At 30.7% G+C, this 57,456-nt stretch carries 61 protein-coding genes (2 of these 61 running past the window's edge); 37 read left to right on the forward strand and 24 right to left on the reverse strand.

Going from position 1 to position 57,456, the window contains the following annotated elements:
* On the forward strand, nt 1–740 hold the 3' portion of the coding sequence (locus AC1XJX_RS05890; protein ID WP_482003042.1) for a UDP-glucuronic acid decarboxylase family protein. The gene continues 247 nt to the left of window position 1, outside the view; the window shows 740 of its 987 coding nt (coding positions 248–987); its start codon lies off the left edge, out of view; its stop codon occupies nt 738–740.
* 11 nt (nt 741–751) lie between these two features.
* Complete coding sequence (locus AC1XJX_RS05895; protein WP_482003043.1) at nt 752–2,158, forward strand: exopolysaccharide biosynthesis polyprenyl glycosylphosphotransferase; 1,407 nt, start codon at nt 752–754, stop codon at nt 2,156–2,158.
* Here the strand turns inward: AC1XJX_RS05895 and AC1XJX_RS05900 are convergent.
* From AC1XJX_RS05900 to AC1XJX_RS05910, 3 genes are read right to left on the reverse strand one after another with little or no spacing between them, the layout of a single operon-like run.
* Complete coding sequence (locus AC1XJX_RS05900; RefSeq protein WP_482003044.1) at nt 2,155–3,318, reverse strand: glycosyltransferase family 4 protein; 1,164 nt, start codon at nt 3,316–3,318, stop codon at nt 2,155–2,157. The two genes, AC1XJX_RS05895 and AC1XJX_RS05900, sit on opposite strands and share 4 nt — an antisense overlap.
* Nucleotides 3,318–4,412: a non-hydrolyzing UDP-N-acetylglucosamine 2-epimerase gene (gene wecB / locus AC1XJX_RS05905; RefSeq protein WP_482003045.1), complete on the reverse strand. Its 1,095-nt coding sequence runs from the start codon at nt 4,410–4,412 to the stop codon at nt 3,318–3,320. Before wecB ends, AC1XJX_RS05900 begins: the two co-directional genes overlap by 1 nt.
* Nucleotides 4,409–5,785: a phenylacetate--CoA ligase family protein gene (locus tag AC1XJX_RS05910; protein WP_482003046.1), complete on the reverse strand. Its 1,377-nt coding sequence runs from the start codon at nt 5,783–5,785 to the stop codon at nt 4,409–4,411. Before AC1XJX_RS05910 ends, wecB begins: the two co-directional genes overlap by 4 nt.
* A gap of 31 nt (nt 5,786–5,816) precedes the next feature.
* Between AC1XJX_RS05910 and purD the strand changes: the two genes are divergently transcribed.
* Nucleotides 5,817–7,088, forward strand: a complete 1,272-nt coding sequence (purD, locus tag AC1XJX_RS05915; protein ID WP_482003047.1) for a phosphoribosylamine--glycine ligase — start codon at nt 5,817–5,819, stop codon at nt 7,086–7,088.
* Here purD and AC1XJX_RS05920 read toward each other — a convergent pair.
* A complete protein-coding gene (locus AC1XJX_RS05920) occupies nt 7,083–7,310 on the reverse strand; it encodes a DUF6341 family protein (RefSeq protein WP_482003048.1) in 228 nt (75 codons plus the stop codon). The two genes, purD and AC1XJX_RS05920, sit on opposite strands and share 6 nt — an antisense overlap.
* Before the next feature lie 68 nt (nt 7,311–7,378).
* Here AC1XJX_RS05920 and AC1XJX_RS05925 point away from each other — a divergent pair, with 68 nt between their 5' ends.
* Entirely contained in the window at nt 7,379–8,302 is a 924-nt protein-coding gene (locus AC1XJX_RS05925) for a DUF6427 family protein (protein WP_482003049.1), read from the forward strand.
* Here AC1XJX_RS05925 and upp read toward each other — a convergent pair.
* Nucleotides 8,291–8,950 (reverse strand): uracil phosphoribosyltransferase, encoded by a 660-nt coding sequence (gene upp, locus AC1XJX_RS05930; RefSeq protein WP_482003050.1) that lies wholly within the window; start codon nt 8,948–8,950, stop codon nt 8,291–8,293. The genes AC1XJX_RS05925 and upp overlap by 12 nt on opposite strands.
* A 72-nt stretch (nt 8,951–9,022) precedes the next feature.
* Between upp and AC1XJX_RS05935 the strand changes: the two genes are divergently transcribed.
* Both AC1XJX_RS05935 and AC1XJX_RS05940 read left to right on the forward strand, forming a co-directional pair.
* Nucleotides 9,023–9,628 (forward strand): DUF4254 domain-containing protein, encoded by a 606-nt coding sequence (locus AC1XJX_RS05935; protein WP_482003051.1) that lies wholly within the window; start codon nt 9,023–9,025, stop codon nt 9,626–9,628.
* A gap of 39 nt (nt 9,629–9,667) precedes the next feature.
* The gene (locus tag AC1XJX_RS05940) at nt 9,668–10,690 is read left to right on the forward strand and encodes a glycosyltransferase family 9 protein (protein ID WP_482003052.1); all 1,023 of its coding nucleotides are present in this window, start codon (nt 9,668–9,670) and stop codon (nt 10,688–10,690) included.
* Between the two features lie 39 nt (nt 10,691–10,729).
* On the opposite strand, the gene AC1XJX_RS05945 is transcribed toward AC1XJX_RS05940, so the two are convergent.
* Nucleotides 10,730–11,788, reverse strand: a complete 1,059-nt coding sequence (locus AC1XJX_RS05945) for a 2Fe-2S iron-sulfur cluster-binding protein (RefSeq protein WP_482003053.1) — start codon at nt 11,786–11,788, stop codon at nt 10,730–10,732.
* Nucleotides 11,789–11,898: 110 nt separating this feature from the next.
* Between AC1XJX_RS05945 and AC1XJX_RS05950 the strand changes: the two genes are divergently transcribed.
* The 23 genes from AC1XJX_RS05950 to AC1XJX_RS06060 all read left to right on the forward strand — a co-directional run bounded on the left by AC1XJX_RS05950 (nt 11,899) and on the right by AC1XJX_RS06060 (nt 32,136).
* Complete coding sequence (locus AC1XJX_RS05950; RefSeq protein ID WP_482003054.1) at nt 11,899–12,237, forward strand: PadR family transcriptional regulator; 339 nt, start codon at nt 11,899–11,901, stop codon at nt 12,235–12,237.
* Nucleotides 12,237–12,860, forward strand: a complete 624-nt coding sequence (locus AC1XJX_RS05955; protein WP_482003055.1) for a hypothetical protein — start codon at nt 12,237–12,239, stop codon at nt 12,858–12,860. The genes AC1XJX_RS05950 and AC1XJX_RS05955 overlap by 1 nt, the downstream gene beginning before the upstream one ends.
* 68 nt (nt 12,861–12,928) lie before the next feature.
* Entirely contained in the window at nt 12,929–13,618 is a 690-nt protein-coding gene (locus AC1XJX_RS05960) for a hypothetical protein (RefSeq protein WP_482003056.1), read from the forward strand.
* Nucleotides 13,619–13,673: 55 nt separating this feature from the next.
* On the forward strand, nt 13,674–14,081 hold the full coding sequence (locus tag AC1XJX_RS05965) for a DUF2059 domain-containing protein (RefSeq protein WP_482003057.1): 408 nt from the start codon (nt 13,674–13,676) through the stop codon (nt 14,079–14,081).
* 9 nt (nt 14,082–14,090) lie between these two features.
* Nucleotides 14,091–15,569, forward strand: a complete 1,479-nt coding sequence (locus tag AC1XJX_RS05970; RefSeq protein WP_482003058.1) for a DUF5687 family protein — start codon at nt 14,091–14,093, stop codon at nt 15,567–15,569.
* An 11-nt stretch (nt 15,570–15,580) separates the two neighbouring features.
* Nucleotides 15,581–16,276, forward strand: coding sequence for an ABC transporter ATP-binding protein (locus AC1XJX_RS05975; protein ID WP_482003059.1), 696 nt, complete (start codon nt 15,581–15,583; stop codon nt 16,274–16,276).
* Between the two features lie 126 nt (nt 16,277–16,402).
* Nucleotides 16,403–18,964, forward strand: a complete 2,562-nt coding sequence (porW, locus tag AC1XJX_RS05980; protein WP_482003060.1) for a type IX secretion system periplasmic lipoprotein PorW/SprE — start codon at nt 16,403–16,405, stop codon at nt 18,962–18,964.
* Nucleotides 18,965–18,976: 12 nt separating this feature from the next.
* Nucleotides 18,977–19,396 (forward strand): bactofilin family protein, encoded by a 420-nt coding sequence (locus tag AC1XJX_RS05985; RefSeq protein WP_482003061.1) that lies wholly within the window; start codon nt 18,977–18,979, stop codon nt 19,394–19,396.
* Entirely contained in the window at nt 19,353–19,589 is a 237-nt protein-coding gene (locus AC1XJX_RS05990; protein ID WP_482003062.1) for an AtpZ/AtpI family protein, read from the forward strand. Before AC1XJX_RS05985 ends, AC1XJX_RS05990 begins: the two co-directional genes overlap by 44 nt.
* Entirely contained in the window at nt 19,586–19,987 is a 402-nt protein-coding gene (locus AC1XJX_RS05995; RefSeq protein ID WP_482003063.1) for a DUF6168 family protein, read from the forward strand. The genes AC1XJX_RS05990 and AC1XJX_RS05995 overlap by 4 nt, the downstream gene beginning before the upstream one ends.
* A gap of 91 nt (nt 19,988–20,078) precedes the next feature.
* A complete protein-coding gene (atpB, locus tag AC1XJX_RS06000; protein ID WP_482003064.1) occupies nt 20,079–21,176 on the forward strand; it encodes a F0F1 ATP synthase subunit A in 1,098 nt (365 codons plus the stop codon).
* 32 nt (nt 21,177–21,208) lie between these two features.
* Entirely contained in the window at nt 21,209–21,400 is a 192-nt protein-coding gene (atpE, locus tag AC1XJX_RS06005) for an ATP synthase F0 subunit C (RefSeq protein ID WP_482003065.1), read from the forward strand.
* Nucleotides 21,401–21,479: 79 nt separating this feature from the next.
* Nucleotides 21,480–21,980 (forward strand): F0F1 ATP synthase subunit B, encoded by a 501-nt coding sequence (locus tag AC1XJX_RS06010; protein ID WP_482003066.1) that lies wholly within the window; start codon nt 21,480–21,482, stop codon nt 21,978–21,980.
* Nucleotides 21,981–21,987: 7 nt separating this feature from the next.
* On the forward strand, nt 21,988–22,524 hold the full coding sequence (gene atpH, locus AC1XJX_RS06015; protein WP_482003067.1) for an ATP synthase F1 subunit delta: 537 nt from the start codon (nt 21,988–21,990) through the stop codon (nt 22,522–22,524).
* Nucleotides 22,525–22,551: 27 nt separating this feature from the next.
* The gene (gene atpA, locus AC1XJX_RS06020; RefSeq protein ID WP_482003068.1) at nt 22,552–24,132 is read left to right on the forward strand and encodes a F0F1 ATP synthase subunit alpha; all 1,581 of its coding nucleotides are present in this window, start codon (nt 22,552–22,554) and stop codon (nt 24,130–24,132) included.
* Nucleotides 24,133–24,204: 72 nt separating this feature from the next.
* On the forward strand, nt 24,205–25,062 hold the full coding sequence (atpG, locus tag AC1XJX_RS06025) for an ATP synthase F1 subunit gamma (protein WP_482003069.1): 858 nt from the start codon (nt 24,205–24,207) through the stop codon (nt 25,060–25,062).
* 105 nt (nt 25,063–25,167) lie between these two features.
* Nucleotides 25,168–25,665, forward strand: a complete 498-nt coding sequence (locus AC1XJX_RS06030) for a hypothetical protein (protein ID WP_482003070.1) — start codon at nt 25,168–25,170, stop codon at nt 25,663–25,665.
* Nucleotides 25,666–25,735: 70 nt separating this feature from the next.
* A complete protein-coding gene (locus AC1XJX_RS06035; protein WP_482003071.1) occupies nt 25,736–27,196 on the forward strand; it encodes an oligosaccharide flippase family protein in 1,461 nt (486 codons plus the stop codon).
* A gap of 1 nt (nt 27,197) precedes the next feature.
* Complete coding sequence (gene dut / locus AC1XJX_RS06040; protein ID WP_482003072.1) at nt 27,198–27,632, forward strand: dUTP diphosphatase; 435 nt, start codon at nt 27,198–27,200, stop codon at nt 27,630–27,632.
* A 78-nt stretch (nt 27,633–27,710) separates the two neighbouring features.
* Nucleotides 27,711–28,730 (forward strand): sugar nucleotidyltransferase, encoded by a 1,020-nt coding sequence (locus AC1XJX_RS06045; protein ID WP_482003073.1) that lies wholly within the window; start codon nt 27,711–27,713, stop codon nt 28,728–28,730.
* Between the two features lie 69 nt (nt 28,731–28,799).
* Complete coding sequence (locus tag AC1XJX_RS06050) at nt 28,800–30,140, forward strand: tetratricopeptide repeat protein (protein WP_482003074.1); 1,341 nt, start codon at nt 28,800–28,802, stop codon at nt 30,138–30,140.
* Nucleotides 30,140–30,907 (forward strand): lipoprotein insertase outer membrane protein LolB1, encoded by a 768-nt coding sequence (gene lolB1, locus AC1XJX_RS06055; RefSeq protein ID WP_482003075.1) that lies wholly within the window; start codon nt 30,140–30,142, stop codon nt 30,905–30,907. The genes AC1XJX_RS06050 and lolB1 overlap by 1 nt, the downstream gene beginning before the upstream one ends.
* Entirely contained in the window at nt 30,907–32,136 is a 1,230-nt protein-coding gene (locus AC1XJX_RS06060) for a murein hydrolase activator EnvC family protein (protein ID WP_482003076.1), read from the forward strand. The genes lolB1 and AC1XJX_RS06060 overlap by 1 nt, the downstream gene beginning before the upstream one ends.
* Nucleotides 32,137–32,252: 116 nt before the next feature.
* Here the strand turns inward: AC1XJX_RS06060 and AC1XJX_RS06065 are convergent, their stop codons facing one another.
* Both AC1XJX_RS06065 and AC1XJX_RS06070 read right to left on the reverse strand, forming a co-directional pair.
* Nucleotides 32,253–32,762 (reverse strand): acyl-CoA thioesterase, encoded by a 510-nt coding sequence (locus tag AC1XJX_RS06065; RefSeq protein WP_482003077.1) that lies wholly within the window; start codon nt 32,760–32,762, stop codon nt 32,253–32,255.
* Nucleotides 32,763–32,835: 73 nt separating this feature from the next.
* A complete protein-coding gene (locus AC1XJX_RS06070) occupies nt 32,836–34,185 on the reverse strand; it encodes an HU domain-containing protein (RefSeq protein WP_482003078.1) in 1,350 nt (449 codons plus the stop codon).
* Nucleotides 34,186–34,288: 103 nt separating this feature from the next.
* Here AC1XJX_RS06070 and dprA point away from each other — a divergent pair, with 103 nt between their 5' ends.
* The gene (dprA, locus tag AC1XJX_RS06075; protein ID WP_482003146.1) at nt 34,289–35,392 is read left to right on the forward strand and encodes a DNA-processing protein DprA; all 1,104 of its coding nucleotides are present in this window, start codon (nt 34,289–34,291) and stop codon (nt 35,390–35,392) included.
* 15 nt (nt 35,393–35,407) lie between these two features.
* On the opposite strand, the gene trpS is transcribed toward dprA, so the two are convergent.
* Complete coding sequence (gene trpS / locus AC1XJX_RS06080; protein WP_482003079.1) at nt 35,408–36,376, reverse strand: tryptophan--tRNA ligase; 969 nt, start codon at nt 36,374–36,376, stop codon at nt 35,408–35,410.
* A 77-nt stretch (nt 36,377–36,453) separates the two neighbouring features.
* Between trpS and AC1XJX_RS06085 the strand changes: the two genes are divergently transcribed.
* Entirely contained in the window at nt 36,454–37,191 is a 738-nt protein-coding gene (locus AC1XJX_RS06085) for a lysophospholipid acyltransferase family protein (protein WP_482003080.1), read from the forward strand.
* 77 nt (nt 37,192–37,268) lie between these two features.
* Here the strand turns inward: AC1XJX_RS06085 and AC1XJX_RS06090 are convergent, their stop codons facing one another.
* The 4 genes from AC1XJX_RS06090 to recA form a co-directional block, all read right to left on the reverse strand.
* Nucleotides 37,269–38,783, reverse strand: a complete 1,515-nt coding sequence (locus AC1XJX_RS06090) for a porin family protein (protein WP_482003081.1) — start codon at nt 38,781–38,783, stop codon at nt 37,269–37,271.
* On the reverse strand, nt 38,784–39,326 hold the full coding sequence (locus AC1XJX_RS06095; RefSeq protein ID WP_482003082.1) for an RNA polymerase sigma factor: 543 nt from the start codon (nt 39,324–39,326) through the stop codon (nt 38,784–38,786).
* Nucleotides 39,327–39,356: 30 nt separating this feature from the next.
* Nucleotides 39,357–39,764, reverse strand: coding sequence for a hypothetical protein (locus tag AC1XJX_RS06100; RefSeq protein ID WP_482003083.1), 408 nt, complete (start codon nt 39,762–39,764; stop codon nt 39,357–39,359).
* Between the two features lie 106 nt (nt 39,765–39,870).
* Nucleotides 39,871–40,872, reverse strand: a complete 1,002-nt coding sequence (gene recA, locus AC1XJX_RS06105; protein WP_482003084.1) for a recombinase RecA — start codon at nt 40,870–40,872, stop codon at nt 39,871–39,873.
* Between the two features lie 287 nt (nt 40,873–41,159).
* On the opposite strand from recA, the gene trhO reads away from it, so the two are divergent.
* The 6 genes from trhO (at nt 41,160) to AC1XJX_RS06135 (ending at nt 47,951) form a co-directional block, all read left to right on the forward strand.
* On the forward strand, nt 41,160–42,233 hold the full coding sequence (trhO, locus tag AC1XJX_RS06110; RefSeq protein ID WP_482003085.1) for an oxygen-dependent tRNA uridine(34) hydroxylase TrhO: 1,074 nt from the start codon (nt 41,160–41,162) through the stop codon (nt 42,231–42,233).
* Nucleotides 42,234–42,395: 162 nt separating this feature from the next.
* Nucleotides 42,396–43,580, forward strand: a complete 1,185-nt coding sequence (locus AC1XJX_RS06115; RefSeq protein WP_482003086.1) for a PSP1 domain-containing protein — start codon at nt 42,396–42,398, stop codon at nt 43,578–43,580.
* Nucleotides 43,564–44,070, forward strand: a complete 507-nt coding sequence (locus tag AC1XJX_RS06120) for a gliding motility lipoprotein GldH (RefSeq protein ID WP_482003147.1) — start codon at nt 43,564–43,566, stop codon at nt 44,068–44,070. The genes AC1XJX_RS06115 and AC1XJX_RS06120 overlap by 17 nt, the downstream gene beginning before the upstream one ends.
* Before the next feature lie 65 nt (nt 44,071–44,135).
* A complete protein-coding gene (locus tag AC1XJX_RS06125; protein ID WP_482003087.1) occupies nt 44,136–46,475 on the forward strand; it encodes a penicillin-binding protein 1A in 2,340 nt (779 codons plus the stop codon).
* Nucleotides 46,476–46,592: 117 nt separating this feature from the next.
* The gene (locus AC1XJX_RS06130; protein ID WP_482003088.1) at nt 46,593–47,294 is read left to right on the forward strand and encodes a CoA transferase subunit A; all 702 of its coding nucleotides are present in this window, start codon (nt 46,593–46,595) and stop codon (nt 47,292–47,294) included.
* Between the two features lie 3 nt (nt 47,295–47,297).
* The gene (locus AC1XJX_RS06135) at nt 47,298–47,951 is read left to right on the forward strand and encodes a CoA transferase subunit B (RefSeq protein ID WP_482003089.1); all 654 of its coding nucleotides are present in this window, start codon (nt 47,298–47,300) and stop codon (nt 47,949–47,951) included.
* A gap of 380 nt (nt 47,952–48,331) precedes the next feature.
* Here AC1XJX_RS06135 and AC1XJX_RS06140 read toward each other — a convergent pair whose 3' ends face one another.
* From AC1XJX_RS06140 to hemE, 11 genes are all read right to left on the reverse strand, one after another.
* A complete protein-coding gene (locus AC1XJX_RS06140; RefSeq protein WP_482003090.1) occupies nt 48,332–50,011 on the reverse strand; it encodes an ABC transporter ATP-binding protein in 1,680 nt (559 codons plus the stop codon).
* Nucleotides 50,012–50,725 (reverse strand): 3'-5' exonuclease, encoded by a 714-nt coding sequence (locus AC1XJX_RS06145; protein ID WP_482003091.1) that lies wholly within the window; start codon nt 50,723–50,725, stop codon nt 50,012–50,014.
* Entirely contained in the window at nt 50,722–51,873 is a 1,152-nt protein-coding gene (locus AC1XJX_RS06150; protein WP_482003092.1) for a serine hydrolase domain-containing protein, read from the reverse strand. Before AC1XJX_RS06150 ends, AC1XJX_RS06145 begins: the two co-directional genes overlap by 4 nt.
* 52 nt (nt 51,874–51,925) lie before the next feature.
* Entirely contained in the window at nt 51,926–52,423 is a 498-nt protein-coding gene (locus AC1XJX_RS06155) for a methylated-DNA--[protein]-cysteine S-methyltransferase (RefSeq protein WP_482003093.1), read from the reverse strand.
* Nucleotides 52,423–53,508 (reverse strand): CNNM domain-containing protein, encoded by a 1,086-nt coding sequence (locus tag AC1XJX_RS06160; protein ID WP_482003094.1) that lies wholly within the window; start codon nt 53,506–53,508, stop codon nt 52,423–52,425. The genes AC1XJX_RS06155 and AC1XJX_RS06160 overlap by 1 nt, the downstream gene beginning before the upstream one ends.
* Before the next feature lie 23 nt (nt 53,509–53,531).
* Entirely contained in the window at nt 53,532–54,521 is a 990-nt protein-coding gene (hemB, locus tag AC1XJX_RS06165; protein WP_482003095.1) for a porphobilinogen synthase, read from the reverse strand.
* Between the two features lie 24 nt (nt 54,522–54,545).
* Complete coding sequence (locus tag AC1XJX_RS06170) at nt 54,546–54,932, reverse strand: YchJ family protein (protein ID WP_482003096.1); 387 nt, start codon at nt 54,930–54,932, stop codon at nt 54,546–54,548.
* A 9-nt stretch (nt 54,933–54,941) separates the two neighbouring features.
* Complete coding sequence (gene hemF / locus AC1XJX_RS06175; protein ID WP_482003097.1) at nt 54,942–55,844, reverse strand: oxygen-dependent coproporphyrinogen oxidase; 903 nt, start codon at nt 55,842–55,844, stop codon at nt 54,942–54,944.
* A gap of 1 nt (nt 55,845) precedes the next feature.
* Entirely contained in the window at nt 55,846–56,388 is a 543-nt protein-coding gene (locus tag AC1XJX_RS06180; protein ID WP_482003098.1) for a GNAT family N-acetyltransferase, read from the reverse strand.
* Entirely contained in the window at nt 56,378–57,136 is a 759-nt protein-coding gene (locus AC1XJX_RS06185) for an EI24 domain-containing protein (protein WP_482003099.1), read from the reverse strand. The genes AC1XJX_RS06180 and AC1XJX_RS06185 overlap by 11 nt, the downstream gene beginning before the upstream one ends.
* Before the next feature lie 155 nt (nt 57,137–57,291).
* Nucleotides 57,292–57,456 carry the 3' end of a uroporphyrinogen decarboxylase gene (gene hemE, locus AC1XJX_RS06190; protein ID WP_482003100.1) on the reverse strand. It continues 861 nt past the right edge of the window, so 165 of the gene's 1,026 nt are visible here — the last part of the coding sequence; its start codon lies off the right edge, out of view — the gene reads right to left on this strand; it ends in the stop codon at nt 57,292–57,294.

Genomic DNA, 57,456 nt, shown 5'->3' on the forward strand with positions numbered 1-57,456 from the left:
ACTTAAAAATACCAATTCAAACATTAAAAGTAGGATCATTAGGGACTCATAATTTACTTGGCGTTGCAAAAGCTAAAAACGCTAGAATGTTAATCGCTTCTACATCAGAAGTTTATGGAGATCCTTTAGTGCATCCACAAACAGAAGATTACTATGGAAATGTAAATACCATTGGACCAAGAGGCGTTTATGATGAAGCAAAGCGTTTCCAAGAATCAATTACAATGGCTTATCACAGATTTCATGGAGTTGAAACACGTATTGTACGTATTTTTAATACATATGGACCTAGAATGCGACTTAACGATGGTAGAGTAATACCAGCATTTATGGGTCAAGCACTGCGTGGTGAAGATTTAACTGTTTTCGGTGATGGATCTCAAACACGTTCTTTTTGTTATGTAGATGATCAAGTGGAAGGCATTTATAGATTGCTACTTAGTGATTATGCTGAGCCTGTAAATATTGGAAACCCACACGAAATAACAATTAAGGATTTTGCTGAAGAAATTATTAAACTTACAGGCACTACTCAAAAAATAATTTATAAAGATTTACCTATCAACGACCCCATGCAGAGGCAACCAGATATATCTTTAGCTAAAAAGTTACTAGGATGGGAGCCCAAAGTTGATAGAGCAGAAGGCATGAAAATAACGTACGACTATTTTAAAAACCTTACCGAAGACGAGCTCTATAAAAGTGAACACAAAGATTTTACAAGTTTTATTAATAAGTAGTAAGTTAGCTTATGGATTATAAGCGTGGAAGATATTCATGGCTACTAAGACCTATATTAATTATATACGATCTTTTAGTCATAAATATTTTTGCTTTTTATCTTCTAAGTTTTAATGAAGAAAATCTTTATTTCTTTTCCGAATCAATTTTTAACGACAAAAATTTACTTTACATAATTTATTCAACCATATTATGGTTATTATCTACATTTTTCATCAAGTTTTATAATGTATATAGATATACATCTATACTTAACATATTAATATTACTTACAAAACAGTTTGTAGCGTATTCAATAATTACTTATGCGTTTATAGGTGTATTTAGAAGTATAAATCTACAAGCATTTACTGTTTTAAAATATCTTATCTATTCATTTACCGCTATCACGAGTATCAAAATTTTAAGTTTTTATATTTTAAAATCAATCAGATCATTTTTAAAAGGAAATTTAAGACATGTTGTTATTATCGGAAATAGTGAAAGTGTTTATGAATTAAAGAGTGTTTTTTCAAAAAAAGAATTAGGTTACCGTGTTGAAGCCATTTTTAGTAATTTTTCTCAAGAAAAGTCAAAAGAAAGTATTAAAGAAAGTTTTAAATTTTTAGATGAAAATAAACACATCGATGAAATTTATTGCGCAATTGATGAATTATCCGAAAAGCAAGTAAATGAATATGTTAAGTACGCTAATCTTAATCATTGCAATATCAAGTTTATTCCAAATACTTTAAAGCTTTTTACAAAACGTCTTCACACAGATTATTATAATTATTTACCTGTTTTATCTATACAAGAAGCGGCTTTAAACAATGAGTTAAATAAATTTTTGAAACGAGTTTTTGATGTTTTATTCTCTTTATTTATTATTGTATTTGTATTTTCATGGCTTTCAATTTTGTTATTTATTCTTATCAAGTTAGAGTCTAAAGGACCACTATTTTATAGGCATAAAAGAAATGGAATTAATTACAAAGAGTTTTATTGTTATAAATTTCGTTCGTTAACTACAACAAAAGAAATAGAAGGGACTTATGTGCAAGAAAATGATAACCGAGTTACTAAAATAGGTAAGTTTTTAAGGAAAACAAGTATTGATGAATTACCTCAATTTGTAAACGTTTTAATGGGTGATATGAGTGTAGTTGGACCTAGACCTCATATGTTGTCATACACCGATGATTACTCAAGGAAGATAGATAAGTATAATTTTATTTTCAGACATCATGTAAAACCAGGAATAACAGGTTTAGCACAAATAAAAGGCTACCGAGGCGAAGTTGAAATAGATACTGATATTATTAATAGAATAAAATACGACAATTTTTATATTGAAAATTGGTCTTTACTTTTAGATCTAAAAATCATTTTTCAAACAATAATAAATATGTTTAAAGGTGATAAAAAAGCTTATTAAAGCTTATTTATTAGTTTGATTAACTGCATATTAAAATCAAATTCCTCAATAGCTATTTGTTGAATTTTATTCTTATAATTTAGATTAATGTCTGAAGTATTAATTTTAGAAATTACTTTATTTAAATCAATGTAATTTCCTGCTTCTGCAATCCAACCTAATTGGTGTTTTTTAATAATAGTTTCACCTTCTCCACCACCAAAATATATCATTGGCAAACCTAAACGGGCATATTCAAATATTTTTGATGGAAGCGACCCATAAATTCTATTTAATAATGGGATAATTGTTATATCGTATTTCATTAACTCTTGGTGTAATTCCAGCCTTGAAACTTCGCCATGATATATAATATCTAATTGAGGATTACCAGAAATTAGATTTTCAATTTTATTTTTTTCTGCACCAGCACCATAAATATGAAGTTGAATGTTTGAGTAATCTAATTCCTTGCACAATTTATAAACACCTTGAGCAATTCCTAGTAAACCAGCGTAAACCAATTTTAATTTACCATTTTCACAAGTTTTTTCTTCAATAGTTGGCGCTTTAAAATCCGGATAGTTTCTGTATAAAATCGTTTCTTTTTTCTGGAATAGTAAAGTTACATGATATAAAATTTCTTCACTTTGTCCCAAAACTAAATCAGCATTTTTGTAAATAAATCTTTCTATTTTTTCTAATAAAGCATAGCTAAAATTCTTTTTTAAAGCACCTAATTCTAAACCGGCAATTGGCCATAAATCACTTACATTAAGAATAAGTTTTCTTTTTTTAGAACGTAAAAAAAAGACTGAGGTAAATGCCACTAGTAAAGGAGGAGATTGAATAATTACTGTTTTTGGTATTTTGTTAAAAGCAAAAAACCATATCAAACTAAAACTATAAGACAACATGGCAATTATCCGTAAAAGCTTGTTTTTAGAATTACTAGCAAAAATCCAAAGGCGATGCATGGTTATATTATTCTCTAAAGTGGACTTTTTAAAATATCCTTTATATGCTTTAAACACTTTTCCAGTAGGATAATTAGGAAGAGGTGTAAGAACTGATACATTGTATTGATGATTTTTCAAACCTTCAGCAAGATGAAAAATTCGATTTGATGCAGCTCCTGTTTCTGGAGGAAAATAGTTTGTTATTATAAGAATATCTTTCATTATAAATCAAATAGATTTATTAATTGATTTACAATTCTTTCTGCAGCATAACCATCCCATAATTCAGGGATTTTACCTTGTTTCCAATTTCCTGAAAGTAAAATTTCAAAGTTGTTTTTAATTTTTTCAGAATCATTTCCAACTAAAACATTGGTTCCAATGTCACAAGTTTCAGGGCGTTCTGTGGTATCACGTAACGTTATGCATGGAATATTCATTACGGTTGCTTCTTCTGTAATTCCTCCAGAATCCGTTATTACAGCTAATGAGTTTTTTACTAAATAATTAAACTCTAAATACCCTAATGGATTAACATAATGTAGGTTTTCGAAATTTAAATTTAAGGCACTTAAAAGCTTTTGAGTTCTGGGGTGTACCGGGAAAATAATGGGATATTCTTTACCTAAAGATACAATATGTGTTATTAGAGATTTTAGTTGTGTTTCTTCATCTACATTACTTGGTCTGTGAAGTGTCATTACCAAATAATTTTTATTTGATAGTTTTAAATCATGCCACAAATTAGGTTTTTTTAAACGAGCTTCGTTTTTAAGAAGCGTATCAATCATTACGTTCCCAACAAAGAAAATATTTGATTTTGAAAACCCTAATTTTTCTAAATTTTCGTTCGCGTAGGTTGATGTGGTAAAAAAGTAATCGGTTAAACTATCTGTTACGATTCTATTTATTTCTTCAGGCATTTTCATATCACCAGACCGAATTCCAGCCTCAATATGGGTTACTTTTATATGTGCTTTTTTTGCAACAATAGTACAAGCCATCGTAGAAGTTACATCACCTACCACCATTACTAAATCGCAAGGATTTTCTATTAATTCTTTTTCAAAACCAATCATTATAGCAGCAGTTTGTTCTGCTTGTGTGCCACTTTTCACCTCTAGATTTGTATTTGGAAACGGAATATGAAGTTCCTCAAAAAAAGTACTGCTTAGGTTTTTATCATAATGTTGCCCCGTATGAATTAATCTATAATTAATATTAAAACCTTGCTTTTTTTTATTCTGAATTGCTTCAATAATTGGGGCTATTTTCATAAAATTAGGTCTTGCTCCAGCTACAATAGTAATATTCATGGGTTTTGTTTTAAGTAGGATGAAAATTGTTTCAATTTACCACTTTTTGAGCGGATTAATTTCTCCTGTTTTTCAAATAAAATGGTCAAGCCTTTTTCTAAGTAGTTTTCCATTTCATTAATGATTCTTATTCTTTTTTCTTCTGAAAGTTCATTAGTACTCACATAATTAATCTTGAAAGTATCAACTTTTAATTGCTCAATAACAAACTCTTTTACATGGCCATCATCTTCAATGATGCTTTTTGTAATGTAATAAAAAGTTAAGCCAGCCGCTTTTTTCCCACTTGGTAAAATCACGATATCGTTAGTTCTACCAGTAAGCTTTTCAAGAATGGGTTTTTTAAGCGTACTTTTTTTTGATAGTATTCCAATATCACCAATATCGTATCGAATAAAAGGTTGAGATTTATTGTAAAGCGATGTTATTACCAATCGCCCTTCCTCTCCGTAAGGCAATACATTATTTTTATCATCTAATATTTCAACAAAAAGCGTTTCACTATTTACTTGCCATTCCCTTTCAGGATTTTCAAAAGCAATCAAATCCAACTCTGATGCACCATACTCATTAACTATAGGTACGCCAAATTGTGTTTCCATAAGTTTTTTATCCTCATAAAAAAGCATTTCAGAAGTTACAATACAGACTTTTAAAGATGGACAAATAGTTTTTAAATTTAGATTTTTTTGTTGAAGAAATTTAGCAAACTGCACAATAGAGCTCGTGTAACCATTTATATATTCTAGTTGTTTTTTTTTAAAGATAGTTATCCAATTTTCAAAAGCATTATCGCTTAAATCAAATACATTAAAACGCACTCTATTACTTAAAAAATCTTTTAATTTTTCTCTGTAATAACCTTTTTTATCAAACGGAATCCCATAAAATCGAGCCTGTTTAGAATGGTTAAAATCGATATGAAACCATCCAAACCTATTTTGAATAATAGCCCAAGTTAAAGCGTGAGAAAACTTACTTTTAGAAAAAATAAATGGTGTTCCAGAAGCCCCCGATGTTTTATCTATATAAATATTATCTACAGCATACCCTTCACTTAAAAGAGATTTTAAAGGTTGTTGTAAATCCTTTTTTGTCATTACAGGAATACGATTCCAATTAGAATTTTTAGTGTTTTTTACAAAACTTTTGTAAAACGAATTATGTTTTAAATGAAAATCAAAAACTTCTCGTTTTTTTAGTTCTACATAAGTATTAAAATCAGTATCATTTTTACTTTGAATTTCTTTCAATACAAGTTTTGCTTTATCTATAGCAAAGCCGTTAAGTTTTAAAGTAAGGTCGAATAAATTCAAAATAAAATACAATTTAAGATGTAAAGTAAATAAAAAATATTCGTGTAATAGAACCATTAGTTTTATTTTTGCGCAAACAACAAACACTATGAATATTTTAATATTAGGTTCTGGCGGAAGAGAACATACTTTTGCTTGGAAAATAGCTCAAAGTCCAAAATGTAACAAATTATATGTAGCACCAGGAAATTCTGGTACCTCTGAAATTGCTAAGAATGTAAATATTGGAGTTACCGATTTTGAAGCTATTAAGAAGTTAGTTTTAGATGAAAGTATTGATATGGTTGTTGTTGGTCCAGAGGATCCTTTAGTTCAAGGAGTTCACGACTTTTTTTTAAATGATGATGCTATTAAACACGTCTCAGTCATCGGACCACAAAAAGTAGCTGCTGAGTTAGAAGGAAGTAAAGAGTTTGCCAAAGAGTTCTTATATCGTCATCATATTCCAACAGCTGCATACGAGAGTTTCACGAAAGAAACAGTAGAAAAAGGTTATCAATTTTTAGAAACCTTAAAGCCACCTTATGTTTTAAAAGCAGATGGTTTGGCAGCAGGTAAAGGTGTTGTTATTTTAAATGATTTAGATGAAGCTAAATTAGAATTAAAAAGTATGCTGGTTGATGCTAAATTTGGTGATGCTAGTAATAAAGTAGTTATTGAAGAATTTCTAGATGGCATTGAGTTAAGTTGTTTTGTTTTAACTGATGGTAAAAATTATAAAATATTACCAACTGCAAAAGATTATAAACGCATTGGTGAAGGGGATACTGGTTTAAACACAGGAGGTATGGGAGCGGTTTCTCCAGTGCCTTTTGCAACCCGTGAATTTTTGAATAAAATAGAAGAACGCATTGTTAAACCAACCATTGATGGATTTAAAAAAGATAATTTACCATATGTTGGTTTTGTGTTTATTGGACTTATAAAGGTTGGAGACGACCCAAAAGTTATAGAATATAATGTTCGTATGGGAGATCCTGAAACCGAAGTAGTTTTGCCAAGATTGAAAAATGATTTCGTTGAAATTCTTCAAGCTATGTCTACCGGAACTCTAGACAAGATAAATATTGAGATTGACGAGCGTGCTGCAACTACTATTATGCTAGTTTCTGGTGGTTACCCAGAAGCTTACGAAAAAGGTAAAGAAATAACGGGAGTTCACTTAATTGAAGACTCTATCGCTTTTCATGCTGGAGCACAAATAACAGATGGTAAAATTGTAACATCTGGCGGTCGTGTTATGGCGATAACTTCTTATGGAAATACTTATCAAGAAGCCATAAAAAAATCTTATCAAAATATAGAAAAGCTACATTTTGATAAGATGTATTATCGTAAAGACATTGGATTTGATTTATAAGTAAGAGTGCGCAGAGACGCTTTTATCTTCTTCGTTATTTTGGTCGAAAATTCTAAGTTGCAACATCCAATAAACCATGGCAACAAAACCAATGATTACGAATAGCCAAGACATGGTATTAGCGGCAAACCAGTTTTCTAACTCTAAAGCTCTTAAAGCATCAAAAGGCGCAAAAAGCACATCAACAAATAAATCTTGTATAGCGTATAAAAAATCTTTCATAAATCTTCTTTATTATTTTCTAACGGTTTAGTTAGTATATTTACATAGCAAAAATACAAAAACAGTTAATGATAGCAAGCTTTTTTAATAAATCTAAACCAATAAATTTTGTTATTGTTTTTTTTATTACGCTTTTGGCTTTTTCAATAGCTAATTTTAATTTGGTAAACGATGCTATCACTTTTTTGCTTATTGTAAAGCAAACAGTTTTATTGTTTATAGTATTAACTTCTATTTTACTGCTAAATTTTATAGTAAGTAAAAATAGTTTGACTAAGAAAAACAATTATGAAATGCTTTTGTTCAGTTTGTTTTTGCTTATGATAACCCAAACTACAGCTGATTCATATATACTAATTTCTAACTTTTTAGTTTTATTAGGACTTAGGAGGTTATTAAGTTTACGCTCGCAAAAAGACATAAAAAAGAAACTTTTTGATGCCGCTTTTTGGATAGCACTTGCATCATTATTTTATTTTTGGGCCATTTTATTTTTTCTGTTGATTTTGATTTCTCTTGTTTTATATGTAGATAACAATATTAGACATTGGATAATACCTTTTTTAGGTATTTCTACAGTTTTTATTATTTGTGTGTCTACTTCTATTATAATGAATAATACTTACTTTAATACTTTAAATATTTCAACTCAAATCAGTTATGATTTTAGCAGTTATAATTCTATTAAATACCTTATATCAATTACACTTCTTTTATCTTTTGGTACTTGGGCATCTATTTTTTATTTGAATAATATTAAAAAGAAAAAGAAAGCTTCAAGAGCCTCTTTTAAAATAATTATAATAGCGGCTATAGTGGCGTTTTTTATAGTAATTCTAGCACCAAATAAAAAGGGTAGCGAGTTTTTATTTTTATTTGCTCCATTGGCAATTATAATAACAAATTATATAGAAATCATTCAAGAAAAATGGTTTAAAGATGTGTTTTTAGGCGCGTTATTTGTCGCTCCTTTTATACTGTTATTGTTGTAGTTTTACGCCAAAAGCCAAATCGCCAGCATCCCCAAGTCCAGGTAAAATATAGCCTTTTTCATTTAGCTTTTCATCAACGGCACCAATCCATAAATGCACATCCGTATCAAAATGTTTATTAATAAAATCGATGCCTTCTTGAGCACCAATAACACTAATCAAATGTACTTCTTTGGGTATTCCGAAAGGTTTTAAAGCTTCATAAGTAGCTACCATAGATTGTCCAGTGGCAAGCATAGGGTCTGCTAATACAAGTGTTTTATTATTTAAATCCGGACAAGCTAAATATTCAACAATTATTTCAAAGCTCTCAGGATTATGTTTGTGATGTCTGTAAGCAGAAATGAAAGCATTCTCAGAAGTATCAAAACAATTTAATAAGCCATTGTGTAAAGGTATTCCAGCCCTTAAAATGGAACATAAAACAATATTGTTTTTAGGTAATTGGATGTTAGCAGTACCTAAAGGGGTTTCAATCGCAGAATCTTCATATTTTAAAACTTTACTCATTTCATAGCCTAAAACCTCTCCAATACGCTCAATATTTCTTCTAAAGCGCATGCTATCTTTTTGGATATCTTTATTTCTTATTTCAGAAATGAAGGTGTTTAAAATAGAGTTTTGTTGAGATATATTATGAATATGCATATTTGTAATGAATTTTTTGAATAGTAAAGTTAATTAATATGGACTATATTTGTGCATTAAATTTTATACATCATGTTTACAAGTAAAGCCAATAAAATATTTCAAGAGGTAATTAAAAAATATCATATTATAAATACAGTTGATCAACCTTTTGAAAATGCTTACCCAAAAAGTGATTTAATAGAACATTTGTTATACAGAAAATGTTGGATTGATACGGTACAATGGCATTATGAAGATATTATTCGCGATCCGCAAATTGATCCTGTCGCTGCTTTAAAGTTGAAAAGACAAATAGATGCTTCAAACCAGGACAGAACAGATATGGTTGAGTATGTTGATGGTTTTTTTCTTGAGAAATACAATCAGATAACTCCAAAAGAAAATGCTACAATCAATACTGAAAGTCCAGCCTGGGGAATTGATAGACTATCTATTTTAGCTTTAAAAATATATCATATGAATGAAGAAGCTACTCGAAAAGATGCGTCAGAATTACACCGAGAGGCTTGCCAAAAAAAATTAAATATTTTATTAGAGCAACGTGTAGATTTATCTGCAGCAATTGATACACTTTTAAGTGATATTGAAAATGGAGATAAATATATGAAGGTTTATAAGCAAATGAAAATGTATAACGATGATGAGTTAAACCCTGTACTTCGTTCGCAGAAATAAAATTCCTGAATTAGCAGGAATCTCATCCTAAATGTTTAGATGTTAAAACAAACCAAACATATCCTAGTTATCCGTTTTTCTGCTATGGGAGATGTTGCTATGATGGTTCCTGTTTTACGAGCAATCACGCAGCAGTATCCAGAATTAAAAATCACGGTATTAACGAAACCTTTTTTTAAACCCTTCTTTAGAGATTTAGAAAATGTGACTGTTTTTACTGCCGATTTAAAAGGTAAGTACAAGGGTGCTTTTGGTATTTACAAATTAGCAAAAGAATTAAATAAAAACAATCGTTTTTATGCTGTTGCCGATTTACACAGTGTTTTACGAACCAAGATTTTAAAGAAATTTATCAGATGTAAACGATTTGTTTCTATTGATAAAGGACGAAAAATGAAGAAGGCTTTAACCTTAGGTGCTTTTTTCTCTCCTTTAAAAACAACACATCAACGTTACGCTGATGTTTTTAAAACATTAGGATACCCCTTAGATTTATCGAATCCTCAATTTCCAAAAAAAGTCGTTTTAAAACCAGAGACTCAAAACTTTGTTGGGTTAAATTTAAAAACAACTATTGGTATTGCTCCTTTTGCTGCTCATGAGGGAAAAATGTATCCATTAGATTTATTGAAACAGGTGGTTGAAGCGCTTTCAAAAGAATATAAAATACTTTTATTTGGAGGGGGAATTGGAGAAATAAATGCATTAAACGAGTTTCAAAAAAGTTTCGAAAACGTTACAAATATTGCAGGAAAATTATCGATTGATGAAGAATTAGATCTTATTTCAAATTTAGATGTCATGCTTTCTATGGATTCTGGTAATGCACATATTGCCGCCATGTTAGGAATTAAAGTGGTAACTATTTGGGGAGTTACGCATCCGTTTGCAGGATTTGCACCATTTAATCAACCTGAAGATTTTGCTTTGTTGGCAGATAGAATTACATACCCAAAGATTCCAACCTCCATTTACGGAAATAAATATCCCGAAAGTTACAAAGGAGCCTCTGGAAGTATACTTCCAGAAACCATTATACAAAAAATTAAATCCTTAGTTTAAAAATCTTAAATGAAGTCTTATAGCTATTTAAAAAGCTTACTAAACATCATCAAAATCAATGACAATACTTGGTGTAGTTGGATGTGCTTGACAGGTTAAAATTAAACCTTCTGCTACTTCATTCTCAGTTAAAATATTATTCTGTCTCATAGTAGCACTACCTTCTTTTACACGTGCTAAACAACTGCTACAAATACCGCCTTGACAAGAATAAGGTGCATCTAAATCTTCATCTAATGCAGCTTCAAGGATGGTTTGTTTTTGAGACATTTCAAAAGTAGTTGTCTCGTCATCAACAATAACTGTTATTTTAGTTTTTCCGCTAGCGATATCATCCTCATCTATAGTTTTATCGGCTTTTGAAGCTTTAAATAATTCGAAATGAATTCTGCTTTCATCAATATCATGCTCAGTTAAAACATTTTTAACTGTATGAATCATGGCTTCTGGACCACAAAGATAGAAGGCATCAACGTCTACGTGTTTGTGTTTATTTTTCATAACATAATTAACGGTGCTTTTTTCAATACGACCAAAAATCGAATCCGTTTCGTCTTGTTGACTAAATACAAACTGAATAGAAAAACGCTCTTTATATTGATGTTGAAGCTCTAAAAGCTCATTTAAAAACATGGTGTCGTCAGTAGTTTTGTTACCATAAACTAAAATCACTTGACTATGCACTTCTTCTTCCAAAGCACATTTTATAATACTTAAAACAGGAGTTATACCACTACCAGCTGCAAAAGCAGCAATATTTTTTGTTTTTGAGTCGTTTGGTTCAAAAATAAATCGCCCTTTTGGTGATGCCACTTCCAGCGCATCTCCAACTTTCAAAACGTTATTTGCATAGGCCGAAAATGTACCATCAACAACTTCTTTAATCGCTATTTTTAACATACCACTTTTTGGAGAAGCACAAAGCGAATAATCTCTTCTAACTTCTTTGTCATTAATAGTAGTTTTTAACGTAATATATTGTCCAGCTTTAAATATAAAAGTATCCTGTAGATGATTAGGAACATCAAAAGCAACACTGATAGATTTACTGGTTTCTCTAATTATTTCTTTGATTGAAAGTTTATGAAATGACAACATCTGTTCTTTTTTTTACAAAAATACTAAAGCGTAAAGATATACATAAACATTACTTAAAAAAAAATACCTATAATTCTTATGCATAAGAGATTTATGTATATATTTGAATTATGGGAAATTCTAATTTATATAAAGGTAGTTTAACCACCATAATTCTTAAACTACTTGAAGAACATCATAAAATGTACGGTTACGAAATAACCCAAAAAGTTAAAGAACTAACTAAGGGAGAACTTAAAATAACTGAAGGCGCTTTGTATCCGTCGCTTCACAAATTGGAGGCAGAAGGACTGTTAGATGTGGAAGTTACTAAAGTTGATAATAGATTAAGAAAATATTATAAACTTACGGAGCAAGGAACTAAAGAAACTGTAAATAAATTAAGTGAATTACAAGAATACATTAAAACCATGCAAGCCTTGGTGAATCCTAAATTTGTTGTAAAATAATGCAAAGGCTTTCCAGAGAAAATATTCAGTTTATTGATAATTACCTAAAAAATTCGGATGTTTTATTTACAGATATTAGAGTTGAAATGGTAGATCATGTGGCTTCAGATATGGAAGCTTTAATGAATGAAGGAGATAGCAGGGAGTTTTATTATATTTTCAAGGATTATATGATTAAAAACAAATCTGGTCTTTTAAAAGATAATAAACAATATTACAAAGCTTCTGATAAGAAAATATTAAGATCCCTCACTAAAAAAGTATGTTCATTTAAAGGGGTTACATTGTTTTTTTTAATTCTTTTTATTTTTAATTTTATTAATGAATTTTCATTCGTAAAAAATGCGCCAATTGTTGTTATTATTCTTATTGGGATACTTTACTTTTTCTCAGTCAATAAAAACAAAGAACGCTATTCTTCAGTCGAGCGCATTACTTTTTATTTTATGATAATTTATTATATAATCAATGTTTTTAAAATTACTAATTTTAATTATGAGACAGTCATAATTATGAATTTAACAAGATTGAAAATAGTATCGGCACTCATCATTTTTGTTTTAATCATGTTGTTTATTACAGGATTTGAGTTTAAAAAAGAATATGAACTGAAGTATAAATAGTTTATTACGGATGAACTAAACTAAAGAAGTAATAAAATTTATAAAGAAAGTTATAGGTTATTTATTTAATGAAAATTAGTCAAGAACAAATAGAAGATTTGTATGCTTTTACAAGAAAGCATTTTGTAGAATGGTATGATTTACAATCAGAATTGGTAGATCATTTAGCTAATGATATTGAAGCGGTCTGGGAAGAAACGCCAACATTATCTTACACCGAAGCAAGAGACCGTGCATTTAAAAAATTTGGTGTTTTTGGTTTTATGGATGTTATTGAAAAACGTCAAAAAGCCATTAGTAAGCGTTATACTAAATACTTGTTTACAGAATTAAAAAAATGGTTTCAAATCCCCCAAATAGTAGCAACTCTGGCTTTATTTTTATTTTTTTTCGTATCATTTTCATCTGGTATTTCAGAGTATTTATTAATAAGCTATTACATAATCGCTATAATATGGAGTAGTTACAAAGGTATTCAATTAAACAGAGAATTTAGAAGAAGAAAAGAACAATCAAATAAAAAATGGTTGTTAGAAGAGATTATTTTTAGACAAGCAGGAGGTATTGGTTTTTTGTTTGTTGCTCAAATAGGTAATATTTACAATATGTCAGATTGGTTATTTAACGAAACTTATGTGATAATAATAACGTCTTTAGTTGCAACATTACTGTGCTTAATTAATTATATTAGCTTTCAAGTAATACCAAACAAAGCAGAAAATTTATTAAAAGAAACCTATCCTGAGTTTGTTTTGTAACATTTTTAATTTTTTTAATACTTATCTAATATTAACATTAACCAAAAAAAAGAATATGAAAAAAATTTTATTATTATGCACATTTGTTTTAGCAATTTCTACTCAAGTTAACGCACAAGACAATACAGATTTTAAAAAAGAAACCGTAGAGTTTTTAAAACTTACTGGTGCTGGTGAAGCTTTTGAAAATGCCATTGGTCAAATTGGTGCTATGGTTTCTGAAGAAAATAAAGCGGCTTATATTAAAGAAGCTCTAGGCACACTAGACAGGTTATATGATAAAATGGCGAACCTTTATATGGAAGAATTTACTCAAAACGAAATTAAAGAACTCGTAACATTTTATAATACAGATTTAGGTAAAAAATTAGCAACCAAACAATTGGACTTAACACAAAAAGCGATGATGTTTGGTCAGTCTTGGGGTATGGAAGTACAGGGCATTGCTCAAAAATATAACTAACAAAATCGTATGATAAAGCTTTTTTTAAGTTTAGAATGGAAATCTTTTTTAAGATCAGCAAGCTTTGGTAAAAGCTTAGGAATTAAAATTTTTATGGGATTTCTTTCACTTTATTTCATAGGTGTTTTTTTAATTATGGGTATAGCTTTGTATCCAGGGTTAAAAAAAGCATTCCCAGATAATGATCCCTTACTCATTGTTAATAGCATTATTTTTTATTGGATTTTAGCCGATTTAGTTTTGAGGTTTTTTTTCCAGAAACTCCCAGTAATGAGTGTAAAACCACTCTTAATACTACCCATAAAACGCAGAAATGTTGTAAATTTTGTGTTAGGAAAATCGGCCTTATCATTTTTTAACTTTCTACCGTTATTTGCAATATTTCCTTTCGGAATTACCTTAATATTGAAAGATTATCCAACAGGTTCTGTTTTAGTTTGGATGTTGGCATTGATTTTAGTAACCCTCATCATCAATTTTTTAAACTTTATTTTAGAAAGTTTTTCCGCGGAGACAGAGCTGTCTTTTCTGCCTATTATTCTCTTAACTGGAGGTTTGTATGCGCTTAATCATTTTAATATTATTTCTTTTAATGAAATAATTGGGCAAGGATTTAATGCTATTTACCAATCTCCAATGCTTGTTTTAGTTCTTGTATTGTTACTATTGGTAATGTATTGGTTTAATTCGAAACTACTTAAACAAAAATTATTTTTAGATAGCGGATTAAAAACTATAGTAAAAGAGGTAAATGCATCAAACTTAGAGTGGACAAAAAACTTTGGAGATATAGCTCCTTTTATGAAGTTAGATTTAAAACTGATTTGGAGAAATAAAAGAACAAAATCTTCAGTTTGGATGTTGGTAATAGGTTTATTATATGGCTTGTTTTTTTATCCACAACCTGTTTATCAAAATATGCCGTGGTTTTTTGTTTTCATAGGCGTTTTTTCAACTGGTATTTTCCTAATTAATTTCGGGCAGTTTATCCCAGCTTGGGATAGTGGTTATTATAAACTATTAATGAGCCAGAATATCAAATACGAGCAGTATTTAAAATCAAAATTTACGTTAATGGCTCTTAGTGTTGTTATCTTATTCGTACTTGGTATTCCATACGTATTTTTTGGTTGGAAAATTTTATTGGCTCATTTTGCGGCTGCTATTTATAATGTTGGGGTTAATACTCATGTAATTTTATATGGAGGCTCATTTAACAGAAAAAAAATAGATTTAAGCCAAAAAGCAGCATTTAATTATCAAGGTACTGGTGCTGTACAATGGCTAATTGGTATTCCGTTATTAATTCTTCCAATGGGGATATTTGCTTTGTTTTACTTTCTAATTGGCTTTGAAATAGCCTGTTTAATTATGGCTGTTTTAGGTGTAATTGGTATTGTTTTTCATCAAAAACTAATGAAATCAATAACAACAAAATATTTAGAATCAAAATATAAAATGATTGATGCTTTCGATCAAAATAACTAAAAAATAAAATCATGATAACAACATCAAATTTATCAAAAAAATACGGAGGAAATCAAGTTTTAAATATACAATCTTTAGAGATTCCTAAAGGTCAGAGTTTTGGTTTAGTAGGAAATAATGGTGCAGGAAAAACAACATATTTTAGTTTACTATTAGATTTGATTCAACCTACCACTGGCCATATACAAAGTAATAATATTCAAGTAAATAAAAGTGAAGACTGGAAACCTTTTACAGCGGCATTTATCGATGAAAGCTTTTTAATAGGTTATTTAACTGCCGAAGAGTATTTTTATTTCATAGGAGAATTACGCGGACAAAACAAGGCTGATGTAGATAAACTAGTAGCTCAATTTGAAGATTTTTTCCACGGAGAAATATTAGGTCAAAAAAAGTTTTTACGTGACTTAAGTAAAGGAAATCAGAAAAAAGCTGGAATAGTTGCTGCATTAATAGGTAACCCAGAAGTTATTATTTTGGATGAGCCGTTTGCTAATTTAGATCCAACAACACAAATTCGCCTTAAAGGCATCATTAAAGATTTAGCTGAAAAACAAGGTGTAACGGTTTTAATATCTAGTCATGATTTAATGCATGTTACCGATGTTTGCGAGCGGATTGTAGTGCTTGAAAAAGGGGAAGTTGTAAAAGATTTAAAAACAAGTGAAGCTACTTTAAAAGAACTTGAGGCACATTTTTCAAATTAGCATGTCACCCAAAAGTCTTTACATATTTTAGGTAAATTCAAAAAGATGCTTATTTTTACCATTACATATAATAATAGCAAGAGTTTCTAGTTATTATTTATACTAAAAATATCAGCGTTGAAGTAAATGAAAATATCTTTTAAAGGCACATTACTTATTTTATTATCTTTTTTTTTAGTGGCTAGTTGCTCTAGAAAGAAAGACAAATTTATTAACCGAAATTTTCATGCGGTTACAGCAGAGTTTAACACGCTTTTTAATGGATATAACGCTTTAGAAGCAGGTAGAAACAGCCTTAACGACGCCTATTTTGATAACTATTGGGAGGTTTTACCAATAGAGCGTATGCAGGTTTTTGAAGACATTGTACTACCGGGGCAATCTAAAAACGAAAGTTTTACTCGAGCAGAAGAAAAGGCTACAAAAACCATTCAAAAACATAGCATGAATGTTGGTGGGAAAGAAAAAAACCCACAAATTGATGAAGCCTACTTACTTTTAGGAAAAGCCAGATATTTTGACCAAAGGTTTATTCCAGCTCTAGAAGCTTTCAATTACATTCTTTATAAATACCCAGCAAGTGATAAAATAAATCAAGCTAAAGTTTGGAGAGAAAAGGCTAATATTCGTTTAGATAATGATGAGCTAGCTATTGAAAACCTAAAAAGATTATTGTTTCAGGAAACATTAGAAGGTCAAGATTTAGCAGATGCCACTTCCATTCTAGCGCAAGCTTATTTAAATACAAAATCTGTAGATAGTGCCATTACGCAATTAGAGATTGCTTCTCAAGCCACAAAAAGTAATGATGAACGAGGGAGATATAGGTTTATACAAGGACAGTTATATAACGAATTAGGTTATAAAGACAGCGCTAATATTGCTTTTGATAAGGTGATTGAACTTAATAGGAAAACACCTAGAATATACATGATTACGGCATATCTCGAAAAAATTAAAAATTTCGATTATGAAAATGGTAATAAATTAAAAGCTTCAGAATTGCTTAAAGAGCTTGAAGAAAATAGAGAAAACCGTCCGTTTTTAGATAAAATTTATCATCAAATAGGTACATTTCATTTAAATAATAAAGCTGATTCACTAGCTGTTTCTTATTACAATAAATCGCTCAGAACTAATTCTAGAGATAAAACATTAAAAGCAAAGAATTACGAAATTCTTGGTGATATGAATTTTGATAGTAGTTTATATGCAAAAGCAGGTAAATACTATGATAGTACAATGAGTAATTTTGAGCTCAACTCAAAACCTTATAGAGTTATAAAACGAAAACGTGACAATTTAGAAGACGTTATCTATTATGAATCCATTGCTAAAACAAACGATAGCGTTTTAAATTTAGTAAAACTATCTAAAAATGATAGAATTGCATTTTTTGAGACTTTTGTTGAAACGTTAAAAGCAAAAGAAGAAGCAGAAAAAGAAAAAGCTGAAGCCGCAGAACGTAATACAGGTTTGGTTACTGTAAACAACAATATTGGTGGGCAAATACAAAGAGGTGGTAGTCCAAATCAATCAGCCGTATTTTATTTTTATAACCCTACAACTGTAGCTTATGGAAAAAATCAATTTGTAAAAATATGGGGTGATCGGCCTTCAGAAGATAATTGGAGGTGGTCTAGTAGAAATATTTCAGGAGCATTAGACAATACAGTATCTTCGGATAATTTAGTAGCTTCTGCATCCGATGAGGAAAAATTTGATCCTCAATTTTATATTTCCAAAATTCCTTCAGGAAAAACAGAAATTGATAGTATTTCTAAAGAAAGAAATTATGCCTATTATCAGTTAGGGCTTATTTATAAGGAAAAATTCAAAGAATACGAATTGTCAAAAGCTAAGCTTCAAAACCTATTAAAAAGTAATCCAGAAGAACGCTTAATTTTGCCTTCAAAATATAATTTATATAAAATTTATGAAGTTTTGGGAGAGAATGACGAAGCTTCAATTGCTAAAGATGATATTATATCAAGTAATCCAGAATCAAGGTACGCGAGTATTTTAAAAAACCCAGAATTAGTTTCTGAAAAAGACGAAAACAGTCCAGAAAGTTTATATGAGTCATTATATAATCAGTACGAAAACCAAGAATATACTGAGGTTGTTTCAAAAAGCACAGAATATATAAATACGTTTGATGGAGAGTTTATAGTGCCAAAATTAGAACTTTTAAAAGCTACGGCAATGGGGCGTTTATATGGATATGAGGTATATGCAAATGCTATTAACAATCTTGCAGTTACTTATGCCAATACACCCGAAGGGAAAGAAGCACAAAATATTGAAACAAATATTTTACCTAAATTAGCTAGTAAAGATTTTGTTGAAGGTGATTCAAATCAAACAAATAATTATAAAATTATTTTTCAGTTTTCAAATGCCGACAAAGAAAAAATGGAGGAATTTCAAACAACTTTAAATGAAGTTTTAGACAAAATCAAATATTATAAATTATACTCATCAAAAGATGTCTATAATCCTGAAATAACTTTTGTAATTATACATGGTTTAAAATCTGAAACTGTAGCCAAAACTTTCGATCAATTATTAACCAAAGAGGATAAGAAAAAAATAAAAGCCCCTAATTTTGTAGTAACTTCTACAAATTATCAAATCATCCAAATTCACAAAAATTTGGATACTTATTTAAATATTAGTAATAATTAAACCTAACAAATCATGTTCTCTGACAACAAAAAAGACAAACAAATGACAGAAGGTACATCTAGCCAAAACATCATTGCTCAAGGCACTAAAATGGTAGGAGATTTTAATAGTGACGGCGATTTTAGAATAGATGGTACTATCGAAGGAAACATTAAAACATCAGGAAAAGTAGTAGTTGGTAAAGCTGGTTTAATAAAAGGAACTTTACAAGGAACTGACGCTTATTTTGAAGGGAAATTTTCGGGTAAATTAGCATTGTCAGGAACATTAACTTTAAAGTCATCTGCTCATATTGAAGGAGAAGTAGTTGTAGGGAAATTATCCGTAGAACCTGGCGCAACATTTAACGTTACTTGTGTTATGAAAGGAGCGGTAAAAGAAATAAATAATGCCGGACAACAAAGAAAATCAGAAAACGAAAGAACAGCTTAAACAAATTGCTGCTTTAAGTGGGATAGCCATACAAATGGGAATTACTATATACCTTTTTGTTTTACTAGGAAAATGGCTAGATGAAAAATTTGGCGACTCAACTTCAAAAACTTTTTTAATTATTTTTACATTAATTGGTGTGGCTATTTCATTGTATGCCGTTTTAAAACAAATAAAGAAATTAAATCCTTGAGACTTAAAAAGCTCTTTACAAATTGTTTAATAGTAATTATTTTAGCTACTATTACGTTTCTTTTACATCTATTTATCAATAATTTACTTGTAGTAAAATCTATAGGAATATTTCAATTAATGTATTCTTATGTAATTAATATATCAATGGCTTGTGGCGTTATTGTTATTTTATTTGCTCTTAAGAAAAAACTTAAAGATCAATTAGGATTTATATTTTTAGGAGCAAGTATGCTAAAATTTGTTTTGTTTTTTATTCTTTTTTATCCAGTATATAAAGCAGATGGTTTTATAAGCCGGTTAGAGTTCTTAACTTTTTTTGTTCCATATATGGTTTGCTTGGTTACAGAAAGCATTATTTTATCTAAGTTTCTTAATAGTTTAGATAATTATAATTAGTTTAAAAAGAAGTAAGTAAATAATATTAAATTTTGTTTTTTGCTTTTGATATAAAAACATACCTTTGCAGCGATTTTTAAGCCATATAAAAATGTTGAAAGAATTTTTATTAAAACACTTTCTACTTCTTAGTATTTTAAGTTCGTTTACAGTTGTTGCGCAGGAAGAATTACGTAACTTAGATTCTGGTCATGAAGGAGATGAGGATGTTAAAACTGAAATTAAAGAATATATCAATCATCACTTACTTGATTCGCATGATTTTAGTTTAACTTCATATACTACTGAATCAGGTGAGCACAAATATGTAGGCTTCCCTTTACCGGTGATTTTATGGGACAATGGATTAAAAGTGTTTTCGTCATCAAAATTTCATCACGGTGAGACAGTAGCGGAACATAATGGGAATTTTTATGCAATGCATCACAACAAAATTTACAAAACAGATGCTTCTGGAACTATAAATTTAGATGGTCACGATCATGCATTAAATGAAAAGCCTTTAGATTTTTCTATTACAAAAAATGTATTTACCATATTTATTATTGGTTTACTTATGTTTTTTATGTTTAGTCGAATGGCTAAAACATATAAAACAAGTGCTTTACCTAAGGGTGTTGGTCGTGCTCTTGAGCCAATTATTCTTTATATAAGAGATGATATTGCCATTCCTAACATTGGTAAAAAAAAATATAAAAGATACATGCCTTATCTTTTAACGGTATTCTTTTTCATTTGGATTATAAACTTATTAGGTTTAACACCACTAGGAATAAACGTAACAAATAACATAGCTGTAACTTTAGCTTTAGCATTAATTACTTATTTTTTAACAACGTTTACAGCAAACAAAAACTATTGGGGTCATATTTTCTGGATGCCAGGTGTGCCAATTCCAATGAGAATTATTTTAGCACCTATTGAGTTGCTAGGAACCTTAATCAAACCATTCTCTTTAATGATTCGTTTATATGCAAATATCACTGCAGGACATATTGTATTAATGAGTATCATAGGTTTAATGTTCATATTTAAAAACTGGCTAGGAAGTTCGTTATCATTTGGTTTAGCATTCGCTTTATCACTTTTAGAGCTTTTAGTAGCTGCTTTGCAGGCATACATATTTACTATGTTATCTGCATTATATTTTGGGTCAGCAGTTGAAGATCATCATCATGATGACCACTAAAAACAAATGTTTAATTTTTTAATATATATATTATGACAATTCCAAGTATTGTTGGTGCAGGTTTAATCGTTATTGGTGCTGGTTTAGGTATCGGTAAAATTGGTGGATCTGCTATGGATGCAATTGCGCGTCAACCAGAAGCTTCTGGAAAAATCCAAACTGCTATGCTTATTGCAGCAGCACTTATTGAAGGTATTGGATTCGCTGCATTATTTGCAGGATAGAAAAAGCAAAAAAAACAGCTTTAACGGTTGGTTAAAGCTGTTTTTTAAAATTAAATATTTATTAAAATTATAGATATAAATGGAAAAGTTAATAAATGAGTTTTCAATAGGGTTATTCTTCTGGCAACTAATATTGTTCATAGGATTAGTTTTACTTTTAACAAAATTTGCTTGGAAACCAATTCTTGATGCTGTTGAGAAGAGAGAAAGTGGGATAGAAGATGCATTAAAATCTGCTGAAAAAGCAAAGTTAGAAATGGAAAATCTTCAAGCAGACAATCAAAAATTGTTAAAAGAAGCTAGAGCAGAACGTGAAAATATGTTGAAGGAAGCTCGTGAGATGAAAAACAAAATGATTGAGGATGCAAAAGGAGAAGCACAATCACAAGCTAATAAAATGATTGAACAAGCTCAAGCGGCCATTCAAAGTGAAAAAAAAGCTGCAATAGCTGAGTTAAAAAGTCAAGTGGCTAATTTATCAATTGATATAGCTGAAAAAGTAGTGCGTGGAGAATTATCTAACAAAAACAAACAATTAGAGTTGGTTGAAACGATGTTAGGTGAAAAATCAATAAACTAAGTTTATAATGGCAGGAGCAAGAGCAGCAATACGTTACGCAAAGGCGGTTTTAAGTTTAGCATCTGATGAAAAATCAACTGATGTTGTAAACAGCGATATGCAATTAATTGCTAAAACAATAACAGAAAATAAAGACTTAAGCGATATGCTTTTAAGTCCTGTAGTAGCTTCTTCAATAAAAAAAACAGTTTTATTAGAGGTATTTAGTAAATCAAATAAAACAACATTAAGTTTAATTGATATTTTAATAAGTAATAATAGAATTAGCCTTTTAGGTGATGTTGCTTCAAAATATAATGAACTTTTTGATCAATCAAAGGGTATTGAGCACGCTATTGTTACAACAGCTGTAGCCTTAACATCTGATTTAGAGAAAAAAGTTTTAGCTAAAGCTAAACAGATCTCAGGTAAAGAAGTTGTTTTAGAAAATATAATTGACGAGAGCATTTTAGGCGGTTTCATTTTGCGAGTTGGAGATATTCAATATAATGCAAGTGTATCAAATCAGTTAAGCAAATTAAAAAGAGAATTTACATTAAACTAAGATATTTATATCTAAATAAATAATAAGATGGCAGAAGTAAAACCAGCTGAAATATCAGCAATCTTAAAAAAACAACTTTCAGGTTTTGAAGCGGGTGCTTCATTAGATGAAGTTGGAACTGTATTAACGGTAGGTGACGGTATTGTTCGTGCTTACGGATTGGCTAATGCTCAATATGGAGAGTTAGTTGAATTTGATGGTGGATTAGAAGGTATTGTACTTAATTTAGAAGAAGATAACGTAGGTATTGTACTGCTAGGCCCTTCTGTAGGTGTTAGAGAAGGATCTATTGTAAAACGTACAGGTCGTATAGCTTCTATTAATGTTGGTGAAGGTATCGTTGGTCGTGTTGTTGATACATTAGGTAGCCCAATTGATGGTAAAGGACCAATTTCTGGTAAAACTTACGAAATGCCATTAGAGCGCAAAGCGCCGGGCGTTATTTTCCGTGAGCCAGTAACTGAACCATTACAAACTGGTATTAAATCTATTGATGCCATGATTCCTGTTGGTCGTGGTCAACGTGAGTTGGTTATTGGTGATCGTCAAACAGGTAAAACGGCCGTTTGTATAGACACTATCTTAAATCAAAAAGAATTTTTCGATGCAGGAGAACCTGTATATTGTATATATGTTGCTGTTGGACAAAAAGCATCAACAGTAGCTTTAATTGCAAAAACATTAGAAGAAAAAGGTGCATTAGCTTACACAACTATTGTAGCAGCAAACGCATCAGATCCTGCTCCAATGCAAGTATATGCACCGTTTGCAGGTGCTGCTATTGGAGAGTATTTTAGAGATACTGGTCGTCCTGCTTTAATTGTTTATGATGATTTATCTAAACAAGCTGTAGCTTACCGTGAGGTATCTTTATTATTACGTCGTCCACCAGGACGTGAGGCGTATCCTGGAGACGTTTTCTATCTTCACTCAAGATTACTAGAGCGTTCTGCAAAAGTTATCAATAATGATGACATTGCTAAAGATATGAACGACTTACCAGACTCATTAAAACCTATTGTAAAAGGTGGAGGTTCTTTAACAGCTTTACCTATTATTGAAACACAAGCAGGAGACGTTTCTGCTTATATTCCAACTAACGTAATTTCTATTACAGATGGTCAGATTTTCCTAGATGGTGATTTATTTAACTCTGGTGTACGTCCGGCAATTAACGTAGGTATTTCTGTATCTCGTGTGGGCGGTAACGCTCAGATTAAATCAATGAAAAAAGTATCAGGTACTTTAAAATTAGACCAAGCTCAATATCGTGAATTAGAAGCGTTTGCTAAGTTTGGATCAGATTTAGATGCCGTTACTTTAAATGTTATTGAAAAAGGAAAACGTAACGTTGAAATTTTAAAACAAGCTCAAAACGATCCTTTTACAGTTGAAGATCAAGTAGCAATTATTTATGCAGGATCTAAAAACTTATTAAGAGATGTTCCTGTTGAAAAAGTAAAAGAATTTGAAAGAGATTATTTAGAATTTTTAAAAGCTAAGCATAGTGATGTTTTAGCAACTTTAAAAGCTGGTAAATTAACTGATGAAGTTACAGATACTCTAACAAGTGTAGCTAAAGAATTATCAGGAAAATATAAAGCATAATTAGATTTTAGTATTGAGTAGTGAATTTCACAAACTTCACTACTGAATACTCAATACTCAATTCTAAAACATATGGCAAATTTAAAAGAAATACGTAATAGAATAACATCGGTTTCCTCAACGATGCAGATTACCAGTGCCATGAAAATGGTATCTGCTGCAAAACTGAAGAAAGCGCAAGATGCTATTACGGCAATGCGCCCTTATGCAGATAAGTTAACAGAGCTTTTACAAAGTTTAAGCGCTACTTTAGATGCAGATTCAGGCAGTAAGTTTTCTGAACAACGCGAAGTAAAAAAGGTTTTAATTGTTGCTATTACTTCTAATAGAGGATTAGCTGGGGCTTTTAATTCAAACATCATTAAAGAAGTCAATAAAATGACTTCTAATTATGCTGGTAAAGAAGTTTTTTATTTAGCGATAGGTAAAAAAGGAAACGATGCCTTTAAAAAAACCAATAGAGTTATCGCTAACAAAAGTGAAGTTTTTGATGATTTAACTTTTGATAATGTTGCAGAAATAGCGAAGTTATTAATGGATAAATTTGTTGCCGGAGAATTTGATAAAATCGAAATTGTTTACAACAAATTTAAAAATGCAGCTACTCAAATAGTAACTACAGAACAGTTTTTACCTATTGTCCCTGTTGAAGGTTCTGTTAATGCAAATGCTGATTATATTTTTGAACCATCAAAAGAAGAAATTGTAGAGCAATTAATACCAAAGTCTTTAAAAACACAATTATATAAAGGTATTAGAGACTCTTTTGCTTCTGAACATGGTGCTCGTATGACTGCAATGCACAAAGCAACTGATAACGCTACAGAGCTTAGAGATCAACTTAAATTAACTTACAATAAAGCGCGACAAGCAGCTATTACCAATGAAATTTTAGAGATTGTTGGTGGAGCAGAAGCACTTAACAACTAGTATTTCTTTAAAAAAAAATGAAATAAATTTAAACCTCACATTATGTGGGGTTTTTTTATGGCATCAAATTTGGATTAGGTATCTTTATATTATATCTTTTTGGTTATGAAAATATTAATAAAGGGACTATTCATATTGATAATATCTTTAGTCATGATGAGTTTTTCTCAGTGCAATAATAAATTAGAACTTCAAGGTATACTTCCTTTGGAATTAGATGAAGTTTATTTTAATGAGTGGTCTAACCCAGCAAGGTTTACAGGTTCGGGTCTTAATTTATTTATTCCAATAAAATCAAACTCAGACCAATTTGTTTTGGATAGTGTGTATTTTAAAGATAAACAAGTAAAGCTTGAATATGTTAATGACACACTAGCTGTTGGTCGTTTTAAGACTAAAACAAACCAGCCTCAAGAAATAGTAATGAGTAACCAACCTCATGCAGAATATGGCAACTCACTTCCACAGATATTAAAAAAACCACCTTTTCAAATAAAAGATGATGAAGCAATAATAAGCTATAAAAAAAGTAATAAAACCAAGTATTTTAAGATATCTAATATTAAAAAAAGGCAAGATAAATTTAATGAGGTGCCTATGTAAAAACCACAATAACCTATCTTTGGTTTTTGTTAGCTAAAAACGTATTTTTAGCAAGATAAATTACCCATCATTGAGCGGATTCAAAACATTATTTAAACAAACATTTATTTATGGTTTAGCAACTGTGCTTCCTAGAATGTTGAGTTTTTTATTAGTTTGGATTCATACAAAACAAGGAGTTCTTAAAGGGGTTGCCGACTATGGAGAAGTTTCAATAATTTATTCCGTTTTCATTATCTTAAATGTTATTCTTGCTTTTGGTATGGAAACAGCTTTTTTTAGGTTTTTCCATAAAGAAGATGATAAGGAAAAAGTTGTGGGAACATCTACAATTACATTAATAATATCCTCTATTATATTTTTTATAGTAGCGATTTTATTCAAAAGTCAAATCTCAGAACTCGCAAAGGTTAATCAGGAATATATAGACATCGTCATTTGGGTACTTTTTTTAGATGCATTAGTTATAATCCCATTTGCATGGCTACGTGCTAATCAACGGCCAATGCGATACACAGTCTTAAAGGTTTTGAATGTTTGTGTAAACGTTGGACTCAATTTATTTTTCTTGTTAGTCCTGAAAGATTTAGCAAATATTTCACCGGTTTTTGATAGTATTTATATCTCAAATTTTGAAATAAACTATATTTTTATTGCTAATCTTATAGCAAGCGCTTTAACGTTTTTTCTCTTAATCCCTTTTTACACAGAAATTAAATATGTTTTTAATATTGCATTATTAAAGCGCATGCTTACCTATGCTTTCCCTGTTTTAATAGCAGGTATAGCATTCTCTATAAACGAAGCTTTTGATAGATTTTTATTAGATGATTTATTACCTGAAAATATTGCAAAAACAGAAATAGGAATGTATTCAGCTTGCTATAAGCTTGCATTATTCATGACATTATTTGCTACTGCTTATCGTTTAGGTATTGAACCCTATTTTTTTAGTCATGCTAAAAGTGAAAATCCCCAAAAAAATTACGCTAAAATATTAGAGTTTTTTGTCATTTTAGGAGCTTTAATATTATTAGTGGTTGTGGTTTTTGCCGATATATTAAAAATAATTTTTATTCCAAATGATGCTTACTGGGAAGCGATGTGGATTGTTCCAGTACTATTATTAGCTAATTTCTGTTTGGGAATTTATCATAATCTATCAGTTTGGTATAAAATAACTGATAAAACAAAATTTGGTGCTTATATATCTGTAGCCGGAGCTATGGTTACTTTAGCTTTAAATTTTTGGTTAATTCCAATTATGAGCTATAAAGGTTCTGCATTAGCAACTTTAGCTGCATATGGTTTTATGATGATTTTATCTTACTTTTTTGGGAGAAAGTATTATCCAATACCTTATAACCTTAAGAAAATGGTATTATATATATTATTTTCAATTGGATTATCAGGGTTATCATTTTATCAATTTAGAGAGAATTATATAATAGGAATTTCTATGTTAATTGTATTTTTGGTAATCGTTTACTTTTTTGAAAAGAACGAACTAAAAAAATTGTTAAAAAGATAATATGCAAATAAAAATAATCAACAAATCCAATCACGAGTTACCGCACTACGAAACTATAGCTTCTGCAGGCATGGATTTAAGAGCACATATTACAGAAACCATTATTTTAAAACCTTTAGAGCGAACCATAGTTAAAACAGGTTTGTTTATAGAGTTACCCATAGGTATTGAAGCGCAAGTAAGACCACGAAGCGGATTAGCGGCTAAAAGAGGCATTACAGTTTTAAACGCTCCAGGAACTGTTGATGCCGATTATAGAGGTGAAATTGGTGTTATTTTAGTGAATTTATCTAATGAAGATTTTGTTATTGAAAACGGAGAAAGAATTGCACAATTAGTAATAGCAAAACATGAACGTGCTGAATGGAAAGTAGTAGAAGTGCTTTCTGAAACATCACGTGGAGAAGGTGGTTTTGGCAGTACAGGAACGAAGTAATTAATGAATTACGATTGGTCATTTTTTATTTAAAAATTATAAAAAACATATTTTCAACAAAACAAATCAATCTTTAAAATGAAAATAATAGTACCCATGGCAGGACGAGGTTCTCGTTTACGGCCACATAGTTTAACAGTGCCAAAACCATTAATACCAGTGGCTGGGCAACCTATTGTTCACAGATTGGTAAAAGATATTGCTAAAGTATTAAAGCAACCCATTGATGAAATTGCTTTTGTTTTAGGAGATCCAGCATGGTTTGGAGACGATGTAGTTGCAAGTTTAGAAGATTTAGCTAACAGTTTAGGCGCTAAAGCATCTATTTACCGTCAAGACCTACCTTTAGGAACAGGACACGCTATTATGTGTGCAAAACCATCCTTATCAGGACCAGCTGTAATTGCTTATGCAGATACTTTAATTAGGGCTGAGTTTGATTTAGATCCAACAGCTGATAGTGTTATTTGGACTAAAGAAGTAGATAACCCTGAAGCTTATGGCGTAGTTAAACTAAACAACAAAAACGAAATTGTTGAATTAGTTGAAAAACCAAAAAACTTTGTTAGTAATCAAGCCGTTATAGGTATTTATTATTTTAAAGATGTAGCTGTTTTAAAAGAGAAACTTCAAGAAATATTGGATGAAAATATTATGAATGGAGGCGAATACCAAATTAATGATGGTATAAAACGCATGATGGTAGTTGGTAAAGTTTTTAAAACGGGAACGGTTGATGAATGGATGGACTGTGGAAATAAAGCAATAACTATTGAAACCAATCAACGGATGTTAGGCTTTTTAAAAGCAGATGGTGATGAGCAGTTAATAGCGCCTTCAACACAATTAGAAAACTCCAAAATTATTGAGCCGTGTTTTATTGGAGAAAATGTGGTACTAAAAAACTCCATTATTGGACCTTATGTATCCATAGGCAATCATTGTACAATAGAAAATTCAACCATTAAAAATAGTTTAATACAAACGCATACCAGTATCAAAAATGCTAATTTAGATAATGCGATGATTGGTAATTATGTAGCATATAATGGCGATTTTACAAGTATTAGTATTGGGGATTATTCAATTTTAGAATAATTTTAGATTTCGGTATACAATTTGAATTAATCTTTTGATGCTATTATATTAAAAAGTACTTTTCAGTAAATGATTAAAAAAATCTACATAAGCTTTCTTTTCTTCGGAATTTTAATGTTCCCCACTATAAACTATGCTCAAAATGATGATTTAGAAAATAACGAAGACAAGTTTCAGGAGTTTTTTTTTGAAGCTTTAAAACAAAAATCTATCGAAAACTATGATAGATCTATTGAAGCACTTTTGAAATGTCTTGAAATTGATGATACGGTTCCAGTTTTATATTTTGAATTAGGTAAAAATCATAACTTACTTAAAAATTTTGGAGCAGCTGAAGATGCATTTAAAAAGGCAGTAGATAGAGACTCAGATAATGAATGGTTTTTAGATGAACTTTACGGTTTTTACGTTTCTCAAAATGATTATGATAAGGCTATTAAAACCCTTGAGCAATTAGTAAAATACCATCCAGATTACAAAGAGGATTTGGCATCTATATATGCTAAAACAGAAAAATATGATGCAGCTTTAGAAATTTTAGATGCATTAGATGCACAGTTTGGAATTTCAGTCTCTCGTGATCTGATGCGAAATCGAATTTATGATATTACTGGCAGAAAAAAAGATCAAATTAAAAATCTAGAAACACGGGTTGAAAATAACCCAGATAATGAGACCAATTATTTAGCACTAATTTTTCGATATAGTGAAAATAATGAAAAAGATAAGGCTTTTGAAACAGCAAAGGAATTGTTAAAAACAAACCCCAACTCGCAACTAGTGCATTTAGCATTATATAAATTTTATATTGAAGATAATGATGCTGAAAATGCTATTGAGTCTATGCAAATTGTTGTTAAAAGCAATGAGATTAAGCCCGAAGCTAAACTTAAAGTACTAACTGATTTTGTAGAGTTTGTCTCTCGTAATCCACAATACGAAACTGATTTAGTTGAGGCAATTGCTATGGTTAGCGATACTAATAATAGTAAAACACTTATTGAATTAGGACAATACTACTTATCCAAAAATAATAAAGAAAAAGCGTTAGAATATTTTGAGAAAGCCTTAAAATTAGAGTCTGATAATTTTGGAGTTTTACGTAATGTGATGTTATTATACATTGATTTAAAAAAATATAATCTTGCTGAAGAAAAAAGTAGAAACGCCCTTGATAAATATCCGTCTCAGCCTATATTTTACCTAGTTAATGGTGTTTCGCTTAACGAGTTAAATAAACCTAAAAAAGCTATTGAGTCTCTAGAAATGGGATTAGATTATATTATAGACAACACTAAAATGGAAGCCGATTTTTATAATCAATTAATTAAAGCCTATACACTGTTAAACAATACTGATAAAACAAAAACGTTTACTGATAAAGCCAAACAATTAGAAACCCCAAATTAATGAATATACGTTCCCAATTCGCTTTAGTTTTACTAACTATTTTTTTGTGTAATTGTAAATCATCAAAAACTATTAATGGTGGTGATGCAAATTTCAAACTTTCAACTAAGCAGTTAATAAAAGAAAACACAAAGCAAGCACCTAATTTCACTACGCTTCAATCTAAACTCAAAATAACGTTAGATCAAAACGGAAAAACACAAACACATACAGTTAATTTTAGAGCAAAAAAAGATGAAATGTTATGGATGAACGCCACGTTTTCGGTTATTAGAGCGTTAATTACTCCCGAAAAAGTTAGTTTTTATAACAAGCTAGACAATACGTATTTTGATGGCAATTATAAATATTTGAGCGATTTATTAGGCACCGAATTAGATTTTAAGAAAGTTCAAAATTTATTATTAGGCGAGTCTATTTTCAATCTCAAAGAAGGTGATTATAAAGCTATAGTTGACGATAATACATATATTCTTCAACCTAAAAAACAACTGGATCTTTTTGAAATTTTCTTTTTAATAGACCCTTCATATTTTAAGGTGAAATCTCAACAAATTTCGCAACCTAAAGAACATAGACATTTACAAATTGATTATATTTCTCATCAAGTAATAGGTAAACAAATTTTACCAGAAAACATAAAAGTAATTGCAATAGAAGAGAATGAAGAAATTATTCTAAAATTAGAATTTAAAAATGTTTCCTTAAATGAAGATTTAAATTTTCCTTTTAAAATACCTTCTGGGTTTAAAGAAATAGAACTTTAATGATGCTGCTTAAACAAACATATAAAACTGCATTTCTGCTAATATTTCTTTTATTTAGCATTTCAATTTTTTCTCAAAACAACAAACAAAAAGAACTTGAAACCAGGAGACTGGAACTGCGCAGAGAAATTCAGAAAATTAATGAGTTACGCGCTGAAAATAAATCCAAAGAAAAATCGCAACTATCACTTATAGAGAATTTTAATTATAAGATAAATGTGCTTTCTAATTTAATTAAAGTTACTAATCAGCAAGCTAATTTATTAAACCGGGATATTAATTCAAACCAGAAAAAGATAACCGATTTAAGAAATGAATTAAAGCAGTTAAAAGAGGTTTATGCTGCTATGATTGTTAAATCTTATAAAAGCAAAAACCAACAAAGTAGAGTTATGTTTTTATTGTCTTCAAACAATTTTAAACAAGCTTATAAAAGGTTGCAGTATATGAAACAATATTCAGACCATCAAAAGCTGCAAGGTGAAACTATAAAAACGAAAACTGTAGAATTACAACAAACCAATACAAATTTATTAAAGCAACAAGAAGATAAGAGAAAATTGATTGCCGAAAACAGGGAGGTTCAAAAATCTTTAGAAGTAGAAAGAAAAGAGCAAGAGCTTTTAATGAAATCTATAAAAAACGATCTATCAAAATACGCCTCTCAGTTAAAACAAAAACAACGAGAAGTTGATAGAATTGATGCAGAAATTGATAGAATTATTGCAGAGGCTATTGCAAAATCAAACAAAAAGGTTAGTAAAAGTCCAACCTCAAATACGTTTGCTTTAACACCTGAAGAAAAAGTATTGGCATCAAATTTTATTTCAAATAAAGGTAAATTGCCTTGGCCTGTAGAAAAAGGTTATGTTACGCTTGGTTACGGCACTCAACCTTCACCCATAAATAAAACATTAACAATTAAAAGTAACGGTGTAAGATTAGCAACAGAGAAAGGCGCAAAAGTTATGGCAGTTTTTAATGGAGAAGTAACCTCAGTAAAAAAACTAAAAAACGCTAATCCTTTAGTAGTTATTCGTCATGGAAATTATTACACTGTTTATACAAACCTTTTAAAGGTTTATGTGAAAGAAGGCGATAAGGTTTCAACAAAACAAACTATTGGTGAAGTATTTACAAACCCTGCAAACGGCGAAACCATTTTTAGCTTTAGTATTTATAAAGAAGGAGCATCACAAAATCCTTCAGGCTGGATTTATAAAATGTAACAGTTAATTAAATAATTTTTTTGGCGTTACCACAAGGGTCGGGCTTTTCGTTACAAGTCCTCGCTTCGTTCCTTCGCTGTGGGCTTTTCACTGCAATCCCTAACGCATTTTAAAACTTAATCAAACAACGCCTTTAACTCTGTGGCTTCATTAGGTTTTATTTTACCAGCTAATAATAAACTTAATTGTTTTCTGCGTAAAGCAGCATCAAAACGTTCTTTTTCTAAATCAGTTTCTGGGATCACTTCGGGTACCGTAATTGGGCGTCCCGTTTCATCTACGGCTACAAACGTATAAATGGCTTCATTTGCTTTAGTTTTATTGCCAGATTCACGATCTTCAATCCAAACATCAATAAACACCTCCATAGAGGTTTTAAAAGCACGAGAAACCTTTGCTTCAACCGTAACGACACTTCCTAAGGGAACCGCACGATTAAAAGCTACATGATTCACAGATGCCGTTACAACTATACGTCTGCTGTGGCGTCTAGCCGAAATACTTGCAGCACGATCCATTCGCGCTAAAAGTTCGCCGCCAAATAAATTATTTAAAGGATTGGTTTCACCAGGTAAAACCATATCGGTCATAATTGTTCTTGACTGTTCGGGTGTTTTAGCTTGCATTATATAAAGATTAATAATGGCGTAAATATAGTGCTCATTTAGGTATTAAAGCACTAAAAAGGTATAAGGCTTATTAATTTTCTACTTTAACAATTTTTATTTTTCTTTGAGAAGCCAAATTAATACTTGTTTTTAATGCTTTTTGAGCATCACCCAAATCATTAAATTTTTCTTGATAAACTAAGTAGTTACTACTTTTTTTATGAAAAAAGAAGTTAGCATTATTTAAACCAGTTGATTTTAGAGTCTTTAAAAATGCATCTTTTTTTAAGGCATCGGTAAAACTTCCTAAAATTAAATAATAACCATTTTCTGTATTATCAAGCTCTCTAATTATTTGAATAATATTTGGGTTGTCAAAATTTTGCACTTCTTTCTGCACTTTTGATACTTGATTAGTAACAACACTTTCAGAATTAGCGGTATAAGTTTTCTGTGAAGTTATTTCTGTTTTGGTGAACACTTTTTTTGGAGTGGAAACTTCTTTGTTTGACTCAGAATCTACTTTAATCCAAGCATCTCTATTATGTGTTTTTCTAATATCATGTACAGCTGTTAAAGCCTCCTTTCCAGTTTCATAACTACCATATACCACTTCATATAAGCCAAACTTATTTAATCCAATATTTTTTGCTTTATAACCAAGTGTTGTTAATTCTTCAACTTTTTTATCTGAGTTTTCTTTGACTCTAAAAGCACCAGCAACAATATGATAATTACCAGATTCTTTATCAATATTTAAAGTAATTGCAGGAAGCGGATTTAAGTTAAAAGTAGCTTGTTGTATTTTATTGTCTAGTTGTTTGGTAGCTTCTTCTTGCGCTAATTGATTATACTCTTCAATTTTCTTTACATAAAAATTTGAAGAAACTAAACCGCCAAGAGTTAATGCTACTAAGGCAACAGCAGCATATTTTAAATAAGGTCTTGCTTTTCGACTTTCTGGAGTTATTGTTATTGGCGTTACTTTTTCAATAGTTTTTACAGTTTGTTTGTAAACTTCTCTATTTACACACGGTGATACAAATTGGGTTAAACCAAAAGAATCTGTTAGGTAATTGAGATGATAACAAGGCTCAAACAAAATTTTTCCTTCTTCGTTAAAAACAATTTCACCAATATTTTTAAAATTAATTGTTTCGCCTTGTGTTAAGTAAGATTTTAATAGTTTAACACGTTTAGCAATTTTTTTATTAGCAGTTTCAAAAGGTATTTTTTCTAAATCAGCTATATAATTAGCTAATAAGCCATCATTTTTTTGAATTTGCTCGTTAAAAGACAACATTTTTTTTGGAGCATAAAATATATTTGATGTTTCGTTAATAGTTGCAGACGTTTTTTGTGTTAAAAATGCACCAAAATCTGGGATAGTAACACATTCGTATCTATAAAGTAAATCGCTTATATAAGTTTCTAATTGCATAGAAACAAAGTTAAATTTTTTTGCTTTTAGATAAAATTTACAAGGAAGTATTTATTAACAGTATAAAAATTCTTTTATTGCAGTTTAAAATCAAACATTTATGATGACCGATCAGGATTTGCTTTATACTTTAGCCTTACAACATGTACCAAATATTGGTGATATTACCGCAAAAAGACTTATTAATCATTGTGGATCTGCCCAAGCTGTTTTAAAAGAAAAGAAGCAAAATCTATTAAGAATTGATGGTATAGGAAGTGTTATTTTAGGTGATTTACAGAATACAGAATATTTAAAACAAGCAGAAAAAGAATTAGAGTTTATAAATTCCAACCATTTTATAGTCTCTTATTTTAAGGAAAATGATTATCCTGATAAGTTAAAACATTGTATTGATGGGCCTATTTTATTATTTCAAACGGGAAATATAAACTTAAAACAACAACAGATTATAAGCATTGTAGGTGCTAGAAAAATTACAACAAGCGGAATTGCTTTTTGTGAAGATTTGGTTGAAAGATTAGTGCCTTATAACCCTATAATCGTTTCAGGTTTCGCATACGGTACTGATATTACAGCTCACAAAGCAGCTATAAAACACAATTTACAAACTATAGGTTGTTTAGCACATGGACTAAATACTATTTATCCCAAAGTTCATAAAAGATATATGGCTGATATGGAAAAAAATGGTGGTTTTTTTACTGATTTTTGGAGTTCAGACAAATTTGATAAAAGAAATTTTTTAAAACGAAACAGAATCATTGCTGGTTTAAGTGAGGCTACTATTGTTATAGAATCTGCAGAAAAAGGTGGTAGTTTAGTTACTGCGGATATTGCAAATTCGTATAACCGAGATGTATTTGCAGTTCCAGGAAGAACTACAGATAGCCAAAGTATTGGTTGCAATAATTTAATAAAACACCAAAAAGCACATATGCTTACCACACCTATAGATATTCCTTATATATTAAATTGGAATTTAGAAGATGATAAAAAACCAGTTATCCAAAAACAATTGTTTGTTGAGTTGGAGGCCACTGAGAAAATAATTTATAATTATTTAAAACAAAACGAAAAACAACAATTAGACGTAATTGCGATAAATTGTGTATTACCAATTTTTAAAGTTGCGAGTATTTTACTAACCATGGAATTAAAAGGCGTTATCAGACCTTTACCTGGCAAGTTATTTGAGGTTGTTTAACAATTTTCTGTATCATTAATATCCAACTTTTGCTCGTACTCTTCCTAAAACATCATTAGCAATTAGCTTTGCTTTTTCAGCACCAATAGCTAAAGCTTTATCAATTTCGTTAACGTTATTCATATAATAATTATAGCGTTCACGTTCTGTCGCAAAGGTTTCAACTATTAATTCAAATAAGGCTTGTTTTGCATGTCCGTAACCATAATTACCATGCTCATAATTAGCTTTCATCTTTTTAATTTGCTCATCATTAGCTAATAAACTATAAATCGCAAAACAGTTACATGTTTTCCAATCTTTAGGGTCTTCAAGGGGTGTGCTATCTGTTTGAATACCCATAATTTGTTTGCGTAGTTTTTTATCATCTAAAAAAATATTGATGATGTTATCTCTACTCTTGCTCATTTTCTCGCCATCTGTACCAGGAATAAGCATGGTTGTTTTTTGCACTTCTGCTTTAGGTAAAACAAAGGTTTCTCCAACTTTAGCATGAAATCTTGAGGCTACATCACGAGTCATTTCAATATGCTGTTCTTGATCTTTTCCTACAGGTATAATATCTGCATCATATAATAAAATATCAGCAGCCATAAGCATTGGATATGCAAATAAACCAGAATTTACATCTTCAAGCCTATCTGCTTTATCTTTAAAGCTATGCGCTAATGTTAAACGCTGGAATGGAAAAAAACAACTTAAATACCAAGACAATTCAGTTACTTGTGGCACATCACTTTGTCTGTAAAAAACCGTTTTTTCAATATCTAAACCGAAAGCTAACCAAGTAGCTGCTGTAGAATACGTATTAGCTCTTAACGTTTCAGCATCTTTTATTTGAGTTAGAGTATGAAGATTTGCAATAAACAAATAAGAATCGTTTAATGGGTTTTTGGCCATTTCTATGGCTGGAATTATTGCGCCTAAAATATTTCCTAAATGTGGTGTGCCTGTACTTTGTATGCCTGTAAGTATTCTTGCCATGGTAATGTTGTAAGTATTGGCGCAAAGGTAATTTTTTTAATAGAATTGCTCAATACAATTGTGTATTTTTGGGCTTTATGAAAGTTTTTAAATATATTTTTTGGGTTTTATACAGAGTTTGGTTTTACATTCTTGTAGCTCTGCCAATACTAATCATGTTTCCAATTCTTTTAATTTCTATTTTAAAAGAATCTTGGTATCATTTCTTTTTTAAGATTGCTAGAATTTGGGCAAAATTCATTTTAATAGGTATGGGGTTTATTTATAAGATAGAACGTCTCCAAACGCCCGAAAAGCATAAAAGCTATATGTTTATAGCCAACCACACCTCGATGGCAGATATTATGCTTATGTTAGTTTCGGTTAAAAATCCTTTTGTTTTCGTTGGTAAAGCGGAGTTGGCTAAAATACCATTATTTGGGTTTTTCTATAAACGCACCTGTATTTTGGTAGATAGGAGTTCTCCCAAAAGCAGGCAAGCTGTTTTTTTAAGAGCTCAAAAACGATTAAAAACAGGTGTGAGTATTTGTATTTTTCCTGAAGGAGGTGTTCCAGAAGAACATATAATTTTGGACGATTTTAAAGATGGTGCCTTTAGGTTGGCAATAAACCACCAAATCCCAATTGTTCCTGTAACCTTTGCTGACAATAAGCAACGTTTTTCATATACTTTTTTTAGTGGAGGACCTGGTAAAATGCGAGTCAAAATGCATAAATTTTTATCTACTGAAGGAATGACTATTGATGAGACTAAATATTTAAATAAAAAATCTAGAGATGTTATTTTAAAACAATTAGAAGGGTTTAATATATAAAAACTGCTCCTGGGAGAGAGCAGTTTTCTTGATATTTCTTCAAGAGTTTAAAAAAATATCGAGGTCTAACCAAAAACCTAAAATTTAATAGCAAATCCAGTATAAACACCAATAAAAAATGGCTTAAAATTACCTGAAGTATTTTTGAAAGTATTAATCTGATATTTAAACATAGGTTCTAAATTCAAATCAATTTTTTTAGTCATTTTATAGTTAAAACCTAACCCAAAATTAGCACTATAACTTAATTTATTTATATTATTTGCTTCACCCACAAAGGTTCTAATTCCATTTTCTGTTTCAGAGAAGATTTCATTATTATTTAAAAAGAACGAGCTAAAACCACCAATAAAATTAACCCCCAATTTTTTATCAGTCAGCGTATATTGAATTTCTAAAGGAATTTCAATATAACCCAATGCTTGATTAATGGAAGTATTTGAAGTTATAAAACTTCCAGGGATTTCTGAATTATTTAAATTTCCTGAGCCAATGACAGAGACACCGTTATTCGAAATATTATTAGAATCTATATTTTGCAATGCACTGGTTGGAGCAGGACCAAGAGATTGAAAAACAACAACGTCATTAGTATTATATCCTAAATTAACTTTATTGATTCCAGAGCGAATACTAAGTTTGTTGTTTATCGCATAGCTTGCAGAAATACCATAACTCATGTTTAAATCTCCGCTTTTTGCATTTTTATTAAACTGCGGATCAATGGATGAACCTTCTCCTAAAGTATTAAAATATACGGGAGCAGCATTAGGGGCTATACGCCACTTGTTTTGGCTTGTTTTCTCATCTGCAACAACTTCTTTATTTTTTTCTAAAACCTCTTCAATTGTCAGTGTTTTACTCTCTTTTTCCAGGGTTGCTTTAGTTTCTGTTTTAGTGGTTTTTATATTAACAATAGCTTTGTTATTTTTTAGGGTATTCTTTAAAAGTTCCCCGGCTTTTTCTTTGTTAATTATCGATTCATCATTTTTGTTTTCTGTATTGTTTGATTCAGCAACTGATGTATTATAATTTATGTTGTTTTTGAGTGCTTTATCAATTATTTTTTCTTCAGAAAGATTTGCAATGTCAGTTTTGGAAGATGTGTTTTTATTTTTAGTATTAGCATTCGTTTTTAAAGAGGTATTAACTTTACTTTCATTTTTAGAATTTGATACTAAGGTTGTTGCCGATTCTTTTGAAGTATTTATTTTATTTTGTATTGATTTATTATTAACCTTTTCTGAGTCACCTTTTGAGTTTGTATTATCAGCGATAACCGTTTTGGTTTCATTATTGGGCTTCTTTGATTCATTGTTTTTATTATTAATAATTTCTAAGGGGACTTCATCATTTTCAACAACTTGAATAATAGTTGAATCCTTACTAATATTTAAATAACCAACAGTTATTAGTAACAATAACAAAGCTGCTACTCCAGCATAACGCCACCAAATTGGTATAACACGACGTTTCTTCTTTTCGCCCTTAAGCTGACTTTCAATGTTTTCCCATACGCTATCGTTAGGAGTGACTTCAAAATCTTTGAAACCTTCTTGAAAAAGCCTGTCTATGTGTTTTTTATCATTCATTTATAGTGATTGTGAATGGTTTTTTGTTTTGTAATGTTCTATAGTTTGTTTCAAAATTTGTCTAGCTCGGGCTAAATTTGATTTTGAAGTTCCTATGTTTATCTCTAGTATGTTGGCTATTTCCTTGTGAGAATAGCCATCTAATACATACATATTAAAAACTAAGCGGTATCTGTCTGGTAATTCTTGAATTATTTTTAGAAGGTAATCAATAGATAATGAGTCTTCATCAATTTCTAATTCAACTTCTTCAATGGTGTTTTCATTTATTAAATCAAAAACTTTTTCGTTGCGATAACGTTGCAAAACAGTATTTATAGTTATGCGTTTAAGCCAACCTTCAAAAGAGCCTTTGTTTTTATATTGTTCAATTTTTTCAAAAATCGTTAAAAAAGCATCTTGCAAATTATCTTCAGCTTCTGCATAGTTGCGCGAATACTTTAAGCATGTAGCGAACAATTTACTCGAAAAGAGTTTATATAAATCGCTCTGTGCTTTAGTATCATTAATTTTACAATTTTCTATGAGTTGATTTAAACTCAAATTAAACACATATTAATTAATACTTATACCTCATTCAATTACTGGCACTTCAATGGTTAAATATATAGGATCTCCATTTTCATCCTCTCCTTGCCAAAATTTAAAAATATATGATCCATTACTAGTTACATTAAAATTAAAAGTAGCTTCTACTAATGCATTTTCAATGATTTCACAATTATTAGCTTTAAAAACATATGTTATTGGGGCTACAGTACGTTGGTTGTTTTCTTTGTAGTAATAAAAATTTTTAAAACTATGACATGTTGAAGGTCTTAAATATGAAACTGTAATTGGATAGGTTTCCCCTAGTGTAAACTCCGTTGGAATATCTACACTATCTATTGGTAAAACTTCTAAATTAAATTCAGTAGCATCATTATCAACACTACACGACATAGATAACACAAGAAAACAAAGTACAAAAATTTTTTTCATAGCAAATAAATTTGGGCATTAATAAGTGTTTGCTCTTTTTAGATGCTTGTATTTTAAAAAGGTTGCGTTGAAAACTAAAAAATCCCGAATTAACGGGATTTTTAAACTATTTTCCAGAGATTATCCCTCTTACTTTGGCCTCGAGTTCGTCACTAAGTTCAGGGTTATCTTTTATGAGTGCTTTAACAGCATCGCGTCCCTGTCCTAGTTTAGTATCATCATAACTAAACCAAGAACCACTCTTTTTAACAATATCTAGTTCAACAGCTAAATCTAAAATTTCGCCTACTTTACTAACACCTTCACCATACATAATATCAAACTCAGCGGTTTTAAAAGGTGGGGCAACTTTGTTTTTAACTACTTTAACTTTGGTTTTATTACCGGTAACATTTCCGTCGGTTTCTTTAATCTGAGTAGAACGACGAATGTCTAATCGAACAGAAGCATAGAATTTTAAAGCATTACCTCCAGTTGTCGTTTCTGGATTTCCAAACATAACTCCAATTTTTTCACGTAACTGGTTAATAAATATTACGGTACAATTGGTTTTACTTATGGATGCCGTTAGTTTTCTTAAGGCTTGAGACATTAAACGTGCATGTAAACCCATTTTTGAGTCTCCCATTTCGCCTTCTATTTCACTTTTAGGAGTTAAGGCAGCAACAGAATCTATTACTACAATATCAATAGCCCCAGAGCGAATTAAATTATCTGTAATTTCTAAAGCCTGTTCACCATTATCTGGTTGGGAAATGATTAAATTATCAATATCGACTCCTAATTTTTCAGCATAAAATCTATCAAAAGCATGTTCTGCATCAATAAATGCAGCTATACCACCAGCTTTTTGTGCTTCCGCAATAGCGTGTAAGGTTAATGTGGTTTTTCCTGAAGATTCAGGGCCATAAATTTCTATAACACGTCCACGAGGATATCCTCCAACACCTAATGCAATATCTAAACCTAATGAACCAGATGGAATGGCATCAACATCTACAATTGCAGAGTCACTCATTTTCATTACTGTTCCTTTTCCGTAGGCTTTATCAAGTTTGTCTAATGTAAGTTTTAGTGCTTTTAATTTAGCTTCTTTTTCGCTGCTCATTTATATATTGTTTTTTATGAAGTAATGGATGCTAAAATACTATAACTTTTCTCAGAATACAATTTTATAACGCAACCTTTTTAGACATTTTGCATCTTATTTTAAAAGAAGAAAATCATTGCTATGAAATTTTCTTAAAACGGTTTGAAAATTAGACTAACTCAAGCTTATTAATAAAGCACTTAAGAATATTAAGTGCTTTTTTTGTGCAATAAATTGACTTATTCCTTTAAAATTGTACTTTTGTTTCTTTAAAAATATTCTTTAACCTTATAAATTAGTATAGCATGCAACTGTACAATAAACTAAGCGCAAAAGAAAGATCTGAATTAATTGACAAAGCAGGAAAAAGTCGATTAACACTTTCTTTTTACCAATACGCCAAAATTTTAAATCCTCAAGATTTTAGAGATCAACTTTTTATAGTTTGGAATCAACTAGACGTTTTAGGACGTATTTATGTTGCATCCGAAGGCATTAATGGGCAGTTATCACTGCCAGCAGATCGTTTTAATGAGTTCAAAAAAAATTTAGACACGATAGATTTTTTAAAAGGAATTCGTTTAAATATTGCAGTTGAGCAAGATAACAAATCCTTCCTAAAACTTAAAGTAAAGGTGCGTGATAAAATTGTTGCTGATGGTTTAAATGATGATACTTTTGATGTGCGAAACAAAGGAATTCATGTTGGGGCTCAGAAATTTAACGATCTTATTGAAGATGAAAAAACAGTTTTGGTTGATATGCGTAACCATTACGAAAGTGAGATTGGGCATTTTAAAAATGCTGTGACTCCAGATGTTGATACCTTTAGAGAATCACTTGATGTTATTGAAGAAGATTTAAAAAATTATAAAGAAGATAAAAACCTAGTGATGTACTGTACAGGTGGTATCCGTTGTGAAAAAGCTAGCGCTTATTTTAAGCATAAAGGTTTTAAAAATGTGTATCAATTAGAGGGTGGGATTATTGAATACACCAGACAGGTTAATGAACTAAATCTCGAAAATAAATTTATAGGTAAGAATTTCGTTTTTGATGAACGCAGAGCTGAAAAAATAAGTGATGCTATCATAGCACAATGCCATCAGTGTGGAGCACCTTTTGATGTGCATACTAATTGTGCAAACGATGCTTGCCATTTATTATTTATTCAATGTGATGCTTGTAAAGAAGAGATGCATAATTGCTGTTCATCCAACTGTAAAGACATACATGCTTTACCATATGAAGTGCAAAAGGAACTGAGAAAAGGACAAGGAAATAGCAATGATATATTCAAAAAAGGAAGAGCCAACCATTTAACTTTCAAAAAAGACTTAAGAAATATCTTTGATGTTTTACAAAAGAAAAGCATTTAAGTTTATTTGTTTCTAGTCTTTAGAATAATCTTATATTTACATCGAGAACATGTTTTAATAGACGATTTTTAAATCCATTACAAAACAACGGTTTTCAAATATTTTTTAAGAACCTTCATTCGTAATAATTTAATTTATTAACGAATTCAATATATAAAATATATGGCTTGCGCTAGTTGCTCAACAAAAGACGGCTCTCCAAAGGGCTGCAAAAATAACGGTACTTGTGGTACAGATAGTTGCAATAAACTAACTGTTTTTGATTGGTTAGCCAACATGTCGCTTCCCAATGGTGAAAAACCATTCAATTGGGTTGAGGTACGATATAAAAATGGCAGAAAAGAATATTATCATAATACTGAAAATTTAACTCTAAGTATTGGAGATATTGTTGCTACTCAAGCACAATCTGGCCATGATATTGGAATGGTAACCCTTACGGGAGAACTAGTACGCGTTCAAATGAAACGTAAGAACATTCCAGAAAATATTGAAGAAGCCTTAAAAATTTATCGAAAAGCAAGCCAAAAAGATATTGATATTTGGTCTGAAGCAAGAGATAAAGAAGAGCCAATGAAGGTAAGAGCGCGTCAATATGCGATTGATTTGAAACTTCAAATGAAAATTTCAGATATCGAGTTTCAGGGCGATGCTAGTAAAGCAACTTTTTATTATACAGCCGAAGATCGTGTAGATTTTAGAGAACTTATAAAAGTTTTTGCTCGTGAGTTTAGAACTCGAATAGAAATGAAACAAGTAGGTTTTCGTCAAGAAGCAGCAAGACTCGGAGGAATTGGTTCATGCGGTCGAGAATTATGTTGTTCAACATGGTTAACAGATTTTCGTTCGGTAAGTACATCAGCTGCCAGATACCAACAACTTTCTTTAAACCCACAAAAATTAGCTGGTCAATGTGGTAAATTAAAATGTTGTTTAAATTACGAACTCGATACCTATTTAGATGCTTTAAAAAGTTTTCCTAAAACAGATATAAAATTACTAACCGAAAAAGGTTTAGCAGTATGCCAAAAAACCGATATTTTTAAAGGTCATATGTGGTATGCTTATGAAGGAGAATGGATGAATTGGCATAAAATAACAATAGAACAAGCCAATGAAATTATTGAAATTAATGGTAAAAATAAAAAAGTTGCTAGCTTAGAAGATTATGCGTCAAACCTTACAGAAGATACTAAAACAGAGTTTGAGAACGTTGTAGGTCAAGATAGTTTAACACGTTTTGATAGTCCAAAACCATCAAATAAACGTAAATCTAACAGAAACCGAAATAACAGAAACAAAAACAATAAAAGAAAACCTCTAAAAACAAATAATGATACGAAGTAATGCGATGTTATTTTTTTTTATCTTTTCTTTTATAGGTTTAGTGTCTTGCGACTCAAATCGTGTTTTCGATAGCTATAAATCAGTTTCTAATAAATGGCATAAAGATTCTGTAATAAGTTTCGAAATAAACCCTCCAGATTCTATAAATACTTATAATTTATTTGTTAATTTAAGAAATACAAATGCTTATAAATACAATAATTTGTTTTTAATTGTTGAAATAGTTTATCCACACGGAAAAACAACAAAAGACACTTTAGAGTATAAAATGGCAGAGCCTAACGGTAAACTCTTAGGAGCTGGTTATACCGATATTAAAGAAAATAAATTATGGTATAAAGGTTATGAATCTGAATTCATTTTTATAGAACCTGGCATCTATAAAGTAAATATCCAGCATGCCATGCGAGAAAATGGAAAAGTAAATGGTGTTATAGAATTGGAAGGTATAACAGACGTGGGTTTTAGAGTAGAAAAAACAGATAATTAAATGTCACTTTGGTTGATTCTTATTTTTAAGAATTCTATCTAGAAGTATTTATTAAATTAAAGTACATGGCAAAATCAAAAAAAACAACAATTCAAACTCAAGATTTTTCAAAATATATCCGATGGTTTTGGATTCTATTTTCAGGAGGTATTTTTTTTATATTATTATTATTTTTATTAGGTTCTTGGGGCGTTTTTGGTGAAATGCCAGACCATACACTTTTAGAAAATCCTAAAACTAATTTAGCAACCGAAATTATCTCTTCAGACGGAAAAACACTAGGAAAATTTTATTATAACGATAATAGAACACCTGTAAGTTACGATGAATTACCACAACAATTAGTGGATGCATTATTAGCAACTGAAGATGCTCGTTTTCAAAAACACTCTGGTGTTGATACTCGTGGAACACTAAGAGCTGTTTTTAAATTAGGTAGTGGTGGTGGAGCCAGTACCATATCTCAACAATTAGCAAAGCAACTATTTCATGGCGAAGGTTCTACTAATATCGTTGAACGCTTATTGCAAAAAGTTAAAGAATGGATTATTGCAATACGTTTAGAGCGTCAATATACCAAGGAAGAAATTATAGCACAATATTTTAATATTTACGATTTTGGAAACAATGCCGATGGTATTCGTAGTGCTTCCAGAATATATTTCAATAAAGAACCCAAAGAATTAAAGATTAAAGAATGCGCCATGTTAGTTGGCATGTTTAAAAACTCCTCATTATACAACCCTAGAAGAAATCCTGAAGGTGTAAAAAACAGACGAAATGTTGTTTTGGCTCAGATGTATAAATATGATTTTATTGATGAAAAGATAAAAGATTCGCTCCAAAATACAGAATTGGATTTAGATTATTCACCTGAATCTCACAGAGAAGGTATTGCAACTTATTTTAGAGGCTATTTGGATGGTTTTATGAAAGATTGGATTAAAAATAATCCAAAACCAGATGGTACAAAATGGAATCTTTATAATGATGGTTTAAAAATTTACACAACTATTGATTCGCGCATGCAAAAATATGCAGAAGATGCTGTTCTTAAACATATGCCAAGGTTACAAGCTGAGTTTTTTAATCAAAATATACCACAAAGAAATCCAACTGCACCCTTTTCAGATTTAGATCTTAATGAAATTAATGATTTACTAAATCGCTCAATGAAACAGTCAGAGCGATGGAGGCATATGAAATATGATTTGAAAAAGACAAATGAAGAAATTATTGAGTCATTCAATAAGCCTGTTCAAATGGGTGTTTTTGCTTGGATAGATGGCAAAGCTTCCGAAATAGATACGATTATGAAGCCTTTTGATTCTATGCGTTATTATAAATCTTTTTTAAGACCAGGTATGATGTCCATGGATCCTCAAACAGGACATGTTAAAGCATGGGTTGGTGGCATGAATTATAGACACTTTCAGTATGATATGGTAAAACAAGGTAAGCGTCAAATAGGATCTACTTTTAAGCCATTAGTTTATACTGCTGCTATTGATCAATTGCATTATTCACCATGTGATCAATTTCCAGATACACCTTTTTGTATTGAGGCTAATAAATTTGGAAACCCAGAGGAATGGTGTCCTAAAAATTCTGGAGGAGATTATGGTGGACAAAGAACTTTAAAAGATGCTTTAGCAAATTCAGTTAACACCATTACAGCAAGATTAATTGATAAAGTGGGTCCTCAAACCGTTGTTGATTTAGCTAAAAAATTAGGTATAGAATCCGAAATGCTTCCGGTGCCATCCATTGCATTAGGAACACCAGACATTAGTGTCTATGAGATGGTTGGGGCTTATTCGGCATTTGCAAACCAAGGAGTTTATACTAAACCAGTAATGGTCACCAATATTGAAGATAAAAACGGGACTATTCTTTATCAATTTAAACCAGAAACTCGCGATGTGATTAGCGAAGAAACAGCTTATGTAACCGTTAAACTTATGGAAGGTGTTACCCAAAGTGGTTCAGGAGTGAGATTAAGAGGAAAAGGTGCGGATGCTTACAGAGCTGATTACAGAGAAATTGTAACAGGTTACCCCTATGAATTTATAAATCCTATTGCAGGAAAAACAGGAACAACACAAAACCAAAGTGATGGCTGGTTTATGGGCATGGTGCCAAATTTAGTTACAGGTGTATGGGTAGGTGCAGAAGACAGATCAGTCCATTTTAAAACCATAACTTACGGTCAAGGAGCAGCTATGGCATTACCTATTTGGGGATTATATATGAAAAGTTGTTATGCAGATATAGAATTAAATATTTCAAAAGAAGATTTTTTAGCTCCAGAAAATCTTTCAATAAATATTGATTGTTCAAATACTTCAGATACAGAGACTAATAATGAAGATGATGAAAATCTAGATGATTTAGATTTTGGATAATCTTATTTTTTAACTTAAAATTGTAAACCATTCTTTTTAGAATGGTTTTTTATTTGTTAAAATCTCTGACTTCTGGTTCAATTATTCGTAATTTTATGATGCATAAAATGATTTATAATGATAAATAAAAAAGTTCATAATGTTCAAGAAGCTTTAAAAGGCGTTACTAACCATATGACTTTGATGCTTGGTGGTTTTGGTCTGAGTGGGATTCCTGAAAACGCTATTGCAGAATTAGTTAAACTTGGGTTAAATGGTTTAACTTGTATTTCTAATAATGCAGGTGTTGATGACTTTGGATTAGGTTTATTATTACAAAAAAAACAGATAAAGAAAATGATATCTTCTTATGTAGGGGAAAATGATGAGTTTGAGCGCCAAATGCTTTCTGGAGAATTAGATGTTGAATTAATTCCTCAGGGCACATTATCTGAACGTTGTAGAGCTGCTCAAGCAGGATTTCCAGCAATATATACACCAGCAGGTTATGGAACTGAAGTAGCAGAGGGTAAAGAAACAAGAGAATTTGATGGAAAAATGTACGTTTTAGAACACGCTTTTAAAGCTGATTTTGCTTTTGTTAAAGCATGGAAAGGAGATGAAGCTGGGAATTTAATTTTTAAAGGAACCGCAAGAAATTTTAACCCTAATATGTGTGGAGCTGCTAAAATCACAGTTGTCGAAGTAGAAGAATTATTGCCAGTAGGTTCTTTAGATCCTAACCAGATTCATGTTCCAGGGATTTTTGTCCAACGTATTTTTCAAGGTGACAAATACGAGAAACGTATAGAGCAACGAACAGTAAGACAAAGAATTTAAGTAATGTTAGATAAAACAGGTATTGCAAAACGTATTGCAAAAGAAGTTAAAGATGGCTATTATGTTAATTTAGGAATAGGGATTCCAACTTTAGTTGCCAATTACGTAAGAGAAGATATAGAGGTTGAGTTTCAGAGTGAAAACGGGGTTTTAGGTATGGGACCTTTTCCTTTTGAAGGAGAAGAAGATGCTGATGTGATCAATGCAGGTAAACAAACCATAACAACCTTACCAGGAGCAAGTTTTTTTGACTCTGCTATGAGTTTTTCAATGATTAGAGGTAAACATGTAGATTTAACTATTTTAGGAGCTATGGAAGTAGCAGAAAATGGTGATATTGCTAACTGGAAAATTCCTGGAAAAATGGTTAAAGGTATGGGAGGTGCTATGGATTTAGTAGCTAGCGCAGAGAATATTATTGTTGCTATGATGCATACCAATAAAGTAGGTGAGTCTAAAATTTTAAAGAAATGTACATTACCATTAACTGGAGTTGGTTGTGTTAAAAAAATAGTAACAAATCTGGCAGTTCTTGAGGTAACAGATTATGGATTTAAACTTTTAGAACGTGCTCCAGGGATATCAGTTGAAGATATAAAAAATGCTACTGAAGGAGATTTAATTATTGAAGGCATTATTCCAGAAATGGTTTTTTGAGAGTAAAAATCTCAATTAGATAGGTATAATATACGATTAAATGTTAAATTAAAATGCATTTTATCGATTTTTTATGTTTTTAAACTGATTTATTGAAATATAAGTAATACATTAGCAGTGCCCAAATAAACCAATATTAATTATAGATTCCCCCAAATCTACCATAAACTTTAAACTTATGAATATTGCAACAAATCTACCTGAACTACCTACAAATGATGAAAGCAAATTCAAAGAAACAGTAAAAGAGAATTTGCAGTTTGTAAAGAGTTTGTTTTATTTGACTAAAAAAATATTTATGCTGTAATTTAATTTTACATAAAATTTAAAGAATTTAATCCCGAAAAAATTTCGGGATTTTTTTTGTAGAAAATTAAAAGTTATAATCCTTTGGGAATAGCTTTAATTAATTTTTTTGTGTACTCCTTTTTAGGGTTTTTGTAAATAATATCTGCATCGTCAATTTCTTCAATTTTACCTTTATTCATTACCAATAATTGGTCACTCATGTACTTCACTACCGCTAAGTCGTGAGAAATAAAGATATAAGTAAAACCATAATCCTCTTTTAATTCATTAAGTAAATTTAAAACCTGTGCTTGAACTGATATATCTAATGCTGAAACAGACTCGTCACAAACTATCAATTTAGGGTGTAAAGCGATTGTTCTTGCTATACCAATACGTTGCCTTTGGCCTCCAGAAAATTCGTGTGGGTATCGGTTAAAATAATCTTTATTTAAACCAACTTTATTTAAAAGTTCTATTGTTTTTTCTTTTCGTTCTTTATTAGAATTATAGAGTTTATGAACTTTCATGGGTTCCATTATAGCTTCTCCAACAGGAATTCTTGGATTTAGTGAAGCATAGGGATCTTGAAAAATAATTTGAATTTCTTTTCTCAGTCTTTTTAATTCTGAATTTGTAAGTTTTGTAATATCTTTCCCTTTATAAATAATTTTTCCAGCTGTTGCTTTATCTAACTGAAGAATGGCATTTCCAAGGGTGCTTTTTCCACAGCCAGATTCTCCAACTAAACCTAAAGTTTCACCTTCGTATAATTTAAAACTTACATTATTTACTGCTCTAAATTTTGATAGTTTACTGAACCATCCACTTTGTGAAATGTATTCTTTTTCAACATTTATTATTTCAAGTAATGGTGGATTACTGTATAATTTTTCGTGTTTTTGTTTACGCTCTACAGAAGTTATGATGGTTTTGTTTGCTGTATTATTTAAATAATCTTGAATCGTTGGTAATACTTTTAATCTAGTTTCTAATGATGGCCTTGAGTTTATTAATGCTTTTGTATAAAGATGCTGAGGCGTTTTAAATATGGTATTTGTATTTCCTTTTTCAACAATTTCTCCTTTATACATAACTAAAATAGTGTCAGCAATTTCTGAAATTAAAGATAAATCATGGGTTATAAAAATAACACTCATTTGAGTTTCAACTTGTAAAGATTTAATAAGTTTTACAATCTCTTTTTGAACCGTAACATCTAAGGCTGTAGTTGGTTCGTCTGCTATTAAAATATCTGGTTTACAAGCAATAGCCATTGCAATCATAACCCGTTGTTTTTGTCCACCAGAAATTTCATGTGGATACGCATTATAAACACGCTCAGGATTTGGAAGTTTTACTTTTTCAAAAAGCAAAAGCGTTTCTTTTTCTGTTACTTTTTTAGATAGATTCGTATGTTGTAAAAGAATTTCCTGAACTTGTTTTCCGCAGGTCATTGATGGGTTTAAAGAACTCATAGGTTCTTGAAAAATCATTGCAATTTTTTTGCCTCGAATAGTTTGTAACGCTTTAGATGACAGTGTTGTTAAATCTTGTTTATTATAGATAATTGAACCAGAATTTATTTTAGATTTCTTTGGAGGAAGCAAACCCAAAATAGCTAATGATGAAACTGATTTACCCGAACCTGATTCTCCTACAATTCCTAAAATTTCATTTTTATTAAGTTTATATGAGATGTTATGAACAACCTCATTATTACCAAATGAAACAGATAGATTTTCTATTTTAAGAATGGGATTTTTCACCATTTAAATATGAATAATTTCATCGTTATTTAAAATGTTATCACCTCGTAATCTTAAAAATATTTGAGCTACTGCTATGGTATCTTTTTCGCAATAAGTTATAATTCTATCAATTTCATTTTCTTCATAATAAACACGATAAACTTCACTCCCATCAATATCATCTTTAGGAGAAGGAATACCTAATACATTAGTTAATAATTTCAAAGATGTGTAGGTTTTATAATCACCAAATTTCCATAAATCTAAAGTATCTAAATGAGGTACTTCCCATGGTTTTTTCCCAAAAAGATTAAGTTTGTATGGTAACTCGATATTATTGATTATCATGCGTCTTGCTATATAAGGGAAGTCAAATTCTTTCCCATTATGAGCACAAAGCAAATGTTTTGTTTCGCTAAAATGAGAGATAATTAGATTTTTAAAATTTTTTAAAATTTTAATTTCATCGCCATAAAAAGAAGTCACCCGGAATTTTCTTAGATCACCTTGTATATTAAAATAACCTACTGAAATGCAAACTATTTTACCAAACTCTGCCCAAATACCAGCATGGTCATAAAATTCTTCTGCTGTTAATTCATCTTTTCGTTGATATTGAGATTTATGTTCCCAAAGCACTTGTTTAGTTTCATCTAAATCAGAAAAATATTGAGTTTCTGGAACGGTTTCAATATCCAAGAATAATATAGTTTCTAAGTTTAGTTTTGAAATCATTTTTCTAGCATTTTATAGGCCTCATCAATATAGGTAGATATGTCTGGCGTAAAAGTTGCAATTGCATCTCCAGGACCTTTGTTATGACCAAGTCTTACAATAATAACATTATCATTTGGTTCAACAATTACATATTGTCCCAAATGACCTCGCATCATAAAAAAGTCTTTACCATTTTGTTGTTTAAGCCACCATCCGTAACCATATTCAGGGCTTTCAGGAAACCTTGGTTTTAAAGATTTAGCTACAAAAGCAGAATCTAATATTTGTTTACCATGCCATTTACCATGGTCTTTATAAAGTTTACCAAAACGCGCAAAATCTTTAGCGTTACTTGCTATACAGCAATAGGCTTTTACCAAATCATGTGCTTCACTATCCACTTGCCAAAGCGTTGGGTTTTCACATCCTAAAGGTTTCCAAAACGATTCGGTTAAATAATCATACATTTTTTTCCCAGTAGCTTTTTCAATAACCATGGAGAGCATTTGAGTATCGCCACTGGCATATTTAAATTTTTTACCAGGCTCTTCAACAACTTTTAAACCCAGCATAACTTTTTCTAAATCATCATCAAAATAGGCACGAGTAGTGATTGAAAACGGCGAATAATATTTTTCGTCCCAATTGGTGCCAGAACTCATACTTGATAAATCACCTACAGTCATTTTACTTCCTAAATCTTCACTAAAAGTTGGTAAAAAATCACTCACCGGTTGGTCTAAACTTTTAATATATCCTTCTTGAATGGCTTTTCCCATTAGCCCAGAAACATAGCTTTTAGCCATAGAAAAGGAGTTGGATTGAGAGTTTTCTCCAAATCCGGCATAATATTTTTCAAACCAAATGCTATCGTTTTTTATAATAACATAAGCAATAGTTCCGTTAGATTTATTAATATCCTTAAGTGTTTCAGTCTCCTCTACTGAATTATATGAATCGTGATTAGGCCATGGCTCAGGTGTTCCATTTTCAATAGCAGCATTATCAAATTTCTTATAGTCTTCTAAATAAGCAGTTGTATATCCTTGAAGGTAAATGGTTCTTACAGCTTTAATCAGGTAGTCCGTATCTGTTATGTATAATAGGATTATTAATAAACCGAAAACGATTAAAACCCATTTAAACAGTTTTTTTAAAAATTTCATGGTAAAAAGTTTAGTTTAATTAAATATAGGAATTTTTTTATATTTTTCAATTCTAAAACAACGTTTGTTGTTTGTAAGGACTTTCATGATCTAATAACCATTTTTTGCGATGCAAACCTCCTGCATATCCGGTTAAACTCGCATCATTCCCTATAACACGATGGCATGGTACTATAATCCAAATAGGATTTTTGCCATTAGCACTAGCCACTGCTCTTATGGCTTTAATGTTACCTAATTGTTTTGATAAATCTAAATAAGAAACTGTTTTTCCATATGGAATTTTTTCTAATTCTTTCCACAATTTTTTTTGAAAATCTGTTCCTTGAGGATTTAATTTAAGGTCGAATTTTGTGCGATTACCTTCAAAATATTCGTTAAGTTGAATCACACAATCTTCAAGTTCAACCGGAATAATGTCTGTTATTTTTTCAATTGATTTTTCTTCAGAGCATTTGATGTCATTTAACACAGTTACTGCTGCAATACCATCTTCGTCACCAACAATTTTTGTAAATCCTAATGGTGAATTGATGATACAGGTTTCCATTAGTTTTCTAGCGTATTATTTTCAATAATACCAAGCTTTTTAGCACGAGATTCCCAGCTTTTTCTCGCAAGCAGTTGAAGGTCTGAAACATTATCACTTTCATCCATTATCTCCATGCCCAAAAGGGTTTCAATAACATCCTCCATACTTACTAAACCGCTCACACTTCCATACTCATCTACTACTAATGCCATATGGTTTCTAGATTCCACTAGCTGCTCAAAAAGACTTGGAATTGGTAATTCTCTATCAACAATGATAATATTTCGTTTTAAATCATTTAATTTTTTATGACCATTATCAAGCGCCATTTCTTTAAAAATTTCATCTTTTAAAACCAATCCTTTTATGTTATCGGGTGTGTCTTCAAAAATGGGAATTCTAGAAAAACGGAGGTTTAAATTGCGTTTGAAAAAATCTTCAACAGTGGTGTTTTGGTCTTCAATTAGCATCACCGTTCTTGGTGTCATCACATCTTTTGCAAATACTTCTTTAAAGTTTAATAAGTTTTTAATAATCTTACTTTCATTTTCTTGAAAAACACCTTCTTTATGTGCCATATCGGTCATAACGATAAAACTCTCTCTGCTTAAAATACTACCATGACCTTTACCTCCAATTAATTTTGTAGTAAGTTGTAAAAGCCATAAAATACCCGTCCATTTTAAAGGAAAAATTAAAATAGTTAATCCTGTTGCTGTAAAGTTAGCAAGGTTTTTCCAGTAAGTAGCGCCTATTGTTTTAGGTATAATTTCTGATGCTACTAAAATTAAAAGTGTCATAATTGCCGATACGATACCAACTGTATTAATGCCAAAAAGTTCAATTTTATAAGGTAAACTTTCAGCTTCAATACCGACCATCATAGCGCCTAAAGTATGGGCAATGGTGTTAAGTGTTAAAATGGCAATTAATGGTTTATCTACATCTTTTTTTAGTGTTTCTAAAGTTAAGGCATAGTCTTTACCTTCTTGTTTTTTTAGGTTTATAAACGTTGGTGTGACGCTTAATAAAACAGCTTCGAGAATAGAACATAAAAAGGAAAAGAAAATAGAAATGGTTGCCCAAAAAATTAATGTGCTCATTAAAAATGAATTTAAAAGTGAAATTACGAAATTAATTTTACAACATCCTTAGCGAAATAACTAGCAATGATATCTGCTCCAGCACGTTTAATGGCTGTAACTTGTTCCATCATTACGGCGTCATGTTCTAGCCAACCTTTTTCAGCGGCTGCTTTTAGCATGGCATATTCGCCAGATACTTGATAAACTGCAACAGGAACATCTACCGCATTTTTAATTTCTCGTACAATATCTAAATAGCATAAACCAGGTTTTACCATCACAATATCAGCACCTTCATCGATATCCATTTGAGTTTCTTTAATGGCTTCAAAACGGTTAGCATAATCCATTTGATATGTTTTTTTGTCTTTGGGAATATCAATTAAATTTACAGGAGCAGAATCTAACGCATTACGAAAAGGCCCATAAAATGCCGATGCATATTTAGCAGAATAGCTCATAATGCCGGTGTTGATAAAGCCTTCATGTTCTAAAGCCTCGCGAATGGTTAGAATACGACCATCCATCATATCACTAGGCGCTACAAAATTGGCGCCAGCTTGAGCATGAGAAATACTCATTTCTGCTAAAATATCTGAAGTAATATCATTTGCTATTTGTCCGTTTTCAATGATGCCATCGTGTCCATAAGAAGAATAGGGATCTAATGCCACATCAGTCATAACTAGCATATCTGGGCAAGCGTTTTTTACCGTTTTAATAGCGCGTTGCATGAGTCCGTTTGGGTTTAAAGCTTCTTTTCCTTTATTGTCTTTTAGGTTATTTGGTACTTTTACGAAAAGTAACACCGATTTTAAACCTAGTTTCCAAAGTTCTTTAACCTCTCCTTCTAATAAATCTAAGCTATAACGAAAGTAGTTAGGCATAGATGTAATTTCATCTTTTATACCTTTGCCTTCAACAACAAAAAGAGGGACTAAAAAATCATTTGGTGTTATGATAGTCTCACGAACCAAAGAGCGAATAGCTTCATTAGTTCTCAATCTTCTATTTCTTCTTAGTGGGTACATACTGATATATTTTTGTTTATATGCTTATTTACTTAATCCCAGATATTTCCAATTACTATCTTCTTTTATAAATGCTGATTTTTCATGAATTATCTCTACGTTTCCGCCCTCATAAAAATAAGCATTAAATGTTACAGTGCCTTCGGAATCGTTTAGAGTTCCTTTGGTAGTTTTTAGTATTTCTAATTTTATCCATTGCACAGATTTTGCCCATGAAACAATAGATTTTTTCTCTTTTAACGAGCGTGTTTTCGTATGATGGCTAGCCATTAAATAATCGCCATTAGCTACTACAAAAGCACTATACCTAGAACGCATGAGTTGTTCAGCTGTTTTAGCTTCAGCTAAATTTTTATGTACTTTTTCGCAACAATTGATAAAGGTTTTTAAACTTCCGCAGTAACAATTCATATTATTATTTTAAACCCAATCAACAGGATTTTTTAATACTTCGATTAGTTTTTCTTCTTCACTTCCTTCTTCGGGATGGTGGTCGTAAACCCACTGTACATGTGGTGGTAAACTCATTAAAATACTTTCTATACGACCATTTGTTTTTAAACCAAAAAGGGTGCCTTTATCGTGTACTAAATTAAATTCTACGTAGCGACCACGTCGGATTTCTTGCCAGTTTTGTTGTTCGTTTGTGTAGTCTAACTCTTTACGTTTTTCAACAATAGGCACATAAGCCTCTAGGAAGCTATTTCCAACCTCGGTAACAAAGTTGAACCATCTATCAATGGTCATGGTTTCTGAAGCTTTACAATAATCAAAAAATAAACCGCCAACACCTCTGCCTTCATTTCTGTGGGTGTTATAAAAATACTCATCACAACGTTTTTTATAAGTTGGATAGAACTCTTTATTGTGCTTATCGCAAGCCGTTTTACAAGTTTGATGAAAATGCTTTGCATCTTCTTCAAAAAGGTAATAAGGCGTTAAATCTTGTCCACCACCAAACCAACTATCTATAATATTTCCGTTTTCATCGTACATTTCAAAATAGCGCCAATTAGCATGTACTGTAGGGACCATAGGGTTTTTAGGGTGAATTACTAAGCTTAAACCACAAGCAAAAAAATCGACATCACCAACCTTAAAATAAGCTTGCATCGATTTTGGTAATTTACCATGTACACCAGAAATATTAACACCTCCTTTTTCAAAAATATTCCCATTTTCTATCACTCGCGTTCTGCCTCCACCACCTTCTGGTCGTTCCCAAAGATCTTCTTTAAATTTTGCTTTACCATCTACAACTTCTAGTTTTGAAGTAATGGCGTCTTGTAATTCGTGTATATATTTAAAAAATTTATCTTTCATTTTATTTTATTTCATGATACAATTCATATAACTCCATATCTAAAGGCTTTTCTCCTGGTGGCGTATGTTCATTTTTAAGTGTTTTAATCCAATTGAAATTACAGTTTTCAGCAACTTTTACACTATGGATATTACTTTGGTGAACGATTATTTGAAGAGTTTTTAAATTGAGATTTTTGAAAACATAATCCGATAAAACTTTTACGGCGTTTGTGGTAATGCCTTTACCCTCAAAAGGGTAACTGATACAATAAGCCAATTCACCTTCCTTTTTTGTCCAATCTAACTTTTTTAAATAAATTAATCCAATGAGTTGATTCGTTTTTTGCTCTTTTATGATGAATAAAAATTCTTCTTTAAGATTGAACTCTTTTATCTTTTTTTGAGCAAAAATTTTAGCTAGTTCGGGTGTTAGGTTTTCTTTTAAAGTTAAAGGAAAAAAACGTTTTAATCCGATTTCATTAGCATTAACAAAGTCGCAAATACTCCAAGCGTCTTCAATTTTAATAGGTTCTATTTTGTACGAATTAAAGTTAAGTTGCATGAGGTGAGTTTTTTTCTAATTGAAGCGCATCAACAGTTTTTAGTGTTGCAGCGGTTACTGAAAGTGGTAATACCAAAATAACACCAAAAACGGGGATAAACAAAAAGAGGATAAAAATAATACCGTTTCCAACAGCTAATCCGCGATGTTTTTTAACAAACAATACACTCTCTTTGTATTTAAAATGGCGCTCTAAAGTATAATCCATATTACCAAAACCTGCATAGTATGCTTGCAATAAAAATAGTAATATGGTTGAAAAAATATTGATAACAGGAATTAATTTTAATAATAAAATAGGAAGTGTTAAAAGGAGCTCCATCAATAAATTTCTGCCATTCACTTTTAAACCGCGCCAAAGTTGTTCTAAAAAAGTAGTGTCTCTTATTGAATTTGCAGGAATACCCGTTAAATGTGCTTCAATTTTTTCTGAAACGGGACTCATAAATGGTGCCGATAGAGCCATTATGATATGTTTGTAAAGAATAAGACCAATTACGATAATGATTAAACCTGAGATAATTTGAAATGTTGTTTTTAACAAGGAATAATTATTCCAACTAGGAAAAATACTTGTTATATAATTTACAATATTATCTGAAAATGCATAGGCTGAAGCAAAAACAGAAACTGCTGTTAACAAACTAATTATCATTGGAATTACAAAATACTTCCAGAGTTTTAGTTTTGATATTAAACTAAAGGCTCCAAAATATGCTTTAATTCCTGAAATGATATTTTTAATCATATAGTTGCTTTTGCGTTAGGAATTGAGGCATTTGTTGAAACTCTCCCGATTTTTATCGGGAAGCAACTGCCGAAAGCCCAACCTTTTTTTTGTAACTATAAGTAGATTTTTAAAACTCAATGTTACACAAAAAAACAGGTAACGTCCACAATATTTTAATTCCCGTATTCTTTAACAGCATCAATAAACGCTTTGGCATGGTTTAAAGGTATGTTTGGTAAAATACCATGACCAAGGTTGACGATGTATTTATCTTTCCCAAAGTCGTTTATCATTTGGAGAACCATTTTTTTTATTTCTGCAGGAGTCGATAACAACCT

The sequence above is a fragment of the Flaviramulus sp. genome, assembly GCF_982512915.1.

What these genes read in the sequence shown, in the direction of transcription:
- AC1XJX_RS06085 (WP_482003080.1), top strand. Translation starts at nt 36,454, where the DNA reads ATGAAAGTTTTTAAATATATTTTTTGGGTTTTATACAGAGTTTGGTTT.
- trpS (WP_482003079.1), bottom strand. Translation starts at nt 36,376, where the DNA reads ATGGCAAGAATACTTACAGGCATACAAAGTACAGGCACACCACATTTA.
- AC1XJX_RS06155 (WP_482003093.1), bottom strand. Translation starts at nt 52,423, where the DNA reads ATGGAAACCTGTATCATCAATTCACCATTAGGATTTACAAAAATTGTT.
- AC1XJX_RS06070 (WP_482003078.1), bottom strand. Translation starts at nt 34,185, where the DNA reads ATGCAATTAGAAACTTATATAAGCGATTTACTTTATAGATACGAATGT.
- AC1XJX_RS06170 (WP_482003096.1), bottom strand. Translation starts at nt 54,932, where the DNA reads ATGAATTGTTACTGCGGAAGTTTAAAAACCTTTATCAATTGTTGCGAA.
- AC1XJX_RS06135 (WP_482003089.1), top strand. Translation starts at nt 47,298, where the DNA reads ATGTTAGATAAAACAGGTATTGCAAAACGTATTGCAAAAGAAGTTAAA.
- upp (WP_482003050.1), bottom strand. Translation starts at nt 8,950, where the DNA reads ATGCATATTCATAATATATCTCAACAAAACTCTATTTTAAACACCTTC.
- AC1XJX_RS06030 (WP_482003070.1), top strand. Translation starts at nt 25,168, where the DNA reads ATGAAAATATTAATAAAGGGACTATTCATATTGATAATATCTTTAGTC.
- AC1XJX_RS05920 (WP_482003048.1), bottom strand. Translation starts at nt 7,310, where the DNA reads ATGAAAGATTTTTTATACGCTATACAAGATTTATTTGTTGATGTGCTT.
- AC1XJX_RS05960 (WP_482003056.1), top strand. Translation starts at nt 12,929, where the DNA reads ATGAAAATTAGTCAAGAACAAATAGAAGATTTGTATGCTTTTACAAGA.
- atpE (WP_482003065.1), top strand. Translation starts at nt 21,209, where the DNA reads ATGACAATTCCAAGTATTGTTGGTGCAGGTTTAATCGTTATTGGTGCT.
- AC1XJX_RS06180 (WP_482003098.1), bottom strand. Translation starts at nt 56,388, where the DNA reads ATGCAACTTAACTTTAATTCGTACAAAATAGAACCTATTAAAATTGAA.
- hemB (WP_482003095.1), bottom strand. Translation starts at nt 54,521, where the DNA reads ATGTACCCACTAAGAAGAAATAGAAGATTGAGAACTAATGAAGCTATT.
- dprA (WP_482003146.1), top strand. Translation starts at nt 34,289, where the DNA reads ATGACCGATCAGGATTTGCTTTATACTTTAGCCTTACAACATGTACCA.
- hemF (WP_482003097.1), bottom strand. Translation starts at nt 55,844, where the DNA reads ATGAAAGATAAATTTTTTAAATATATACACGAATTACAAGACGCCATT.
- AC1XJX_RS05985 (WP_482003061.1), top strand. Translation starts at nt 18,977, where the DNA reads ATGTTCTCTGACAACAAAAAAGACAAACAAATGACAGAAGGTACATCT.
- atpB (WP_482003064.1), top strand. Translation starts at nt 20,079, where the DNA reads ATGTTGAAAGAATTTTTATTAAAACACTTTCTACTTCTTAGTATTTTA.
- AC1XJX_RS05970 (WP_482003058.1), top strand. Translation starts at nt 14,091, where the DNA reads ATGATAAAGCTTTTTTTAAGTTTAGAATGGAAATCTTTTTTAAGATCA.
- AC1XJX_RS05940 (WP_482003052.1), top strand. Translation starts at nt 9,668, where the DNA reads ATGTTAAAACAAACCAAACATATCCTAGTTATCCGTTTTTCTGCTATG.
- trhO (WP_482003085.1), top strand. Translation starts at nt 41,160, where the DNA reads ATGCAACTGTACAATAAACTAAGCGCAAAAGAAAGATCTGAATTAATT.
- AC1XJX_RS06185 (WP_482003099.1), bottom strand. Translation starts at nt 57,136, where the DNA reads ATGATTAAAAATATCATTTCAGGAATTAAAGCATATTTTGGAGCCTTT.
- atpH (WP_482003067.1), top strand. Translation starts at nt 21,988, where the DNA reads ATGGCAGGAGCAAGAGCAGCAATACGTTACGCAAAGGCGGTTTTAAGT.
- AC1XJX_RS06100 (WP_482003083.1), bottom strand. Translation starts at nt 39,764, where the DNA reads ATGAAAAAAATTTTTGTACTTTGTTTTCTTGTGTTATCTATGTCGTGT.
- purD (WP_482003047.1), top strand. Translation starts at nt 5,817, where the DNA reads ATGAATATTTTAATATTAGGTTCTGGCGGAAGAGAACATACTTTTGCT.
- recA (WP_482003084.1), bottom strand. Translation starts at nt 40,872, where the DNA reads ATGAGCAGCGAAAAAGAAGCTAAATTAAAAGCACTAAAACTTACATTA.
- atpA (WP_482003068.1), top strand. Translation starts at nt 22,552, where the DNA reads ATGGCAGAAGTAAAACCAGCTGAAATATCAGCAATCTTAAAAAAACAA.
- AC1XJX_RS05955 (WP_482003055.1), top strand. Translation starts at nt 12,237, where the DNA reads ATGCAAAGGCTTTCCAGAGAAAATATTCAGTTTATTGATAATTACCTA.
- wecB (WP_482003045.1), bottom strand. Translation starts at nt 4,412, where the DNA reads ATGAATATTACTATTGTAGCTGGAGCAAGACCTAATTTTATGAAAATA.
- AC1XJX_RS06140 (WP_482003090.1), bottom strand. Translation starts at nt 50,011, where the DNA reads ATGGTGAAAAATCCCATTCTTAAAATAGAAAATCTATCTGTTTCATTT.
- AC1XJX_RS06060 (WP_482003076.1), top strand. Translation starts at nt 30,907, where the DNA reads ATGATGCTGCTTAAACAAACATATAAAACTGCATTTCTGCTAATATTT.
- AC1XJX_RS06115 (WP_482003086.1), top strand. Translation starts at nt 42,396, where the DNA reads ATGGCTTGCGCTAGTTGCTCAACAAAAGACGGCTCTCCAAAGGGCTGC.
- AC1XJX_RS06160 (WP_482003094.1), bottom strand. Translation starts at nt 53,508, where the DNA reads ATGAGCACATTAATTTTTTGGGCAACCATTTCTATTTTCTTTTCCTTT.
- AC1XJX_RS06050 (WP_482003074.1), top strand. Translation starts at nt 28,800, where the DNA reads ATGATTAAAAAAATCTACATAAGCTTTCTTTTCTTCGGAATTTTAATG.
- AC1XJX_RS05965 (WP_482003057.1), top strand. Translation starts at nt 13,674, where the DNA reads ATGAAAAAAATTTTATTATTATGCACATTTGTTTTAGCAATTTCTACT.
- AC1XJX_RS05935 (WP_482003051.1), top strand. Translation starts at nt 9,023, where the DNA reads ATGTTTACAAGTAAAGCCAATAAAATATTTCAAGAGGTAATTAAAAAA.
- AC1XJX_RS05990 (WP_482003062.1), top strand. Translation starts at nt 19,353, where the DNA reads ATGCCGGACAACAAAGAAAATCAGAAAACGAAAGAACAGCTTAAACAA.
- AC1XJX_RS06125 (WP_482003087.1), top strand. Translation starts at nt 44,136, where the DNA reads ATGGCAAAATCAAAAAAAACAACAATTCAAACTCAAGATTTTTCAAAA.
- lolB1 (WP_482003075.1), top strand. Translation starts at nt 30,140, where the DNA reads ATGAATATACGTTCCCAATTCGCTTTAGTTTTACTAACTATTTTTTTG.
- AC1XJX_RS05925 (WP_482003049.1), top strand. Translation starts at nt 7,379, where the DNA reads ATGATAGCAAGCTTTTTTAATAAATCTAAACCAATAAATTTTGTTATT.
- AC1XJX_RS06045 (WP_482003073.1), top strand. Translation starts at nt 27,711, where the DNA reads ATGAAAATAATAGTACCCATGGCAGGACGAGGTTCTCGTTTACGGCCA.
- AC1XJX_RS05950 (WP_482003054.1), top strand. Translation starts at nt 11,899, where the DNA reads ATGGGAAATTCTAATTTATATAAAGGTAGTTTAACCACCATAATTCTT.
- AC1XJX_RS05895 (WP_482003043.1), top strand. Translation starts at nt 752, where the DNA reads ATGGATTATAAGCGTGGAAGATATTCATGGCTACTAAGACCTATATTA.
- AC1XJX_RS06065 (WP_482003077.1), bottom strand. Translation starts at nt 32,762, where the DNA reads ATGCAAGCTAAAACACCCGAACAGTCAAGAACAATTATGACCGATATG.
- dut (WP_482003072.1), top strand. Translation starts at nt 27,198, where the DNA reads ATGCAAATAAAAATAATCAACAAATCCAATCACGAGTTACCGCACTAC.
- AC1XJX_RS06090 (WP_482003081.1), bottom strand. Translation starts at nt 38,783, where the DNA reads ATGAATGATAAAAAACACATAGACAGGCTTTTTCAAGAAGGTTTCAAA.
- atpG (WP_482003069.1), top strand. Translation starts at nt 24,205, where the DNA reads ATGGCAAATTTAAAAGAAATACGTAATAGAATAACATCGGTTTCCTCA.
- AC1XJX_RS05945 (WP_482003053.1), bottom strand. Translation starts at nt 11,788, where the DNA reads ATGTTGTCATTTCATAAACTTTCAATCAAAGAAATAATTAGAGAAACC.
- AC1XJX_RS06150 (WP_482003092.1), bottom strand. Translation starts at nt 51,873, where the DNA reads ATGAAATTTTTAAAAAAACTGTTTAAATGGGTTTTAATCGTTTTCGGT.
- AC1XJX_RS06130 (WP_482003088.1), top strand. Translation starts at nt 46,593, where the DNA reads ATGATAAATAAAAAAGTTCATAATGTTCAAGAAGCTTTAAAAGGCGTT.
- AC1XJX_RS05910 (WP_482003046.1), bottom strand. Translation starts at nt 5,785, where the DNA reads ATGGTTCTATTACACGAATATTTTTTATTTACTTTACATCTTAAATTG.
- porW (WP_482003060.1), top strand. Translation starts at nt 16,403, where the DNA reads ATGAAAATATCTTTTAAAGGCACATTACTTATTTTATTATCTTTTTTT.
- AC1XJX_RS06010 (WP_482003066.1), top strand. Translation starts at nt 21,480, where the DNA reads ATGGAAAAGTTAATAAATGAGTTTTCAATAGGGTTATTCTTCTGGCAA.
- AC1XJX_RS06145 (WP_482003091.1), bottom strand. Translation starts at nt 50,725, where the DNA reads ATGATTTCAAAACTAAACTTAGAAACTATATTATTCTTGGATATTGAA.
- AC1XJX_RS05900 (WP_482003044.1), bottom strand. Translation starts at nt 3,318, where the DNA reads ATGAAAGATATTCTTATAATAACAAACTATTTTCCTCCAGAAACAGGA.
- AC1XJX_RS05975 (WP_482003059.1), top strand. Translation starts at nt 15,581, where the DNA reads ATGATAACAACATCAAATTTATCAAAAAAATACGGAGGAAATCAAGTT.